Origin of the sequence: Mycobacterium appelbergii (assembly GCF_032883035.1) — a bacterium.
Lineage (GTDB): Bacteria > Actinomycetota > Actinomycetes > Mycobacteriales > Mycobacteriaceae > Mycobacterium > Mycobacterium appelbergii.
The window spans coordinates 171,287-228,211 of record NZ_JAMQTH010000007.1 but is presented as its reverse complement, the minus strand read 5'-3'; the positions used below and the strand labels follow the sequence as shown (position 1 = coordinate 228,211).

At 65.3% G+C, this 56,925-nt stretch carries 55 protein-coding genes and 1 tRNA gene (2 of these 56 only partly in view); 40 read left to right on the top strand and 16 right to left on the bottom strand.

The window, feature by feature from the left end:
* Positions 1–487, bottom strand: the start of a protein-coding gene (locus M1247_RS17795; RefSeq protein ID WP_458695231.1) for a zinc-dependent metalloprotease. The gene continues 911 nt to the left of window position 1, outside the view; 487 of the gene's 1,398 nt are visible here — the first part of the coding sequence; its start codon is at positions 485–487; its stop codon lies off the left edge, out of view.
* 91 nt (positions 488–578) lie between these two features.
* Here M1247_RS17795 and M1247_RS17790 point away from each other — a divergent pair, with 91 nt between their 5' ends.
* The 14 genes from M1247_RS17790 to M1247_RS17725 all read left to right on the top strand — a co-directional run bounded on the left by M1247_RS17790 (position 579) and on the right by M1247_RS17725 (position 18,516).
* Complete coding sequence (locus M1247_RS17790) at positions 579–1,607, top strand: YlbL family protein (protein ID WP_317157685.1); 1,029 nt, start codon at positions 579–581, stop codon at positions 1,605–1,607.
* Between the two features lie 98 nt (positions 1,608–1,705).
* On the top strand, positions 1,706–4,708 hold the full coding sequence (locus tag M1247_RS17785) for a UPF0182 family protein (RefSeq protein ID WP_317157684.1): 3,003 nt from the start codon (positions 1,706–1,708) through the stop codon (positions 4,706–4,708).
* Positions 4,709–5,094: 386 nt separating this feature from the next.
* A tRNA-Met gene (locus M1247_RS17780) sits at positions 5,095–5,168 on the top strand.
* A 381-nt stretch (positions 5,169–5,549) separates the two neighbouring features.
* A complete protein-coding gene (locus M1247_RS17775; protein ID WP_317157683.1) occupies positions 5,550–8,321 on the top strand; it encodes a helix-turn-helix transcriptional regulator in 2,772 nt (923 codons plus the stop codon).
* Between the two features lie 136 nt (positions 8,322–8,457).
* The gene (locus tag M1247_RS17770; protein WP_317157682.1) at positions 8,458–8,835 is read left to right on the top strand and encodes a DUF488 domain-containing protein; all 378 of its coding nucleotides are present in this window, start codon (positions 8,458–8,460) and stop codon (positions 8,833–8,835) included.
* Between the two features lie 70 nt (positions 8,836–8,905).
* Entirely contained in the window at positions 8,906–11,257 is a 2,352-nt protein-coding gene (locus tag M1247_RS17765) for an FdhF/YdeP family oxidoreductase (RefSeq protein ID WP_317157681.1), read from the top strand.
* A 17-nt stretch (positions 11,258–11,274) separates the two neighbouring features.
* Positions 11,275–11,775, top strand: coding sequence for a hypothetical protein (locus M1247_RS17760; RefSeq protein ID WP_317157680.1), 501 nt, complete (start codon positions 11,275–11,277; stop codon positions 11,773–11,775).
* Between the two features lie 122 nt (positions 11,776–11,897).
* Positions 11,898–13,094 (top strand): cupin domain-containing protein, encoded by a 1,197-nt coding sequence (locus tag M1247_RS17755; RefSeq protein WP_317157679.1) that lies wholly within the window; start codon positions 11,898–11,900, stop codon positions 13,092–13,094.
* A gap of 9 nt (positions 13,095–13,103) precedes the next feature.
* A complete protein-coding gene (locus M1247_RS17750; protein WP_317157678.1) occupies positions 13,104–13,928 on the top strand; it encodes an alpha/beta fold hydrolase in 825 nt (274 codons plus the stop codon).
* A 17-nt stretch (positions 13,929–13,945) separates the two neighbouring features.
* Positions 13,946–14,416 (top strand): nuclear transport factor 2 family protein, encoded by a 471-nt coding sequence (locus M1247_RS17745; protein WP_317157677.1) that lies wholly within the window; start codon positions 13,946–13,948, stop codon positions 14,414–14,416.
* Positions 14,417–14,427: 11 nt separating this feature from the next.
* Positions 14,428–15,396 carry an NADP-dependent oxidoreductase gene (locus tag M1247_RS17740; RefSeq protein ID WP_317157893.1) on the top strand — a complete coding sequence of 323 codons (969 nt, stop codon included), beginning with the start codon at positions 14,428–14,430 and terminating at the stop codon, positions 15,394–15,396.
* 19 nt (positions 15,397–15,415) lie between these two features.
* Complete coding sequence (locus M1247_RS17735) at positions 15,416–16,021, top strand: HD domain-containing protein (RefSeq protein ID WP_317157676.1); 606 nt, start codon at positions 15,416–15,418, stop codon at positions 16,019–16,021.
* A gap of 37 nt (positions 16,022–16,058) precedes the next feature.
* On the top strand, positions 16,059–16,490 hold the full coding sequence (locus tag M1247_RS17730) for a nitroreductase/quinone reductase family protein (RefSeq protein WP_317157675.1): 432 nt from the start codon (positions 16,059–16,061) through the stop codon (positions 16,488–16,490).
* Positions 16,491–16,704: 214 nt separating this feature from the next.
* Complete coding sequence (locus M1247_RS17725; protein WP_317157674.1) at positions 16,705–18,516, top strand: molybdopterin-dependent oxidoreductase; 1,812 nt, start codon at positions 16,705–16,707, stop codon at positions 18,514–18,516.
* 367 nt (positions 18,517–18,883) lie between these two features.
* Here M1247_RS17725 and M1247_RS17720 read toward each other — a convergent pair whose 3' ends face one another.
* The 5 genes from M1247_RS17720 to M1247_RS17700 form a co-directional block, all read right to left on the bottom strand.
* Positions 18,884–19,867 (bottom strand): saccharopine dehydrogenase family protein, encoded by a 984-nt coding sequence (locus M1247_RS17720; protein WP_317157673.1) that lies wholly within the window; start codon positions 19,865–19,867, stop codon positions 18,884–18,886.
* Positions 19,868–19,869: 2 nt separating this feature from the next.
* Positions 19,870–20,265: a VOC family protein gene (locus tag M1247_RS17715; protein ID WP_317157672.1), complete on the bottom strand. Its 396-nt coding sequence runs from the start codon at positions 20,263–20,265 to the stop codon at positions 19,870–19,872.
* Positions 20,266–20,283: 18 nt separating this feature from the next.
* Positions 20,284–20,493, bottom strand: a complete 210-nt coding sequence (locus M1247_RS17710) for an SDR family oxidoreductase (protein WP_317157671.1) — start codon at positions 20,491–20,493, stop codon at positions 20,284–20,286.
* A gap of 110 nt (positions 20,494–20,603) precedes the next feature.
* Entirely contained in the window at positions 20,604–21,449 is an 846-nt protein-coding gene (locus tag M1247_RS17705; protein ID WP_317157670.1) for a helix-turn-helix transcriptional regulator, read from the bottom strand.
* On the bottom strand, positions 21,439–21,903 hold the full coding sequence (locus M1247_RS17700; RefSeq protein WP_317157669.1) for an Rrf2 family transcriptional regulator: 465 nt from the start codon (positions 21,901–21,903) through the stop codon (positions 21,439–21,441). Before M1247_RS17700 ends, M1247_RS17705 begins: the two co-directional genes overlap by 11 nt.
* Before the next feature lie 219 nt (positions 21,904–22,122).
* Between M1247_RS17700 and M1247_RS17695 the strand changes: the two genes are divergently transcribed.
* The 12 genes from M1247_RS17695 to M1247_RS17640 all read left to right on the top strand — a co-directional run bounded on the left by M1247_RS17695 (position 22,123) and on the right by M1247_RS17640 (position 35,070).
* Positions 22,123–23,028: an LLM class F420-dependent oxidoreductase gene (locus M1247_RS17695; RefSeq protein ID WP_317157668.1), complete on the top strand. Its 906-nt coding sequence runs from the start codon at positions 22,123–22,125 to the stop codon at positions 23,026–23,028.
* Positions 23,029–23,096: 68 nt separating this feature from the next.
* The gene (locus M1247_RS17690; protein ID WP_317157667.1) at positions 23,097–23,843 is read left to right on the top strand and encodes an SDR family NAD(P)-dependent oxidoreductase; all 747 of its coding nucleotides are present in this window, start codon (positions 23,097–23,099) and stop codon (positions 23,841–23,843) included.
* 116 nt (positions 23,844–23,959) lie between these two features.
* A complete protein-coding gene (locus tag M1247_RS17685) occupies positions 23,960–24,325 on the top strand; it encodes a VOC family protein (RefSeq protein ID WP_317157666.1) in 366 nt (121 codons plus the stop codon).
* 90 nt (positions 24,326–24,415) lie between these two features.
* Positions 24,416–25,453 (top strand): zinc-binding dehydrogenase, encoded by a 1,038-nt coding sequence (locus tag M1247_RS17680; RefSeq protein WP_317157665.1) that lies wholly within the window; start codon positions 24,416–24,418, stop codon positions 25,451–25,453.
* Between the two features lie 723 nt (positions 25,454–26,176).
* On the top strand, positions 26,177–26,506 hold the full coding sequence (locus M1247_RS17675) for a DUF3870 domain-containing protein (protein ID WP_317157892.1): 330 nt from the start codon (positions 26,177–26,179) through the stop codon (positions 26,504–26,506).
* A 156-nt stretch (positions 26,507–26,662) separates the two neighbouring features.
* On the top strand, positions 26,663–27,811 hold the full coding sequence (locus tag M1247_RS17670; RefSeq protein ID WP_317157664.1) for a DUF819 family protein: 1,149 nt from the start codon (positions 26,663–26,665) through the stop codon (positions 27,809–27,811).
* A 32-nt stretch (positions 27,812–27,843) separates the two neighbouring features.
* Positions 27,844–28,929, top strand: a complete 1,086-nt coding sequence (locus tag M1247_RS17665) for a mandelate racemase/muconate lactonizing enzyme family protein (RefSeq protein ID WP_317157663.1) — start codon at positions 27,844–27,846, stop codon at positions 28,927–28,929.
* 177 nt (positions 28,930–29,106) lie between these two features.
* Positions 29,107–30,501 carry a GntP family permease gene (locus M1247_RS17660; RefSeq protein WP_317157662.1) on the top strand — a complete coding sequence of 465 codons (1,395 nt, stop codon included), beginning with the start codon at positions 29,107–29,109 and terminating at the stop codon, positions 30,499–30,501.
* A gap of 17 nt (positions 30,502–30,518) precedes the next feature.
* Positions 30,519–31,727, top strand: coding sequence for a CaiB/BaiF CoA transferase family protein (locus M1247_RS17655; protein WP_317157661.1), 1,209 nt, complete (start codon positions 30,519–30,521; stop codon positions 31,725–31,727).
* Positions 31,724–32,683 carry a hydroxymethylglutaryl-CoA lyase-like TIM-barrel protein gene (locus M1247_RS17650; protein WP_317157660.1) on the top strand — a complete coding sequence of 320 codons (960 nt, stop codon included), beginning with the start codon at positions 31,724–31,726 and terminating at the stop codon, positions 32,681–32,683. The genes M1247_RS17655 and M1247_RS17650 overlap by 4 nt, the downstream gene beginning before the upstream one ends.
* Positions 32,684–32,692: 9 nt before the next feature.
* The gene (locus M1247_RS17645) at positions 32,693–33,478 is read left to right on the top strand and encodes an IclR family transcriptional regulator (protein ID WP_317157659.1); all 786 of its coding nucleotides are present in this window, start codon (positions 32,693–32,695) and stop codon (positions 33,476–33,478) included.
* 146 nt (positions 33,479–33,624) lie between these two features.
* Positions 33,625–35,070 carry a DHA2 family efflux MFS transporter permease subunit gene (locus tag M1247_RS17640; protein WP_317157658.1) on the top strand — a complete coding sequence of 482 codons (1,446 nt, stop codon included), beginning with the start codon at positions 33,625–33,627 and terminating at the stop codon, positions 35,068–35,070.
* Here the strand turns inward: M1247_RS17640 and M1247_RS17635 are convergent.
* Positions 35,024–35,929, bottom strand: a complete 906-nt coding sequence (locus M1247_RS17635) for a helix-turn-helix domain-containing protein (protein ID WP_317157657.1) — start codon at positions 35,927–35,929, stop codon at positions 35,024–35,026. The genes M1247_RS17640 and M1247_RS17635 overlap by 47 nt on opposite strands.
* Positions 35,930–36,078: 149 nt before the next feature.
* Between M1247_RS17635 and M1247_RS17630 the strand changes: the two genes are divergently transcribed.
* The 4 genes from M1247_RS17630 (at position 36,079) to M1247_RS17615 (ending at position 38,585) form a co-directional block, all read left to right on the top strand.
* Entirely contained in the window at positions 36,079–36,660 is a 582-nt protein-coding gene (locus tag M1247_RS17630; protein WP_317157656.1) for an SDR family oxidoreductase, read from the top strand.
* 15 nt (positions 36,661–36,675) lie between these two features.
* Positions 36,676–37,410 (top strand): SDR family oxidoreductase, encoded by a 735-nt coding sequence (locus M1247_RS17625; RefSeq protein ID WP_317157655.1) that lies wholly within the window; start codon positions 36,676–36,678, stop codon positions 37,408–37,410.
* Positions 37,411–37,450: 40 nt separating this feature from the next.
* Complete coding sequence (locus tag M1247_RS17620; RefSeq protein WP_317157654.1) at positions 37,451–38,143, top strand: cysteine hydrolase family protein; 693 nt, start codon at positions 37,451–37,453, stop codon at positions 38,141–38,143.
* A 151-nt stretch (positions 38,144–38,294) separates the two neighbouring features.
* Complete coding sequence (locus M1247_RS17615; RefSeq protein ID WP_317157653.1) at positions 38,295–38,585, top strand: DUF732 domain-containing protein; 291 nt, start codon at positions 38,295–38,297, stop codon at positions 38,583–38,585.
* 3 nt (positions 38,586–38,588) lie between these two features.
* Here the strand turns inward: M1247_RS17615 and M1247_RS17610 are convergent, their stop codons facing one another.
* Complete coding sequence (locus tag M1247_RS17610; protein ID WP_317157652.1) at positions 38,589–39,011, bottom strand: nitroreductase family deazaflavin-dependent oxidoreductase; 423 nt, start codon at positions 39,009–39,011, stop codon at positions 38,589–38,591.
* A 113-nt stretch (positions 39,012–39,124) separates the two neighbouring features.
* Between M1247_RS17610 and M1247_RS17605 the strand changes: the two genes are divergently transcribed.
* The 3 genes from M1247_RS17605 to M1247_RS17595 all read left to right on the top strand — a co-directional run bounded on the left by M1247_RS17605 (position 39,125) and on the right by M1247_RS17595 (position 41,579).
* Positions 39,125–39,652, top strand: coding sequence for a helix-turn-helix domain-containing protein (locus tag M1247_RS17605; RefSeq protein WP_317157651.1), 528 nt, complete (start codon positions 39,125–39,127; stop codon positions 39,650–39,652).
* A gap of 219 nt (positions 39,653–39,871) precedes the next feature.
* The gene (locus M1247_RS17600) at positions 39,872–40,657 is read left to right on the top strand and encodes an aldolase (RefSeq protein ID WP_317157650.1); all 786 of its coding nucleotides are present in this window, start codon (positions 39,872–39,874) and stop codon (positions 40,655–40,657) included.
* A gap of 37 nt (positions 40,658–40,694) precedes the next feature.
* On the top strand, positions 40,695–41,579 hold the full coding sequence (locus M1247_RS17595) for a dihydrodipicolinate synthase family protein (RefSeq protein ID WP_317157649.1): 885 nt from the start codon (positions 40,695–40,697) through the stop codon (positions 41,577–41,579).
* 26 nt (positions 41,580–41,605) lie between these two features.
* Here the strand turns inward: M1247_RS17595 and M1247_RS17590 are convergent, their stop codons facing one another.
* Positions 41,606–42,904 carry an aminotransferase class I/II-fold pyridoxal phosphate-dependent enzyme gene (locus tag M1247_RS17590; protein ID WP_317157648.1) on the bottom strand — a complete coding sequence of 433 codons (1,299 nt, stop codon included), beginning with the start codon at positions 42,902–42,904 and terminating at the stop codon, positions 41,606–41,608.
* A 57-nt stretch (positions 42,905–42,961) separates the two neighbouring features.
* Here M1247_RS17590 and M1247_RS17585 point away from each other — a divergent pair, with 57 nt between their 5' ends.
* Together M1247_RS17585 and M1247_RS17580 are read left to right on the top strand one after the other, a co-directional pair.
* Positions 42,962–43,783, top strand: coding sequence for a YggS family pyridoxal phosphate-dependent enzyme (locus M1247_RS17585; RefSeq protein WP_317157647.1), 822 nt, complete (start codon positions 42,962–42,964; stop codon positions 43,781–43,783).
* Positions 43,784–43,870: 87 nt separating this feature from the next.
* Positions 43,871–44,959 (top strand): GGDEF domain-containing protein, encoded by a 1,089-nt coding sequence (locus M1247_RS17580; RefSeq protein WP_317157646.1) that lies wholly within the window; start codon positions 43,871–43,873, stop codon positions 44,957–44,959.
* A gap of 33 nt (positions 44,960–44,992) precedes the next feature.
* Here the strand turns inward: M1247_RS17580 and M1247_RS17575 are convergent, their stop codons facing one another.
* Positions 44,993–45,517 carry a quinone oxidoreductase family protein gene (locus M1247_RS17575; RefSeq protein ID WP_317157645.1) on the bottom strand — a complete coding sequence of 175 codons (525 nt, stop codon included), beginning with the start codon at positions 45,515–45,517 and terminating at the stop codon, positions 44,993–44,995.
* Complete coding sequence (locus M1247_RS17570) at positions 45,514–46,992, bottom strand: FAD-dependent oxidoreductase (RefSeq protein ID WP_317157644.1); 1,479 nt, start codon at positions 46,990–46,992, stop codon at positions 45,514–45,516. Before M1247_RS17570 ends, M1247_RS17575 begins: the two co-directional genes overlap by 4 nt.
* A 94-nt stretch (positions 46,993–47,086) precedes the next feature.
* Here M1247_RS17570 and M1247_RS17565 point away from each other — a divergent pair, with 94 nt between their 5' ends.
* Positions 47,087–47,704 (top strand): TetR/AcrR family transcriptional regulator, encoded by a 618-nt coding sequence (locus M1247_RS17565; RefSeq protein ID WP_317157643.1) that lies wholly within the window; start codon positions 47,087–47,089, stop codon positions 47,702–47,704.
* 9 nt (positions 47,705–47,713) lie between these two features.
* On the opposite strand, the gene M1247_RS17560 is transcribed toward M1247_RS17565, so the two are convergent.
* From M1247_RS17560 to M1247_RS17550, 3 genes are read right to left on the bottom strand one after another with little or no spacing between them, the layout of a single operon-like run.
* Positions 47,714–48,652 (bottom strand): NADP-dependent oxidoreductase, encoded by a 939-nt coding sequence (locus M1247_RS17560; RefSeq protein ID WP_317157642.1) that lies wholly within the window; start codon positions 48,650–48,652, stop codon positions 47,714–47,716.
* A 15-nt stretch (positions 48,653–48,667) separates the two neighbouring features.
* Positions 48,668–49,495 (bottom strand): nuclear transport factor 2 family protein, encoded by an 828-nt coding sequence (locus tag M1247_RS17555; protein ID WP_317157641.1) that lies wholly within the window; start codon positions 49,493–49,495, stop codon positions 48,668–48,670.
* 12 nt (positions 49,496–49,507) lie between these two features.
* Entirely contained in the window at positions 49,508–51,694 is a 2,187-nt protein-coding gene (locus tag M1247_RS17550) for a molybdopterin-dependent oxidoreductase (RefSeq protein ID WP_317157640.1), read from the bottom strand.
* 61 nt (positions 51,695–51,755) lie between these two features.
* Here M1247_RS17550 and M1247_RS17545 point away from each other — a divergent pair, with 61 nt between their 5' ends.
* A complete protein-coding gene (locus tag M1247_RS17545; protein ID WP_317157639.1) occupies positions 51,756–52,358 on the top strand; it encodes a TetR/AcrR family transcriptional regulator in 603 nt (200 codons plus the stop codon).
* A 109-nt stretch (positions 52,359–52,467) separates the two neighbouring features.
* Here M1247_RS17545 and M1247_RS17540 read toward each other — a convergent pair whose 3' ends face one another.
* Positions 52,468–53,439: an NADPH:quinone oxidoreductase family protein gene (locus M1247_RS17540; RefSeq protein ID WP_317157638.1), complete on the bottom strand. Its 972-nt coding sequence runs from the start codon at positions 53,437–53,439 to the stop codon at positions 52,468–52,470.
* Between the two features lie 43 nt (positions 53,440–53,482).
* Here M1247_RS17540 and M1247_RS17535 point away from each other — a divergent pair, with 43 nt between their 5' ends.
* Positions 53,483–54,571, top strand: a complete 1,089-nt coding sequence (locus M1247_RS17535; RefSeq protein WP_317157637.1) for an NAD(P)-dependent alcohol dehydrogenase — start codon at positions 53,483–53,485, stop codon at positions 54,569–54,571.
* 42 nt (positions 54,572–54,613) lie between these two features.
* Complete coding sequence (locus M1247_RS17530) at positions 54,614–55,549, top strand: alpha/beta fold hydrolase (protein WP_317157636.1); 936 nt, start codon at positions 54,614–54,616, stop codon at positions 55,547–55,549.
* Here M1247_RS17530 and M1247_RS17525 read toward each other — a convergent pair.
* Positions 55,539–56,891, bottom strand: a complete 1,353-nt coding sequence (locus tag M1247_RS17525; RefSeq protein ID WP_317157635.1) for a flavin monoamine oxidase family protein — start codon at positions 56,889–56,891, stop codon at positions 55,539–55,541. The genes M1247_RS17530 and M1247_RS17525 overlap by 11 nt on opposite strands.
* Positions 56,892–56,918: 27 nt before the next feature.
* Between M1247_RS17525 and M1247_RS17520 the strand changes: the two genes are divergently transcribed.
* Positions 56,919–56,925, top strand: the 5' end (the start) of a protein-coding gene (locus tag M1247_RS17520) for an LLM class F420-dependent oxidoreductase (protein ID WP_317157891.1). The gene runs 965 nt beyond the window's last position; only the first 7 of its 972 coding nucleotides appear in the window; the start codon lies at positions 56,919–56,921; its stop codon lies off the right edge, out of view.

Sequence of the window (56,925 nt, the reverse complement as noted above, 5' to 3'; positions counted from 1 at the left end):
CCGTGGAGATCTGCTCGGCCACCGGATCGCACAATCGCTTCCAGGTGTCCAGCGTGTTGTCGAGCCAGTCGCCAGGAGACCACGCGACCGCCTTGGTGGTGCCTGCAGGCAGCGGCGTGACACCGTCGAGCCACGTTTCGGCCAACCGGACCGCATCGGCGACCGCGCCCTTGGTCTGCTCGGGCACCGGCGCGACGAACCCGATGGAATCGGACGCCAACTTCCGCGCCAGGTCGTAGTTGACCGGACCGGACTGTTTGCCGCCGGGTGCCATGGCACCCGCACCGCTGAACATCTCGCCGAGCTTGGTGAAGATCTGGCCGAGATCACCCATGTCGAAACCACCTGCGCCTCCGCCGAATCCGAACGGATCCGATCCGGGGCCAGGGGTGGCGTCACCCGATCCGGATCCCGAATCGGGATCCTTCTTGGGTTTGTCGTGCTCGGGGTCGTCCCCGGCGGAGAAGCCGAAAGGCAGGTCAGCCATACGCTCAACGGTACTCACCATGGGCGGCGCCGGTGAGGTTGCGGGTCACGCTGTCAGTGAACCCGCGACGGCAGGCTTTACTGTGGGCGGCGTGAACAGGCGGATTATGACGCTGCTGGTTGCGCTGGTGCCGATTCTGGCGTTCGGCGTGCTGCTCTCGGTGGTCAAGGTGCCCTTCGTGTCGTTGGGTCCCGGTCCGACGTTCAACACCCTCGGTGAGGTCGAAGGCAAACAGGTCGTGGACATCGAGGGTCCCGAGGCCAAGGTGCATCCCACCTCCGGCCACCTGAACATGACCACGGTGTCCCAGCGTGACGGGTTGACCCTGGGGCAGGCGTTGACCCTGTGGATGTCGGGCCGTGAGCAGCTGGTGCCGCGCGACCTGGTCTATCCGCCGGACAAATCCAAGGATGAGATCGACGAGGCCAACAGCACCGACTTCAAGAACTCCGAGGACAGCGCCGAATACGCCGCGCTGTCGTATCTGAACTACCCCGTTGCGGTGACCGTCCAGAGCGTGACCGACCCCGGTCCGTCGGCAGGCAAGCTGCAGGACGGTGACGCCATCGACGGGGTCAACGGCAAGCCGGTCGCGAATCTCGACGAGTTCCAGGCGCTGCTGAAGGAGACCAGGCCCGGCGACGACCTGGTCATCGATTTCCGCCGCAAGAATGCGCCGCCGGGCACCACGACCATCACGTTGGGTGACAATCCCGACCGGGATTACGGCTTCCTGGGGGTGGGAGTGCTCGACGCGCCGTGGGCCCCGTTCGACATCGACTTCAACCTGGCCAACATCGGTGGCCCCTCGGCAGGGTTGATGTTCAGCCTGGCCGTCGTCGACAAGCTGAGCACCGGCGACCTCAACGACGGCAAGTTCATCGCGGGCACCGGCACCATCACGGGCGACGGTGTCGTCGGCTCGATCGGTGGCATCACCCACAAGATCCTGGCCGCCCACGAAGCCGGCGCCACGGTGTTCCTGGTACCTGCGGACAACTGCACCGAGGCCCGTTCAGCGCACGAGGACGGCTTGGAGTTGGTCAAAGTCGATACCCTCAGCCAGGCCATCGATGCACTGCACACGCTTTCCGCTGGTGGCGAACCTCCGCGCTGCTGAGACACCAGCGGGACGCGGGTGGCTAGAGTTGTGGGAAATCTGGCATGCCGGGCTGCGGCAAGCCTTAGTACCGGGGAACCTGAGACTGGAGTTGACGAGTGGGTATGCGGCCCGCGGCGAGGATGCCGAAGCTGACGCGACGAAGCCGGGTTCTAATCGGACTTGGTTTGGTTGCGGTACTGCTTCTACTGATCGGGCCGAGATTCATCGACGCTTACGTCGACTGGCTGTGGTTTGGCGAGTTGGGGTACCGCTCGGTGTTCACCACGGTGCTGGCCACCCGCCTCATCGTGTTCGTGGTGGTCGCCGTGCTGATCGGCGCGATCGTGTTCGCGGCCCTGGCATTGGCCTACCGGACCCGCCCGGTGTTCGTCCCGGCCACCGGTCCCAACGATCCGGTGGCGCGGTACCGCACCACCGTGATGTCGCGGCTGAAGCTGTTCGGCATCGGGGTGCCCGTGTTCATCGGGCTGCTCGCCGGGATCGTGGCGCAGAGTTACTGGGTGCGGGTGCAGCTGTTCCTGCACGGCGGCAGCTTCGGCGTCGCCGACCCACAGTTCGGTAAGGACCTCGGCTTCTACGCGTTCGATCTGCCGTTCTACCGCCTCGTCCTCAGCTATCTGTTCGTCGCGGTGTTCCTGGCGTTTGTGGGCAACCTGCTGGGCCACTATCTGTTCGGCGGTATCCGGCTGGCCGGTCGTACCGGCGCGCTGAGCCGCTCGGCACGCATTCAACTGGTCAGCCTGATCGGCACGCTGATCCTGCTCAAAGCGTTCGCCTACTGGCTGGATCGCTATGAACTGCTCAGCAATACCAGGGCGGCCAAACCGTTCACCGGGGCCGGTTACACCGACATCAATGCGGTGATGCCGGCCAAGTTGATCCTGCTGGCGATCGCCCTGATCTGTGCGGCCGCGGTGTTCTCGGCGATCGTGTTGCGGGATCTGCGGATTCCCGCGATCGGCGTGGTGCTGCTGCTGTTGAGCTCGCTCGTGGTGGGTGCCGGCTGGCCGCTGATCGTCGAGCAGTTCAGCGTGAAGCCCAACGCGGCGCAGAAGGAGAGCGAGTACATCAGCCGCAGTATCACGGCTACCCGGCAGGCCTATGGGCTCACCGACGATGTGGTGACCTACCGCAACTACGAGGTCAACGATCAGACGACCGCCGCCCAGGTTGCCGCCGATCGGGCGACCACGTCGAACATCCGGTTGCTCGATCCCACCATCGTCAGCCCGGCCTTCACACAGTTCCAGCAGGGCAAGAACTTCTACTACTTCCCGGATCAGCTGTCGATCGACCGCTACACCGGCCCGGACGGCAACTTGCGGGACTTCGTGGTGGCTGCCCGCGAACTCAACCCGGACCGGTTGATCGACAACCAGCGTGACTGGATCAACCGGCACACGGTGTACACCCACGGCAACGGGTTCATCGCGTCCCCGGCCAACACGGTGCGCGGTATCGCCAACGACCCCAACCAGAACGGTGGCTATCCGGAATTCATGGCCAGTGTGGTCGGGGCCAACGGCACCGTGGTGTCGCCGGGGCCCGCGCCGCTGGACCAGCCGCGTATCTACTACGGCCCGGTGATCGCCAATACCCCCGACGACTACGCGATCGTCGGCAGCAACGGCGCCGACCGCGAATACGACTACGAGACCAACACCGAGACCAAGAACTACACCTACTCCGGCAGCGGTGGGGTGCCGGTCGGGAGCTGGCTGTCGCGCAGCGTGTTCGCGGCCAAGTACGCCGAGCGGAACTTCCTGTTCTCCAACGTGATCGGTGACCAGAGCAAGATTCTGTTCAATCGTGACCCGGCTGAGCGGGTGGAGGCGGTGGCGCCATGGCTGACCACCGACACCAGCGTGTACCCCGCGATCGTCAACAAGCGGATGGTGTGGATCGTCGACGGTTACACCACGCTGGACAACTACCCGTACTCGCAGTTGACCACGCTGTCGAGCGCCACCGCCGATTCCAATGAGGTGGCGGTCAACCGGTTGGCTCCGGACAAGCAGGTGTCCTATATCCGTAACTCGGTGAAGGCCACGGTCGATGCCTACGACGGCACGGTCACGCTGTACGAGCAGGACGAGCAGGACCCGGTGCTGCAGGCGTGGATGAAGGTGTTCCCCGACACCGTCAAGCCCAAGAGCGACATCACCCCGGAACTGCAGGCGCACCTGCGCTACCCGGAGGATCTGTTCAAGGTGCAGCGGGCCCTGCTCGCCAAGTACCACGTGGACAACCCGGTCACGTTCTTCTCCACGTCGGACTTCTGGGATGTGCCGCTCGACCCGAACCCGACGGCCAGCAGCTACCAGCCGCCGTACTACATCGTGGCGAAGAACCTTGCGGCCAACGACAATTCGTCGTCATTCCAGTTGACCAGTGCGATGAACCGGTTCCAGCGTGACTTCCTGGCGGCCTACGTCAGCGCGAGCTCTGATCCCGCCACATACGGCAAGCTCACGGTGTTGACCATTCCCGGTCAGGTCAACGGTCCCAAGCTGGCGTTCAACGCGATCAGTACCGATACCGCGGTCAGCCAGGATCTCGGTGTCATCGGGCGGGACAATCAGAACCGGATCAGATGGGGCAACCTGCTGACGCTTCCGGTCGCTGACGGCGGTCTGCTCTATGTGGCACCGGTCTACGCCTCGCCGGGAGCCAGCGATGCGGCATCGTCGTACCCCCGGTTGATCCGGGTGGCGATGCTCTACAACGACCGGGTCGGATACGGCCCGACGGTCAGTGATGCGCTGACCGAGTTGTTCGGTCCCGGTGCCGGTGCGACGGCCACGGATGTGGCGCCGACGGACCTACCCGGCGGCAAGACGCCTCCCGCGGGCCAACCGCAGGCGGCAACGACACCGCCGGCCGATCAGGCCGGCCGCGCACCCCAGGCGCCGCCGCCCGCCGCCGTTCCGCCGGGCGGCCCGGTGGAGCTTTCCGGGGCGAAAGCCGCGGCGCTGCAAGATGTTCAGGCGGCGTTGTCGGCGGCGCAGGAAGCGCAGCGCAGCGGTGACTTCGCGCAGTACGGCGAGGCGTTGCAGCGCCTCGACGACGCGATGAAGAAGTACGACTCCGCCAAGTAGCGAGTTCTCCGCGAGAGACGCAAAATCGCCCACTTTCACTCGAAGGTGGGCGATTTTGCGTTTGTGTGGCGGGGGAGTGGTCGGTGTCGTCACTCGGGTGAGGCCAGCTGCCCCGTGAACCCGGCCAGCCGCCGCGCAGGGACGGCACCGGGTACGGCATGACGGGGCATGCCCGCCGCGGCTTCCCGGACGGCCTGGCGCCCTTGTGTGGTCTTCGAGCCGTGATCGTGGAGCCGGCGCCGGGGCAGTCGCCGAATGCCACGACCCGCCAGGGGTTTTTGGGTGCCGTCCGGAGGTCGGTTTCATGGGCGAATCTGGCCAAAAACCGCCGCTGATCACCCGATTTGGAGGTCTGCTCACCGCTTCGGTAACCTTGTATTTACCAACGCGGGGTGGAGCAGCTCGGTAGCTCGCTGGGCTCATAACCCAGAGGTCGCAGGTTCGAATCCTGTCCCCGCTACTAGGTAAAACGGCCCTCGGAGAACTCTCCGGGGGCCGTTTTCATGTCGGTTGGGAACACTTTTGGGAACGTCAGGATCTTGACAGCGGTGCGATAACCATGACGCGCGTAAGCATCGGTACGGCTCGGACGGTGCGAGTGGACGCCGAAAAGAAGCCACTACCAAACCAGGCACCGTTGCTTTGTCTGATTCCGGACAAGACGTCAGCACGAAAGTGGCGGCTCAGCAAACTTTACGGTAGCGGCGCGCGCGCTCCGTGTCGCCGGACTAACGATGGATGTCGCGAGTGTGACTACCAGGGGGTGGCGATTGTCCAAGTTGGAAGCCGCACGAGCCAGTAACAACCGGCAAAGTTCGACTAGAACCACTATGGTCTGCTTGTGCGGGTCAGCGCGGTTCCCGGCGATGGTTTCGCGGGAGAGTTGATCGGGCGTCGTGATGAGTGCGCGATTCTCGATCAGCTTGTCGACGCTGTGCGTTCCGGTGGGAGCCGGGCACTGGTAGTCCGCGGGGAAGCGGGCGTGGGCAAGACCGCGCTCTTGGACTATCTGGGGACCAACGCTCACTGTCGTATTGCGCGAACTGCCGGCGTTCAATCGGAAATGGAATTGGCCTACGCCGGAGTGCATCAATTGTGCTTCTCCATGTTGGATCATCTCGACGAGCTGCCGGTACCGCAGCGATCTGCACTCTGCACGGCACTCGGATTGACGGAAGGGTCGCCGCCGGATCGGTTCCTGGTGGGACTGGCGGTACTGAATCTGTTGGCCGTCGTGGCAGCTGATCGGCCGCTCCTGTGTCTGGTTGACGACCAGCAATGGCTGGACAACGCGTCTGCGCAGGTACTGGAGTTTGTGGCGCGCCGCTTGGGTACCGAGGCCGTCGGATTGGTGTTCGCTGCCCGGCTTCCCAGCGATGCCGTCGCTGGCGTTCCGGCCCTGGTGGTCAGAGGGCTACGACCGAAAGATGCCCACGCCCTGTTGAACTCAGGACTGAGCGCACCGCTCGATCCACGTATACGCGACCAGATCGTGGCAGAGACCGGCGGTAACCCCCTGGCGTTGTTGGAGTTACCGCGTGGACTCAGCGCCGACGCACTTGCGGGTGGATTCGGTCTGCCCGGTGCCGCGCGACCATCGGCCGAGATGGAGGAGATCTTCAGGTCCCGGATCGCGGTGTTACCCGACGAAACGAGGCGCCTTTTGTTGCTCGCCGCAGCTGAACCCACCGGCGATTCCGGGCTGATATGGCGGGCGGCCGACGCGCTGGGAATCGGGCCCGAGGCGGCGGCACCGGCGACTGAGGCGGAGCTGGCGACGTTCGCAACCCGGGTGAAGTTTCGCCATCCACTCGTACGTTCGGCGGCATATCGTGCGGCTCCGCTACACGACCGACAACTGGTTCACCGGGCGCTCGCTGTCGCGACCGATGCAGGTTTGGATCCCGACAGGCGCGCATGGCATCGCGCTAACGCAGCGACCGGCCCCGACGAGGACGTCGCCGCCGAGCTCGAGCGCTCGGCCGACCGCGCGCGAGCCCGCGGTGGAATCGGCGCGGCAGCAGCTTTCCTCGAACGCGCCGCGACACTCACCACTGAGCCGGCCAAACGGGGAGAGCGCGCACTGGCCGCAGCGTCGGCCAAGGTCCAAGCTGGCGCGTTCGAGTCGGCGTTGGATCTACTGGCGATGGCGGAGGCCGATCATCTCGGCGACCTCCTGCAGTCCCGCGCCGACCTGGTGCGCGCCCAGCTCGCCTTCCTAACCAGCCGGGGTAGCGACGCCCCACCACTGCTCTTGAAGGCCGCCAAGCGTCTTGGACCGATCGATGTGGCCCTGGCGCGCACCACCTACCTAGATGCCATGACCGCCGCCATGTTCGCTGGCCGCCTCGCAGTTGGAGGCAACGTGGTTGACGTCGCGCGTGCAGCGGAAGCGGCGCCAACCTCGATCGGGCCGCCCGGGACACCGGATCTACTCCTCGATTGGCTGACGACACACCACATCCACGGCTACGTTCGCGCTCAGCCCGCATTGCACCGCGCACTCGTTACCTTCGACGGCGCGACGTTACAAGGCGATCAGCTGAGTTGGCTCTTCTTAGCGTCCACGGCGGCCTTCTTCGCCTGGGATGACGACCGCCTGCACGAGGTATCGAAACGGCACGTCGAATTCACCCGGGACACGGGCGCTTTGAGTGACCTGCCACTGGCGCTCAGTACACGCGCGATAGCACTGCTGTTCTTCGGTGAACTTTCCTCCGCCGCGCTGGTTGTCGATGAGTTACAGGTCGTACAGGAGGCGACAGAAAGCAGTCTCGCAGCGTACGCCGCTTTGGGTCTGGCAGCGTTGCGCGGTGACTACGACAACGCAATTGAACTTATCCAACGCACCGAGGCTGAGGTGCGGGCGCGCGGCGAAGGAAACGGCATCACTGTGGCCTGGTGGGCCGAGGCATTGCTGCACAACGGGATTGGTGACTATCGACGAGCGCTCGACGCAGCGGAACGTGCCGCCGGGTTTCCGTCCGAGCTCGGCTCGTCGAATTGGGCGCTGGTGGAGCTCATCGAAGCGGCGGCGCGAAGCGGAGCCAGCGATACGGCGGCTCAGGCGCTCGCGCGATTCGTCGAGATGACCAGCGCCGGCGGTACCGATTGGGCGTTGGGCTTGTGCGCGCGCTCACGCGCTCTTGTCAGTGATAGAGCGGGCGCCGAGGTGCTTTACCAAGAGTCGATCGAGCTGCTAAGCCGAACCCGCGCGCGCTCGGAACTAGCGCGCGCCCATCTGTTGTACGGGGAATGGCTGCGCCGAGAACGTCGCCGCACCGCCGCCCGCACCGAGCTGCGCACGGCCCACGACATGTTCGAGGCGATGGGTATGAACGGCTTTGCCGAGCGCGCCCGGCGAGAACTGAAGGCCACAGGTGCCAGCACACAAGAAGGCACCGTCCCGGCGGCCAAGGAACGCCAGCTCACCGCGCAGGAAGTGCAGGTATCGCGACTGGCCCGCGACGGGTTGTCGAACTCCGAGATCGGTGCGCGGCTGTTCATCAGCGCCCGCACTGTGCAATATCACCTGAGCAAGGTGTTTACCAAGCTCGGTATCACCTCGCGCAGCCAGCTCGATCGTGTGCTGCTCACGGGACCGGCCAGTTGACCCAGCGCGCGGATGACTAGCCGATTGCACTGTCCGATGGCGGATCCCCCGGGGGCGGTCCGCGACGATGATGGCGGGCAGCTTGTGACGCGGGGTCGGGCCGCGCGGCGGAATGGATGAAAGTTAGCGAGGTGTCATGACTATTCGGAGCCGAGTGGAGGTGCGCCGGATCTACGATGCTCCGATGCCCGACGACGGCACCCGCGTATTGGTGGATCGGCTGTGGCCCCGTGGCGTCAGTAAGGCCCGAGCGCAGCTCGACGATTGGTGTAAGGACATCGCTCCCTCAACTGGGCTGCGCGACTGGTATCACCACGACCCGACGTTGTTCGGTGAGTTCACCCGTCGGTACACCGACGAGTTACGCGCTCCCGTGCCCGCTGCCGCACTGGCGCGGCTGAAGGAACTTGCTACGCAACGGCCGCTGACCCTGCTCACCGCCACCAAGGATCCCGGTATCAGTGAGGCTGCAGTTCTCCGTCTGCTCCTGACGCAGGACGGGCCCGCTAGTTGACGGGCCGATTCCGGCGGCCAGCGAAGAACACCTAGCGCATGCATCTCAGCGAAGTCTGGAGACCATAACGATGTCACGGCAACCGCTTTCGCCTGGTGACGATCTGGGTCGCGGCGCGCCAGGCAGTCCTGCGGTGGGACGGGGGCCAAATCGCGATGGTTCGTTCTCGCAGAACGATGATCGCGCCCCGTCCGCAGGATGGGGTGCTGCGCGCAGTGTTGGTCGCGTTCTCGCGGAGGGGCGAGCGCCGATCAAGGGCCCGCACGCTGTCCTCAGGATGAACCACGAGAACGGCGGATTCGACTGTCCCGGGTGTGCGTGGCCCGATGATCGCAATGGCTTGCACCTCGACATTTGCGAGAACGGCATCAAGCACGTCACTTGGGAGATGACCCGCAAGAAGGTGGATCACGCGTTCTTCGCCTCGCACACCGTCACCGAGTTATCTGGGTGGAGCGACTTCGCGTTGGAGGATCAGGGACGGCTGACTGAGCCGATGAGCTATGACCCCGCCAGCGACACCTATGTACCGATCTCCTGGGGTGATGCGTTCGCTCTTGTCGGGTCGACGTTGCGCGGATTGGACAGCCCGCACCAGGCGTCGTTCTACACCTCGGGGCGCCTGTCCAACGAGGCGACGTTCCTGTACCAGCTGTGGGTGCGTGAGTTCGGCACCAACAACCTGCCCGACTGCTCGAACATGTGTCATGAGGCGTCCGGGCGGGCGTTGCAGGCGGCGATCGGTACCGGCAAGGGCACGTGTGACATCGACGATTGGGAGCAGGCCGATCTGCTGATCGTGATGGCGGTCAATGCCGCCTCCAACGCTCCACGGATGTTGACGGCGCTGGCCGAGGCGTACCGTCGCGGCGCGCAGATCGTGCACGTTAATCCATTGATCGAAGCGGCGTCGCGACGCACGATCGTTCCACACGAATTCGCCACCATGGCAACGTTTCATGCCACCAGGACCGGGACCATGAACGTGCAACCCCGCATCGGTGGTGATCTCGCGCTGCTGCGCGGAGTGGCCAAGGCGGTGCTGGAACGCGCCGCGACCGAGCCCCATGCGATCGATGACCAGTTCATCCGAAATCACACCGCGCACTTCGAGTCCTACCGCGACCACGTAGCCGCGACACCGTGGGAGCACCTCGTCGAGCAGTCCGCAGTGCCCGAGCACCAAATCCGCGACCTGGCCGACCGATATCTGGCGGCGAGTCGGACGGTGATCAGCTGGTGTCTCGGTTTGACTCAGCAGGAGCACGGTGTCGACACTGTGCGTGAGATCGTCAATCTTCTTCTCCTACGCGGCAATATCGGCCGCGAGGGCGCGGGACCGTCACCGATCCGAGGGCACAGCAACGTGCAGGGCAATCGCACCTGCGGAATCGACAACCATCCGACCGCCGCTTTCCTGGCCCGTCTCGACGAAGTGTGCCGCATCGCGTCCCCCCGCGCAGATGGCCTCGACACGGTGGCGACCATCGAGGCCATGCGCGCCGGTGCGGTCAAGGTGTTCGTCAGCATGGGCGGCAACTTCGTCATGGCCGCGCCGGACACCGAGGCCACCTTCGCTGCGTTGCGCAACACCGACCTCACGGTGCAGGTGAGCACCAAACTCAACCGCAGCCATCTCGTGCACGGCCGGGCCGCATTGATCCTGCCGTGCCTGGGCCGCACTGAGAAGGATGTTCGGCCTGGCGGCGAGCAGGGTGTCAGCGTCGAAGACTCGATGAGCATGGTGCATCTGTCGCACGGCATGCGCAAACCCGCGTCGCCGCAACTGCTTTCGGAGTGCGCCATCGTTGCCGGCATGGGTCGCGCAACGCTGCCGGAGTCAGCAACGCCGTGGGAGTCCTACGTCGAGGACTACGACCGGATCCGCGACACCATGGCGGCGGTTCTGGACGGATTCGAAGACTTCAACCGGCGCGTGCGCATGCCACTGGGGTTCCGCATCCGTCAACCCGCCAGGGAGCGGGTCTTTCTGACAGATACCGGACGCGCGGAGTTCTGGGCGTCACCACTGCCTGATGTGGTGCCGCCGGCAGGAAAGCTGATGCTGTCGACGGTGCGCTCGCACGACCAGTGGAACACCACCATCTATTCCGACAACGATCGCTACCGCGGAGTAAAGAATCTTCGCACCCTGCTGTTCATGAACGCGGTCGATATGACGGAGCGGGGCCTGACGGAGTTCGACCTGATCGACATCACCAGCTTCGCCCGCGACGGCAGCACCCGTACGGTGTGGGGCTACCGGGCGATCGCCTACGACATCCCGGCCGGAAATGTCAGCGGCTACATGCCCGAGTTGAATGTGCTGTGCGGCATCGGTGATTTCAGCACCCAGAGCGATCAGCCGTTGATGAAACATCAGATCGTATCTGTCACCGCGGCACAAGCCGCTCCACGGTGAGACTCCATGGCGCAGGGATGCGAGGGGCACTCGCCGGCGTTGCTGGCACGGCGGCCATGGATGCGCTCTGGTACTACCGGTATCGCCGGGGTGGCGGGCAGAGTGGATTCGTCGATTGGGAGACGTCGGCAGGATTGCAGGGTTGGGCCGACGCGCCCGCACTGGCCAGGTTCGGCAGGCTGGTGATCGAACGCACCCTGCACCGGGACCTGCCAGCACGGCAGGCGCGGGTGACCAACAATGTGGTGCACTGGTCGACAGGCGCCGGGTGGGGCACGGTCCTCGGGACGGTCCAAGGCGTGCTGGGCCCTCCCACTGCCCGGTACGGGCTTGTTTTAGGTGCTGCGGTGTGGCTGCAGTCGTACGCAGTACTCGCACCCGCCAAGCTTTACCGGCCGATCTGGGACTACGACGCCAAGACCCTCGGTAAAGACCTCAGTGCGCATCTTCTGTACGGCCTCACGACCGCAGTAGCGCTGCGCCTGAGTAACCGCTGGAGCGGTCGACGTCACGACTGACTAGCCGTCTGCACTGTCCGAAGGCGGATTCGCAGGACTGCGTTCCACGGCGATGCTGGTCAAACACCGAGGCACCGCATAACTGTTCTCCCCGGTGCCCGGAATCGAGGGAGATCGCCACAATGACCACTCCGCCAGTCCACGCATCGATGAACGGCAACGCATCCGAGGGCCAGAGCATGGTTCCCACGATCACCGGCGAACTGGGCGCCACCGTGCTCGGCCCCGACAACGTGCCGGTCGGCGTGCAGAACCCAGGCGCACCGGGCACCGACTCGGGCAGCATGCCGAATCTCAAATTCTCCTTCGCCGCCGCACATAACCGATTGCTGCGCGGCGGGTGGGCGCGGGAGGTGACCGCGCGGGATCTGCCGGTGGCCACCACGCTGGCGGGAGTCAACATGAGGCTCAAGGCCGGTGCGTACCGCGAGCTGCATTGGCACCGGGAAGCTGAATGGGCGTTCATGCTCGCCGGTAGCGCCCGCATCGCCGCCATGGACCAGCAGGGCCGTAGCTTCATCGACGACGTAGGCCGCGGCGACTTGTGGAACTTCCGATCCGGGTTTCCGCATTCCATTCAGGCGCTGGAAGATTGCGAGTTCCTGCTGGTCTTCGATGACGGAAACTTCTCCGAGAACGAGACCTTCCTGGTCACCGACTGGTTCGCCCACACACCAAAGCGCGTACTGGCCAAGAACTTCGCCGTTCCGGAGACGGCATTCGACAACATCCCCGCTGCAGGCGAAATCGAGCACAGTCGCTACATCTTCCCTGGCGAGGTCCCGGGCGCACTGGTCACCGATATCGAAGCGGCTCAGTCGCCGGCCGGCACCGCAGAACGCATGACGCATCGAATGCTGGCCCAGGACCCGATTGAAGTCCCCGGCGGCAGTGTGCGCATCACCGACTCGAAGAACTTCCCGTCGGCCTCGACGATTGCCGCGGCCTGGGTCGAATTACACCCGGGTGCGCTGCGTGAAATGCACTGGCACCCCAACAACGACGAGTGGCAGTACTGGCTATCCGGACACGCCCGCATGACGGTATTCGGATCCAGCGGCAAGGCAAGGACTTTCGACTTCTACCCCGGCGACGTCGGCTACGTTCCCCGCGCTATGGGGCACTACTTCGAATGCGTGGGCGACGAACCGGTACAGATGCTCGAGTTGTTCCGCAGCGACCACTTCGAGGACTTCTCGGCCAACCAATGGCTGGGACTGACACCGCACTCGGTCGTCGCGGCCACGTTAAACCTCGACGCGGACACCGTCGCGGCCATGCGCAAAGACAAGCCCCTACTGATGCCCGGACAAGCCTGAGGAGTCGACATGCCCACGATCACGACCACCGACAATGTGGAAATCTTCTACAAGGACTGGGGCACGGGCCAGCCGATCGTCTTCAGCCATGGCTGGCCGCTGAGTTCTGATGACTGGGACAACCAGATGCTGTTCTTCCTGCAGCACGGATACCGCGTCATCGCCCACGACCGCCGCGGACACGGGCGCTCCGCGCAGGTCGGTGATGGCCACGACATGGACCACTACGCCGACGATCTGCGCTCGCTGGTGGAGCAACTCGGCCTACACGGTGCCATCCACGTCGGGCACTCCTGCGGAGGCGGGGAGGTGACCCGCTATCTCGCCCGCCACGGCGAGGGCGGCGCCGTCAAAGCCGCGTTGATCTCCGCCGTGCCGCCTTTGATGGTGCAAACCGAAGCCAATCCCGAAGGTCAACCCAAGTCGGTCTTCGACGACCTGCAGGCGCAACTGGCGGCCAACCGCTCGGAGTTCTTCCGGGCAGTACCGTCAGGCCCGTTCTACAACTTCGACAAGGCCGGTGTGGACTCTTCCGAGGCACTGATCGAAAATTGGTGGCGCCAAGGCATGATGGGCGGCGCCAAGGCGCACTACGACGAGATCGTCGCATGGTCGCAAACCGACTTCACCGACGACCTCAAGAAGATCACCATCCCGACGATGGTCATGCACAGCGAAGACGATCAAGTGGTGCCTTATGCCGCTGCGGGGCCGAAGTCCGCCGCGTTGCTGAAGAACGGCACGCTGAAGACGTACACAGGTTTTCCGCATGGCATGCCGACCACCCACGCCGACACCGTTAACGCGGACCTACTTGCGTTCCTGCAGTCCTAGCAGAATCGAGAGCTGAGATGACCCCTTCGGCACTGGTGCCTCCGTTCAACCAGGAAACCGCGACGGCGAAAGTCCGCGGCGGCGAGAACCTTTGGAACACCCGCGACCCGGCACGCGTCGCGTTGGGTTACAGCCCCGACAGCTGGTGGCGTAACCGCTCGACCTTCGTGCAGGGCCGCGATCAGATCGTCGAGTTCCTCACCGGCAAGTGGGCACGCGAGCTGGACTACCGGCTGATCAAGGAACTGTGGGCCTACGGCGACGAGCGGATCGCGGTGCGCTTCGCCTACGAGTATCACGACGCAGACGGCCAGTGGTTCCGCGCTTACGGCAACGAGAACTGGGAGTTCGACGGCGACGGGCTGATGAAGACCCGACACGCCAGCATCAACGACCTCGTGATCACCGACGCTGAGCGGCTATTTTGTTGGGACAGCGCGGGTTCCCGCCCCGAGGACCATCCCGGTCTCAGCGATCTGGGATTATGACTGCGCCGACGATGAGGGCCGTGGGCGTCACAGAGTACGGCGGCCCCGCTGTCCTCAAGTTGGTGAACATCCCGCGCCCTACTGCCGGGCCCGGTCAGATCCGCATACGTGTTCACGCCGCAACTGTTAACCCGGGAGACACGTTGCTGCGCCGCGGCGACCTCGACGAGCTGCTGAGGTCCGGTCCGCTGCGACCGCCCTACATTCCGGGCATGGAAGCCGCGGGCATCGTCGACGAGATCGGCCGAGACGCGCGGACGGACCTGCAGGTAGGGAACCGGGTGATGACCATCGTCATGCCGATCGACGCCACCGGCGGCGCGTACGCCGAGTACCTGGCCGTCGACGCCGATCAGGCTGCCCCCGCTCCTGCGGGTATCACTCACATCAAGGCTGCCACGCTACCGATGAACGGCCTCACCGCCCGCCGTGCCCTCGACGTGCTGCACCTTCACCCGGGCGAGACAGTGGCGGTCACGGGGGCGGCCGGGGCGGTGGGAGGCTATGCCATCCAGCTGGCGAAAGCCGACGGGCTCCGCGTCATCGCCGACGCCGCGCCTGCAGACGAAAACTTGGTGGCTGCGCTGGGCGCTGACCAAATCGTTCCCCGCGGACCTGATGTGGGACTACGTATCCGGCAGTGGTGGCCCGGCGGTGTCGACGCGGTGGTAGATGCATCGCTACAAGGGGCGCAGGTGGTTCCGGCCCTCCGCGACGGCGGCCAGATCGCGGCAGTCCGGATGTGGGAACTCGCCGGGGGAGCAGGGCTGGGCGAGAATCGCGGGATCACGGTACGCGACGTGTTCGTGCCTGAATACACCCATCGCAAGGACAAGCTCGACGAACTCAGAGTGCTCGCCGAGAACGGCGAGCTGACTCTACGGGTCGCCCGAACGTACCCCGCGACAGAAGCGGCCGAGGCGCATCGCGCACTGGAAGCCGGCGGTATCCGCGGCCGCATCGTCCTCACCTTCGACTGACCCTGACCTGCGAGTTGTCATGACATCACTCGAATCGCCGTTGGATTCCAGCCTTGTTGGCGAAGCCGTCGCACATCTTGGTGTCACCCTGCATCCGCAGGTCTACAACCACAGCGTCCGCACCTTCCTGCTGGGGCGGGAAGCAGCACGTCGTGACGGCGTAGCCGATCTCGATGTCGAATCGCTGTGCATCGCAGCGCTGTTCCACGATGCCGGGACAGCCGAACCGTATAACGGACCTGCCCGGTTCGAAGTCGAGGGCGCCGACGCAGCCGCCTCCTTTCTGCTGCAACGTGGATGGAACGCCGCGATGGCCGACCGCGTTTGGGAGGCGATAGCTCTGCACACCACACCTGGAATACCCGAACGCCGCGGACCCATCGCCCACTATCTGCGTCGCGGCGTCGAGATCGAGTTCGGGTCCAAAGAAGTACGCGCCCGCTTCACCGACAGCATCGCCGACGCCGAAGGTCGGTATCCGCGTACGCAGATAGAGGAGATCCTGCAGACGCTCGTCGTCGAGCAGGCTCTCCGCCAACCAGCCAAGGCGACTGCGCCGTCGTGGGTGGCGGACCTCCTCCGGCACCATCAGCCTGGCATCAACGCAGTGAACCCCGCCTTCTGAGCTGACGAACAGGTACCCAGCCGAGTGAGGAGAATTGATGACGCAGACCTACGACTTCGACGAGATGAATCGCACTGTCATCCGCGAATTCCGCAACACGGGAGGCAAGGCCGGCGGAGTGTTCGAGGGCATGCCGCTGGTGCTCGTCCACCACATCGGTGTGAAATCGGGTATCGAACGCGTCGCGCCTCTGGTTCCGCTGTTGCAGGATGGGCGCATCTTCGTCTTCGCCAGCAAGGGCGGATCCGATGAGAACCCGCACTGGTACGGAAATCTTCTCGCCCACCCGCAGATCACCGTGGAGTTGGGCACCGAAACGTTCCCCGCAACCGCGCGGGTTGTCACCGGCGCTGAACGCGATGACATCTACGCGCGCCAAAGCGCCCTCGAGCCACAGTTCGCCGAACACCAGCGCAACACGAAGCGACTAATCCCCGTCATCGAGGTTGTGAGATCCGAAAATGACTGAACGGCAACCGGTGTAGCTGCAGCACGGGTCGCGGCCTACCTGGACCTGACGCATCCGGCGTGGTGCAACTGATGCGGTTCCTGCCGAGGCCACCCACCGAAGGAGACCAGATGTCCCATCACCGTAGGAACGCCCGGACCCGAGTCTGTGACTGCCAAACCGTCGCAACGGTTCCCTTACGTTCCCAGCGCTGACTAGTCAGGAACCGGAAACGATGAAGAAAATACCCCTCACCAACGCACGGACGCATTCGACGACGACACCTTCTGACGCTTCCACCAAGCACGCTGATCCGCTTCGTGACGAACTCACCCCGGCCGGCGACCGCATAGGTGCGCAGGAGTGGTCCAAGCTGGTCCCACCGGTGCTGGCTCGCATTCCCGAGTTGCGGATCGGGAAGCGCTGGGTCAGCACGCTGTGGATCGTGCCCATTGGGTTGGCCGTCCTCGTCGTCGGCGTCGCCGTTGCCCAGCAGCTGCGGACCTACCCAATGGTCGTCCACTTCATCGAAACCTACCCGGGCGCAGGCGCATTCCAACCTCCGGTGGACACCGGGTTCCCCGGCTGGCTACGGATACTGCACTTTCTGAACCTGCTGTTTATGGCGTTCATCATTCGGTCGGGACTGCAGATTCTGGCCGAGCACCCGCGCTTGCAGACCGATGCGGGGTCCCGGCCCGGCCGTGAATGGCTTCGGCTTCGAGGACCCGTTCCGGCAGCCCGGATGGTTCAGGATCCGCCAGAGCAGGCATGGTCGGCCAGAGATGACACCCTGACCTTGCCTGGCTGGCTGGGGCTGCCCGGGATTCGGCACTCGATCGGACTGGCGAGATGGTGGCATTTCAGCTTCGACATGCTGTGGGTACTGCTCGGTGTGGTTTTCTACGTCCTGTTGTTCAGCACCGGGCAGTGGGAGCGGTTGGTGCCCCGGGACTTGGATGTTTTCCCGAACGCGTTGTCGGCGGGTCTGCAGTACCTGTCGCTGGACTTCCCGACGAACCAGGGCTGGACGCAGTACAACGGCCTGCAGAATCTGGCCTACTTCACCACCGTCTTCATCGCCGGCCCGTTGGCCTTCGTCACCGGGCTGTTGCAGGCACCGGCGATCGCGGCCAGATTCGGACTCGGAGCGGGACGGCTCAACCGTCAGATGGCGCGGTCGATCCACTTCGGGGTGCTGCTCTACTTCGTCATGTTCATCCTCGTGCACACCGCAATGGTCTTCATGACCGGCCTCCTGGTGAACCTCAACCACATCACCACCGGCCTGAACACCGCGACGTGGACCGGCTTATGGCTCTACGTCGCGTGGATGACCGTCGTCATCGCCGCCTGGTGCGCCGCGTCACCGCTGACGCTGCGATATCCCCGACTGGTGCAGCGCACCGGTAGACGCCTCGTCGGCGGAGCGAAATCCTTGCTGGAGTGGAGTGACCCACGCGCCACCTACACCGAGAAGGACATCTCTCCCTACTTCTGGCCCAACGGCACGTTGCCCACCAGCCGGGCCTATAAGGAGTTACGCAACAATGGGTTTGGTGACTATGCGCTCCGCATCGACGGGCTGGTGGAGAGTCCAGTAACGCTGACCTACGCGGAGCTCAAGGCCATACCCAAGCAGGACCAGATCACCCAGCACTACTGCATCCAGGGCTGGTCGGGAATCGCCAAATGGGGCGGTGTCCCGATGAAACGGATTATCGAACTGGTACGTCCTCTGCCGCAGGCAAAGTGGGTGATCTTCTACTCGTTCGCCGAGGGCGCAGAAGGCGGTCGGTACTACGACGCGCACAACATTACCCACATGCAGCACCCACTGACACTTCTGGCCTACGAAATGAACGGTGAGCCACTCAACGAACTGCACGGCGCGCCGCTGCGGTTACGCAACGAACGCGAACTCGGCTTCAAGCAAGTGAAGTGGATCGAAGCGATCGAATTCGTCGACTCCTTCGCACACCTGGGAGCAGGCCAAGGCGGCTACAACGAAGATCACGAGTTCTACGGCTATCGCGAGCCCATCTAGCCTGCAGCGACACGTCGATTTCGGTACTCCGTTCGGGTCGACGGTGATCTCTTCGGGTCAGGGATAAACGCGGAGGTCGCTACGGAAGGGGTTCGAATGCGAAGCTCCTACTGGGCCGTAGAAACGATTCAGAACGGGTAGGCAACTTAGCCGCGGCTAGGTCGGAAAACCAGACGGATCGAATGTCCGACCATGCCGAGCATTTCGAACAGATGGCTAGGGAGGCGTTCTGGGACGCTGCGCAGGCTCATTCGTGAATGGCGGTCGTCGATCGACTTCCGTACCTCGATGTGATTTTTACCGAACAACTCCCCGACATAGCGGCGGCTCGCCAGCTTTCGCGAAGACTGCGGCGCCGGGCGTCGGCTTACAGGTCCGTGATTCGGGTGTCGGCGATGGTATCGGCGAAGGAGGTGCCGAATAGCGCTGCGGGAGTGTGGAATCCGGGGCGATGGTCACCGCGGAGAACTCGTCGGGCGGCTTCGGCGGCGGCAAGGGGGGTGAAGGTGTATCCGTTCACTGTGTCGAGGACCGAGCGAGCCACTGTGCCGTCGGCGCCGGTGACTTCGACGGCGGCGTGGTAGCGGTTGGCCGTCCGCTGCTCGGCTGAGGGGCCTTCGGGAAGGGTAGCGAGGTCACCTTGTGGGAAGGCATCTCCGGAGACGTACACGAAGGTCTCGATATGAGGGATAGCCGTTGCCCGCCAGATCGTTACCAGGTCGGGAAGCGTTGTCGCAGAGCAGGCTGTCGGTCCGCACCCGAAGTCGAAGGTGCGTGAGTCGTCGGGGTCGCGGGCCACGAGTTGACCGTCGAGGCGTTGCAGGCAGTCGGTGGTGAGATTCTGGGCGGCGCTGATAGCCGAGCCCCGTGACATCGATCCGGCGACATGCAGCGCGATGTGCACGTGCTGGGGGTCGTTGACGCGTTGTGCGGCGTGACCGGCCAGGCAGCCAAGCATGGCGACGCTGCCACCACTTCCGGGAAGCAGCATGACTCCGGCGTCACGGGCGGTCGAGTCGAGTTCCTCGGCCAACTGGTAGCTGTCAAGTTCGGCTGCGACGTCGAGGTAGTGGGTGTGTGTGCGGATCGCGGCTTCCATGAGTGGTGTCGCGGTTCGCATGAACGGCCCGGCGCAGTTGAGGACGACGGCAATGTCCGACAGCGCAGTGTCGATTGCGTCGTCGTTATCGAGGTCGAACGTTCGATGGTTGGCCCCGAGTTCGTGGGCCAGCGCTTTCAGCCGGGTGTGGTCGCGCCCGCCCAGGACGAGATCGAGTCCGGCTGCAGCGGCGTGTTCGGCGGCCATTCGGCCGGTGTAGCCGGTGGCTCCGTAGATCATCAGAGCAGGCATGGTCAGTGCTGCCAACTCTTGTAGACGAATTCGAGGCTGTAGCCGTCGGGGTCGAGCACATTGGCGGCGTAGTACCGCGGGTCGTAGTGCGGACGCGTCCCGGGCCGCCCGTTGTCGAAGGCGCCGGCGGCAAGGGCGGCGGTATAGGCGGTATCAACCTGTGCTGTGCTGTCGGCGACGAATCCCACATGGGCGGCGCGGCTGTCGACGGTTCCGCCACGCAGCCAGAAGATCATCCGTCCGTGGGCGCCGAAACCTTTGAGGTCGGGGTGCCCTGGTGGGCCGTCCTTGCCGTCGTAGTCCAGGCGGGTGGTGATGCCCAGAGGTGCGAGTGCTGCGGTGTAGAAGGCGATGGAGCGATCCAGATCGCTCACCGACAGGAAGATGTGGTCCAGCATGGTGGTCTCTTTCCCCGGTTAGATGTTGAAGCCGCCGGCGACTTCGATGTTTTGGGCGTTGACCCAGCGGTTGTCGTCGGCCAGGCGGCTGGCCACGGCGGTGCCGACCTCCTCGGGTTCGCCCACGCGCCCGAGTGCGGTTTGGGCGGCGAGTAGGGCTTCGAATTCGTCGTTGAGGCCGCCGCCGAGTTCGGTGCGGCTGCCTCCGGTGATCAGGGCGATGCTCATGGTGTGCCTTTCCAGAAGTGGTGGTGACCCCGAGTCAACCGGCGTCGTCACTGCTGGGGAAGGGCGCGTCTTCCTGGGTGCGCTGCACCTAGGAATCAATCGGGGAGGTGCTAGATGCGTTCGTGGCGGCGGGTGGCGTCGAGTGCTCCCAGCAGGGCCAACGCGTCGGCGCTCGGTGATCCGGGTGCCGCGGTGGCCACTGTCAGTTGCTGGCCGGGGCTGCTTCGGACATCGAAGGTCTGGTAGCTCAGCTCCAGCAGCCCGACATCGGGGTGGCGGATTCTTTTCTGCGTCACGGTGAGTCCGGCCACGGCGTGGTCGTCCCACAGCTGACGGAAGTCGGTGCTGTCGCGGTGCAGCCGCGCGATGAGCGCGGCGACTTCCGGGTCGGCTGGAGCCGCGCCTTGGGACAGGCGCAGGGCGCTGACCGAGGCTTTGGTGACATCGCCCCAGCTGAGGTAGAAGTCCTGGGCGGCGGGGTCGAGGAACAGTGCTGCCAGGACGTTGGGGTCGCGTTGCTGCAGTGGGGTGATCAGGGCGGTGGCGGCGGGGTTGGCGATCAGAACCCGGAAGGCCGGGTTGGTGACGTAGGCGGCCGCCTGGGGGAATGCGGCCATGGTCTGCAGCAGCTCCGGGCTGACGGACTCGGCGGTGCGTTCGGAGGTGGGGGAGAGTTTGGCCAGTCGGAAGGCATGCTTTCGCGCGTCTGCCGTCAGGTGCAGTGCGCGGCAGATTGCGTCGACGACCTGGGCGGAGGGGGTGCGCTCGCGGCCTTGTTCCAGGCGGGCGTAGTAGTCGGCGCTGACTCCGGACAGGACGGCGACCTCTTCGCGCCGCAGACCCAGGACGCGTCTGCCCGCGCCGGCGGACAGGCCGACCTCGTGAGGGCTGAGCCGCGCCCGCTGCGCGCGTAGGAAGTCACCGAGCTGGTTCGAAGGTGAGGTCTCAGGGGCCACAGTTGATCTCCGCTCCGGTGCCGGTTTCGAATTCGGCCATGGTGTCGCGAAGGATGTCGGCGATGGTCGTGGAGGCCAATGACTCGCACAATGCTGCGGTGGCTCGTTCGTAGACGCGGGTGAGGACAGGTTGAATCCCATATCCCACATAACATTCGGCATCGGGTGGGGAGGCGTGCATGCCGAAGATCTCACCGCCGCCGACGGCGTTGTAGACATCGAGCAGAGTGATCTTCGACGCATCGCGGGTCAGCGTCCAACCGCGGCTGCGGCTCGATTCCACCAGACCGCCTTCGCGGAGGTCGATCAGCGATCGCCGGATCACCACCGGGTTGGTATTGACGCTGGTCGCGATACGTTGCGAGGTGCCGACCTCTTTGTCGGAGCCCCGGCGATCGAAGGCGATCCAAGTCAGCACGTGCACCGCCAAACTCATCCTGTTGTTCGTGCTCATCCCGAGTACCCGTTCCGCTCCTCGTCGGGGTCGTCCCGACCCCCGACTTGACTGTAACCAACTCTGTTACGTATGTTACCTGTAACAAGGTTAGTTACAAAGATTTACTGGTCGGTCTGTGGACAACTCCCGCCTTATCGTTCTGCTCGCGATTGGGCGCAGCTTGCGGCCGTCAGGCCGCCACCTTGAATCATTCGACAAGTCAGAGGGTTTCACGTCATGAAACTGGGACTGTTCGCCGTCAATGTCGGTGCCGGAGCCAGCCCAGCGCAGGCCCGTGCCACTGCCGTCCTGGCGCAGGAGCTGGGACTGGAGTCGCTGTGGGCCATCGATCACGTTGTGATGCCGTCGGGCTACGAAACCGAATACCCGTACGACGAGTCCGGCAAGATGATGGGCGGGGCTGAAGAGGTTGAGATCGCCGACCCACTGACCTGGCTGGCCTTTGCTGCTGCCGTCACCCGCGGCATCAAGCTCGGCACCGGTGTGATTGTTCTGCCGCAACGTAATCCGGTCGTGCTGGCCAAGCAGGCCGCCACCCTGGATGTCCTCAGTGACGGGCGTTTACTGCTGGGTGTGGGGGTGGGCTGGCTCGCCGAGGAGTTCGACGCAGTGGGCGTCCCGTTCGCCGACCGCGGCCGCCGGCACGACGACTACGTGGAGGCGATGCGCGCCCTGTGGCGCGACACCAAAGCCAGCGTGCACAACACCTACACCCACTTCGACAACGCCATCAGCTTGCCCCAACCGGCCGGCCGCGCCGTGCCGATCGTCATCGGCGGCCGGTCCCATCGATCGGCACGCCGAGCCGCCGAGATCGGAGACGGTTACTTCCCCAGCATCACCGACCCCCGCCAGCTCAGCCCGCTGTTGGACATCATGAACGCCGAAGCCGAACGGCTGCAACGCGATCCCGCCGGTATCGAAGTGACCGTGCCGTATTCCGGTGACCCCGCCGAACTCTGCGCCGCGGCCGGCGGTGACACCGCAGCCCTCGATCGGGTCGTCGCGCAACTGCAGCGGTTCGCCGAACGTGGGGTGTCGCGGACCCTGCTGGCCGGTCTGGGTGAGGACACGCTGCGGCCCCTGCTCAAGCAGCTCGCCGACCACATCGACCTCAGCTGAGAGCCCGCACCCACCGAACTCTTCGACCACCCACCACATCGCACGATCACTGAAGAAGGAGAAACACAATGGGGCAACTCGACGGCAAGGTCGCGCTCATCACCGGCGGAAGCTCTGGCATCGGCCTGGAGAGCACCCGCTGCTTCGCCGCGGAAGGCGCCCAGGTGTACCTGACCGGACGCCGCAAAGAAGTGGTCGACGCCGCGGTCGCCGACATCAAGTCCGATACCGGCGCTGACGTCACCGGCGTCGTCGGCGACGTCTCCGACCTCGCCTCCCTCGACGCGCTGTATGCAACCATCACCGAACGCAGCGGCCGCCTCGATGTGCTCGTCGCCAATGCCGGCAGCGGGCGGCCCATCGGCCTGACCGAGATCACCGAGGAGCATTACGACACCACCTTCGACGACAACGTCAAAGGCCTGGTGTTCACGGTTCAGAAAGCCCTACCGCTGCTTCCCGACGGTGCGTCGGTGGTGCTGATGTCCTCCATCGCCGGGATCAGCGGGCAGCCCGGGATGAGTGTGTACGCCGCGACGAAGGCGGCGATCCGCAACTTCGCCCGCTCCTGGGCACTCGAACTGGCCCCCCGCGGTATCCGTGTCTCGGCGTTGTGCCCCGGACCGGTCTCCACTCCTGGCATGAGCAATGTCCTGGCAGAACTCGGCGACGAGGGAGCTGCCAGCATCACCACACCGTTCGGGCGACTCGGCGATGCCACGGAGATCGCTGCCGGCGCAGTATTTTTGGCCTCCGATCACTCGTCGTTCCTCACCGGCTCGGACCTCGTCATCGACGGCGGCGCCAACATCTGAAGCCTGCCTCACTGGCGCGGGAACTCGAATCGCGGAGCTTGGTCTGGGCTCGCCGAGTACACCGACGTGCCGGACACGCGTTGCACTGGACAACCACAACCCGAATGGAGAACTCAATGCACAACGAAACTCTCACGCTCGATATCTCAATGGTTACCTTCGACTGCATCGACCCCGAGCGGCTGGCGAGGTGGTGGGCCGGCGCCATCGCCGGCGAGATGTCCATCGCTGCGCCCGGCGAGTTCGTGACGGTCGCCTCGCCGCAGGGTCTGCGGCTGGGATTCCAGAATGTGCCCGACCCGACGCCAGGGAAGAACCGGCTGCACCTTGATCTGCATTCTCACCATAGGGAGCGCGATGTAGCCCGGCTCATCGCCGTCGGCGCCACCGAAGTGAGTCGGCGTGCCGTAAACGCGGAATTCGGGTGGGTGGTCCTCGCCGATCCGGACGGCAATGTGTTCTGTGTGGCAGGGGCACCGTAGGACGGTTCGGGCTAGGAGGCAGTCACCGGCACAGCCCGTGCCGGCCACGCAACTACCGACTCATTGGAGCGAAAGATAATGAATCCGTTGATGATTGATGAACCACTTGCGAGCAATGCGGCCTCCGGTATGCGGCGGGTGCAGTTCACCCGACTCGGTGGACCCGAGGTACTGGAGATGGTGCCGTTGCAGCTTTCAACGCTGCAGCCCGGGCACGTGCGGGTCGAGATCCACACGATCGGGCTGAACCGCTTCGAGGCGCTGTTTCGCCGGGACCACTACGTCATCAAGCCCACCCTGCCGGCGACACTCGGTGTCGAGGCAGTAGGAACGATCACTGAGACTGCACCAGGGGTCGACGGCTTCCGGACAGGGGAGCGGGTCGCGATCCTGCCGATCCAGTCACCGACGGTGGGCACCGGCACCTACGCCACGCATGCCGACGTACCGATCGACGCCCTCGTCCACGTCGCCGACGACCGGTCCGACGAGGAGGAAGCCGCAACGTGGATGGCCAGTCTCCAGGCCTACACCCTCGCTACCAAAGTGCCGATCACCCCAGGCGACACCGTGGTCGTGACCGCCGGGACATCCTCGGTGGGCACCGCGCTGATCCAGATCGCACACGACCTCGACGCCACGGTGGTTGCGACGACACGAACCACGGCGCGCAAGCCCGAGATCCTCGCCCTGGGTGCCGATCACGCAATCGCTACCGACGACGAAGACCTCGCAAGCGTGATATTTGCACTCACGGGCGGGCGCGGCGCCAAGGTCGTCTACGACACCGTGGGCGGGCCACTGCTGGCTGCGTTGATCGACGCGACCGCGCAGTTCGGCCACGTGCTGTGCTACGGCGCTCAGACCTCGCCCGATATCCGTGCCGCCCGTGTTGACGTGCCCCTGGTGTCGTTGGACCGCAAATCGGTTTCGTTCGTCGACCTTTTCGAACTAGTTGAATTCCCCGATCGTCTCGCGGCCGCCAAGAATTACATCGGTGACGCCCGTGACCGCGGCGCGCTGACAATCGGCGTCGACCGTGTGCTCGCGTTCGACGACGTGCAAGAAGCGCACCGCATCCTCGAATCGGGCCGTCTGGCAGGGAAACTCCTGCTCCGTGTGACCTAGACTGGCTACGGCGGGCGAAGCATTTCGGAGCATCCACATACGACGACTCCGACGCCCGTGAAACACTCTCATCTGCAACACCATTAAGAGGCGGGTCGACGACATAGGGGCCCAGTTTCTCGGCTGGCTCGAATCGTCTTATTAGTGCGTCGTCCACGCCTGGGGCTGTGTCAAGGGCGCGATTGTCTTGACACAGCTCAGGGCGCCCCAGCCGCGCTGGATGCCCTACCCGCGACTACCGAGGGCCCCGTCGGCTAGTGGAATCTTTGCCACCAGTTGTGAACGGATTTGTGAACGTTAGGATGGCTGACTAAATGTTCGGCGGCGGGTGACGAACGTCAGATTGCATCTCACTGTTGCCGCCACGACACTCGCTCCGCTCACCGCCGCCTATCACGGTCGCAGACCCCGTCGATCCTGACGCCGAGATGCGGGCCTGGCGGCTACCGCAGATCGCACAAGACTCAAGCGAGCTGCCCAATGGCGTTCGCAGCAAGCGATTTTCAACCATACTGAGAGAGCAATTCGCGAGGCCGCATCGTGTCCACGGTGACAGTGATGCAGACCCGCGCTCACACTCGCCCGCGACGGGGTCGCCGGGTGGGCACCGACACATCACTTATCCCTGGTGATCGTGGGTAGGAGCCCATGAGATGACTGTGACCTAACTCGCACCCGATGTCGAAGACCACATCCGAGACGACTACTCTTCCGGCCGTGTCCATGTCGTCCAGCAAGGCGCCGCCGTCGGTCTTCGTGACCGGCGAGGCGAAGGCGTCGGCGAACAACCCGATCACCACACAGTTCGGGATGTTCTACGTCGCACTGGTCATCGAGGTGGAGACGCACCGAATCCTGGATGTGGAATGCACGGCGACGTTGGCCCTGACGAACAGATTCGTCAAGAGCTTGATCGCCGATGAGTGCATCACGGAGGAGGGGCTCCTGGCGGAGCGGATCACCACCCGGTATCACGGCTCCTCGCAACGCGCTCTGATCACGGCGCTTCACAACGCCGCAGGCAAGTACCGCGCTGTCGTAGGACTCACGTAGCCGCCAGGTCCCAACCAGTCGATTGCCTGGTCCTCACCCGACACAGACCCAGTCGCCCGACACCCGATCGGCACGTCCGTGCCGATCGCTGCGGTGCGCGCCCAGTCGCGCGCCGGTGACCGGTACCGACTGCCAGAAAGGCTGTGGCGACCCCACATGATCTCAGATGGTTTCCTATTTCTCGGCGTGCTGCTAGGGCTCGCCGGGATCATCGTCTATGCGACTCAGCGCAGTAACGCCCGCATCTTCCGTTATGTCCCCGGCTTCGTGCTGATGTATCTGGGGGTCGCGGCGTCGAACACGCTGGGACTGTTCGCAGACTCCGACTCGATCGACACGGTGGGGGGCTCGGTGCAAGGCGCCCTGCTGCCCGCGATGATCCTGCTGCTGCTCTTCAAGTGCGATCTTCGGCAGATCCTGAAGCTCGGACCCAAGTTGCTGCTCACCTACGCGATCACGGCGTTGAGCATCATCTTGGGTTTCATCGTCGCCTACCTGTTGCTGCAGGGCATGCTCGATGACGGCGCGGCCAAGGCGCTCGGAGCGCTCGCGGCGTCGTGGACCGGTGGCTCCGCAAACATGGTGGCGGTCCAGGGTGCCGTGCACGCACCGGAGAACGTCTTCGGGTATGTCCTGGTCGTGGACACCGTTATCTACTCGCTGTGGCTGATGGTGATCTTCGGGTCCGTCGGCTTCTCGGGGCGGTTCAACCGTTGGACCAAGGCCAAGAGCGCCTCCCTGGACGAGCACATATCCGTCGGCGATCAGTCGCGACCGATCGACCTCACCTCGATCATGACCCTGCTCGGGTTCAGCATCTTCATCTCCTCAGTGGCGACCTGGCTGGGCAAGCACCTGCCGGAGATCGGCGAGGTCGTCAATGCCACCAGCTGGACGATCCTGATCGTCAGCGTCCTCGGACTGGTAGTCGCGACCACCCCGCTGGCCAAGACGCCGGGCTCCTCGGAGATGGCCGTGGCGATGCTGTACATCATCATCGGCATCATCGCCTCGGGCTCCGACTTCTCGTCCCTGACCGCGGCGCCGATTTACCTGCTCGCCGGACTCATCGTCATGCTGGTCCACGTCGTGGTGATGATCGTGTACGCCAAGCTCGCCCACGCCGACCTGTTCAGCCTCGCGGTGGCGAGTACGGCGAACATCGGGGGTGTCGCCTCCGCCCCGGTGGTCGCGGGAGCCTACAACCGGCAGCTAGTGCCGGTGGGCGTGTTGTTCGCGCTGCTCGGTGCGTTCTTCGGCACATTCCTCGGCCTCACCACGGCCCAGATCCTGTCCGCGATCTGACGCCCGCCGACACCGCAACCGAGGAGTTAGCCATGCCTGTCACCGAGGTGACGACGCACCGTGTGCGCGTCCCACTACACACCCCTTTCGTGACCGCAGTCCGCTCCACCTCCGAGGTGGAGGCACTGCTGGTCGAGATCCGCGACGAGGACGGGAGATGCGGCTGGGGTGAGGCGACCCAGAACTGGCGGGTCACCGGCACCAGCCTCGCTGGAGCGGAGGCGGCGGTCACCGGACCGCTCACCGCTGCCGTCGTCGGAGCTGACCCGGACGACCTCGACCCGCTCGTCCACGCCCTTACCTCAACTGTCACCGGCAACCAAGCAGCCGTCTCCGCGGTCGACTGCGCCCTACACGACCTGGCGGCCCGGCGGCGGGGAGTGCCGCTCGCCCAACTGCTGGGCACCACCCGAGGGTCCGTGGCCACCGACGTCACCCTCGCCGTCGACACGCCTTCCCGGATGCGGGCTGCCGCCCAGCGGCGCCGTACCGAGGGCTTCACCGTGCTCAAGGTCAAGCTGGGCCGGGGCGAGGCTGATCTGGCCCGGCTCACCCAGATCGCCGAGGCCGCGGGAGAATCCACCGTTCTCCGGGTCGACGCCAATCAGGGCTGGACGCCAAAGCAGGCCGTCCGAATCATCCGTGCCATCGAGGACCGGGGACTCAACGTCGAATTCATCGAACAACCCGTCGCCGCCGGCGACATTGAGGGACTCGCCGAGGTGACCCGCGCGGTCACGCTCCCGATCATGGCCGACGAGGCGGTCTGGTCACCGCGCGACGCGCTGCGGCTGATCGGGACACGAGCCGTGGACATGATCAACATCAAGCTCGCCAAGTGCGGTGGTCTACGGCCGGCCCGCCACCTGATGGCAGTGGCCGAGGCCGCCGGTATCGGGGTGCTCTTCGGCTCGATGATGGAGACCCACGTCGGTGTCGCGGCGATGGCGGCCCTGGCTGCCACCGTCTCGGAGACTGCGCCGATCCCCGACCTCGACGCGGCCTGGTGGATGTCGCGATCTCCGGTCATCGGCGGCGCACGGTACGAGGGCGCCCACCTCGTCCTGGCCGATGCCCCTGGTCTGGGCATCACCGCACTCGCCGACGGGATGGACTGAGGCAGAACCAGAAAGGGAGGCGCATGCCACCGTAGCGATGCCCGGTCGTCGCCCGCTGAAATCGGGGTTGTTTATATCGTGGGTATCTGCTCATAATATGGGTGAGCCGTAGATCACACCGCGCGATGCCTGTGATGTGACCCGCGGGCATACAGGAGTCGTCCAAGGGAGTGGCCCATGTCAGACACCGCAGTGGTGATCAATACCGCGGTCGCGATCCTCGCCGTGGTGGTGATGATCGTGAGATTCAAGTTCAACCCCGTTGTGTCCCTGGTGATCGGGTCGGCCTACCTCGGGCTGGCGGTGGGGCTCGGCGTCGAGCGCACCATCGAGGCCATCACCACGGGTTTCGGCGAGATCATGGCCGAGGTCGGACTGCTGATCGCGTTCGGTGTGCTGATGGGAGCCATCCTGCAGCAGACCGGCGCCATTCAGCGGCTGGTCGAAACGCTGCTACGAGTGTTCGGCCCCAAACGCATGCCCTATGCCATGTCGTTGACGATTGCGACTGCGCTGCAATCGATCTTCCTCGATGTGCTGCTCGTCATCTCCGCACCGCTGGCCCGCAATCTGTCGAAGCGGATCGGTAAGAACGGCACGGCGCGGATGTCCGTCGCGATGGCGATCGGGCTCGAATGCGGCATCGTGTTGATGGTGCCGGGTGTGGGCGCACTCGCCCTGGCCGGACTGCTCGGTGTCCCGTTGGGCAAGATGCTGCTGTTCGGGCTGTGCTTGGTGGTCCCGACGGTCGCGATCTCGGTGGCCATCATGTCGTTCCTGTTCAACCACGGCTGGTGGGACGCCGACCGCGACGAGCAGCCCTTCATCGGTGAGGAAACGACCACCGACGAGCCGACGGGTGGCCAGGGTGCTTCATCCGGGGACGAGGGCGGTGTGGCCGTGAAGACCGCCACGCCGGCCCGCACACAGACGCCGCTGGCCGTGTTGTTCGCGCCGATGTTGGCCGCGCTGGTGCTTATCGCGACGGGTGCGATCCTCGACGCGGCCGACATTCACAATCCCATCGTGAAATTCGTGTCGTCGCCGGTGATCGCTCTGCTGATCGGTCTCGTCGGCACGAGCTTCGTCGGGCGTTATGCGCTGGGTGGGGAGGCGATCGAGAAGGCGATCACGACGGGATTCAAAGAGAGCGGTCAGATTCTGATCCTCACCGGTGTGGGCGGCTCACTCGCGGCCACCATCAAGGCGGCCGGTCTGGGCGACATCCTCGGTGAATACTTCACGGCCAGCACCGCCGCTCCGCTCTTGATGGTCTGGGCCATCGCGGCGGCCCTGCACGTGGCGGTCGGTTCGGTCACCATCTCCGCGATCACCTCGGCCGGCATCCTGGCCCCGGTCGCCCCGATCATCGGTCTGGACCCGGTGCTGATCGCCCTGGCCGCCGGTGCAGGATCGCTGTTCGCCGTGCACGTCACCAGTAACACCTTCTGGCTGCTGCAGTCGCTGATGGGCCAATCCACCCGTGGCGCACTCAAGACCGTGACGGTCGGTGTATCGGTGGCCTCTGTCGTCGCGATCCTGCTGATCCTGCCTGCCAGCCTGCTGTTCTGACACAACTTGGAAAGACTATGACTGACAACGATATCCGTCCGCTCGCCGGTGTGCGGGTCCTTGAACTCGGCAACTACATCGCCGCCCCGACCGCGGGCCGTATGCTGGCCGACTTCGGGGCCGAGGTGATCAAGGTGGAACGCCCGGTCACCGGCGACGAACTGCGCAACTGGCGGTTGTACGCCGGCACCACCTCGATGCTGTACCGCACCATCAACCGCAACAAGAAGTCCATCGTGCTCGACCTGAAAACCGAGCGTGGCCGCACCATCGTGCTTGACCTCCTGAAGCAGTGCGACGTGCTGCTGGAGAACTTCCGGCCCGGCACACTCGAAAAGTGGGGACTGGGTCCCGAACAGCTCAACGAAGTGAACCCGGACCTCGTCATCACCCGCATCTCGGCGTTCGGCCAGACCGGGCCGCTGTCCGAGCGCCCGGGTTTCGCCGCCGTGGCCGAGGCCTATGGCGGGCTGCGCGAAGTCGTCGGTGATCCTGACCGGCCACCGGTGCGCACCGGGGTGTCGATCGGCGATTCGATCGCAGGCATCTACGCCGCCTTCGGCACGGTGATGGCCTTGTTCCAGCGTGAACGCACGAAAGTGCCTCTGGAGCAACGTGTCATCGACGTCGCACTCAATGAGGCGATCCTGTCGGTGATGGAATCACTGGTTCCCGACTACCTGGCCTATGGCGTGAAACGTCAACGCGTGGGCGGGCGGATGGAGGGCATCGCCCCTAGCAACGCCTACCCGTGTGCGGACGGCGCCAACATCATCGTGGCAGGCAACGGCGACGCCATCTACCAGCGCTACATGACCACGATCGGCCGTCCGGATCTCGCCGCGGACCCGACTTTGCAGACCAATGCCGGACGCTGGCAGCGCCGCGACGAACTCGACGCCGCGATCGCGCAGTGGTCCAGCCAGCTCACCCGCGACGAAGCGCTCAAGCTGCTCGACGAAGCCGGGGTGCCGTCCGGGCCGATCTACACCGCGGCCGACATCTGCGACGACGCACAGTACGAGACGCGAAACATGATCCAGCACTTCGACGTCGACACCGGCGGGGCCGAACCACAGTCGGTCGGCTTTCCCGGCATTGTGCCCGTCATCGGCGGCGCATCGCTGCCGATCCGCACCGTCGGGCCCGATCTCGGTGCGCACACCCACGAGGTCCTGTCGGGTCTACTGGGCCTCGACGACGAGGAAATCGGAGCTCTCGCATGACGATTCCGGAACCACGCCCGTACACTCCGCGCGCTGAGTTGCGCGACGTCACGCTACGTGACGGTCTGCAGCTGACGGCCAAGGTGCTGCCCACCGCATTGAAGGTGGAGGTGATCCGCGAATTGTTGGCGATCGGCGTGCCTGCGCTCGAGATCGGCTCGATGGCCAGGCCTGACCTCGTGCCGCCGCTGGCCGACACCCTTGACGTGGTGGCGGCTTTGACTCCGGAGGAACTGGACAGGTGCTGGATCTGGGTCGCCACTCCTCGGCATGTGGGCATGGCCGCGGCAATGGGCGCTCGCCGCTTCCAATACTGCTTGTCGGCATCGGACTCCCACAACCAGGCCAACATCGGCCGCACCACCGAAACCAGTGTGGCCGCGATGCCCGAGGCGATTCAGACGGCCACGGATGTCGGCGGGTCGATCCAACTGTGCATCGCCACCGCCTTCACCTGCCCATTCGAGGGGCTCGTCGACCCATCGCGGGTATGGGCGATCGCGTCGGATCCGCGTACCCAGGGCGCTGAGGACATCGTGGTGTGCGACACCATCGGGCAGGCCATCCCCACTCAAGTCAACGACCTGATTGAGGGGATACGTACCTCAACTCCGCAACGGCGCATCGTGTTTCACGGCCATGACACCTGGGGCCTGGGCGTGGCCAACAGTCTGGCGGCCATCAACGCCGGCGCATCCATGGTGGATGGGTCACTCGGCGGCCTGGGCGGATGCCCGTTCGCACCGGGCGCCAGCGGCAACACCTCGACCGAGGATCTGCTGTTCGCGCTGCGCCCGGACTGGCTCACGACCGACGCATTGGCATCACTGGTACAGCTTTCGGAGAAGGTCCTCGCCGAACTCGGGGAACCGAACCGGTCGAAAACGGCGCAGGGGGCGCGTTCCAGCGCAACGGCGTTCCCGTGGGTCATCGGCCAGGACGGCGCATCAGGGTAGATTCGCGACATGGCAAGGGAAGCAGTGGATCCGTCCGGCAAGCAGCAGACCCTGCTGGTGCTGACGAAGATCACCGAAATCCTGGACGCGTTCACGCTGGCGCAACCGGCGCTGACGCTCGGAGAGATCCAGCAGGCCACCGGGCTTCCCACCTCTACCGTGCAGCGGTTGGTCAGCAACATGGTCGCCCACGGGATGCTGGACCGTGTCGGTGACCAGATCCGCGTCGGCATCCGGATGTCGTACTGGGCGGCGACGGCGCGTAAAGACGTCGATGTACTCGCGGTGGTGAATCCGGTGCTCAAGGAGGTGCGGGACAAAACCGGCGAGACTGCGTGCTTCTTCACCGTCGAGCAGAACTTTCGGGTATGCGTCGCGGTCGCCGAGACCCATCACGCGCTGCGCCGAAACATGTACGTCGGAAAGGTCATTCCGCTGCACGTCGGGTCGGCGTCGCGTGTCCTGCTGGCGTGGAACCCCGACCTGGCAGAGCAGGTGTTGAGTGCGCCGCTGGAGCCGTTGACCGAAGGTACTGTGACCAGCGCCGAGGAACTGGCCGGCCTGGTGGCGCGTACCCGGTCCGACGGCTACGCCATCACCACAGGCGAACGTGAGGATTCGGCGTCCGGTCTGTCAGCGCCCGTGTTCGACTCCGCCGGAGACATTCTGGGCGCGTTGACCCTGAGCGGACCCACGGTCCGCATGCCGCGTCAACAATGTGAGGCGTGGGTGGATCTGGTGGTCGGTTATGCCGAACAGATCACCCGGACGTTGGGAGGCGGGCCGCCGCAGTGAGATGGCGGCACCGGAGCCCGGGACCGACCGATCATGTCAGCCCGGGACGGGGCGGCCTCGGCACAAACTCGTTTCCCTGACGGCGGGTGTCCCGCCTACCCTGGGGAGCCGCACAGACGACGCTCGGGGGAGACAGGAGTTTGGGAATGGGGACGGGCCCGAGCACGGGGGAGATCGCGACGCAACCGCGTGCCCAGTCGAGTGCCAACGTCATCATCGCGCTGCTGGTCGGTTCGGCGTTCGTGATGATCCTCAACGAGACGATCATGAGCGTCGCGCTCCCGGCCCTGATCGTCGATCTGGACATTGCCGCGAGTACGGCGCAATGGCTCACCAGCGGTTTCCTGCTGACGATGGCCGTCGTCATCCCGATGTCCGGCTCGCTGCTGCAGCGTTTCCCGGTGCGTGGCATCTACGTGGCGTCGATGGCGTTGTTCTGTGCCGGGACGTTGGTGGCCGCGGTGGCACCGGGTTTCGCGGTACTCCTGGTGGGACGCATCGTGCAGGCCTGCGGCACCGCCGTCATGATGCCGCTGCTGATGACGACGGTAATGACATTGATCCCCGCCGATCGGCGCGGGCAGATGATGGGCACCATCACGATCGTCATCGCTGTCGCACCGGCGATCGGGCCCACCCTGTCGGGGTTCATCCTGGGCTCGCTGGACTGGCGGTGGATGTTCTGGATCGTGCTGCCCATCGCGCTCGTTGCGCTCTCGGCCGGTCTGGCATGGCTGCGGGTCGACGACGAACGGCAGGAACCGACGCCGATCGATGCCATCTCGGTACCGGTGTCGGCGATCGCGTTCGCGGGCTTGGTGTTCGGGCTCTCACTGCTGGGGGAGTCCGCCCACGGCCGGCAGGGCGTACCCGCGTGGGTGCCGATGACGGTCGGCGCGGTGGCGATGGTGCTCTTCGGGGCTCGACAGGTGCAGCTGCAACGACGTGACCGGGCGTTCCTCGATCTGCGTCCGTTCACCTACCGGCGGTTCTCGGTGTCGCTGGGCCTGGTGGTCCTCGGCTTCATGGGGTTGTTCGGCGCGATCATCATGGTCCCGCTGTACGTCCAGGACGTGTTAGGCAAGAGTGCGCTGGTTGCCGGATTGGCGACCCTGCCGGGCGGGTTGCTGATGGGCGTGGCAGGACCATTGGTCGGCCGCGCCTACGACCGTCACGGCGCTCGGGTGCTCGTGGTGCCGGGTTCGGTGCTGCTGTGCGCGTCGCTGTGGGGTTTCACGGCGTTGTCGGCGGTATCCCCGATCTGGGAACTGGTGGCCTTGCAGACGGTCATGATGGTGGGTTTGTCGATGATGTTCACGCCGCTGATGACCGACGCGCTCGGCGTGCTGCCCGACCGGCTCTACTCACATGGCAGTGCCATCCTGACGACGTTGCAACAGGTCGCGGGGGCGGCGGGTACCGCGCTGTTCGTGACGGTCATGACCAAGGCGTCGCAGTTGGGCGGGGCGCCGGATCTGCCCGGCGTGCACGCGGCTTTCCTGGCCGCGGCGGTGATCGGGGTGGCGGCCGTGGTCGCCGCGTTCTTCACGGCGCCGCGTCCGAGTCCCGCGGGTGGCACGCCGACGCACTGACGCGGGCACGTTCGCCCTCGTGCCAGTTCGCCAGCAGCCGCAGCGCGGTCTCATCGGCCGACCCGGGTTCGGTGGTGTAGACGATCAGGATCTGGTCCGGATCGGCCGAGGGATTCAACGCCTGGTAATCGACTGTGAGATCGCCCACCAGCGGATGGTGATAGGCCTTGGTGCCGGTGGTGCGGCGTTCCACGGTGTGGTTGGACCACCACCTGCGGAACTCCACCGAGTGGATCGACAATTCGCCGACCAGCGCTGAGAGCTTGTCGTCGTCGGGATAGCGACCGGCGTCAAGGCGCAGCATGGCCACGGTGTCGGCGGCCACCTCATCCCAATCGGCGTAGAGCTCACGTGCGTGCGGGTCGAAGAACACGAACCTGGCCTGATTGCGTTGCGGGGCGGGTAATTCCCGGAATTCGGTGATCAGCGCCCCGGCGAGCCGGTTGTGGGCCAGCACATCAAGGCGCCGGCCCAGCACAAACGCCGGTGACCACACCCGGTCGAGGCGCTCGAGCAGGCGCAGGGTGGCCACATCCACCGATTGGGGTTTGACGCGCCGCTTGCGTTGCGCGGGCTGGGGCCGGGCCAACTGATGCAGATGCTGGCGCTCGGCATCGTTGAGCTGCAGCGCCGCGGCCAGGGCATCGAGCACATCGGTCGAGGCGCTGCGGCTGCGGCCCTGCTCGAGCCGGGTGTAGTAGTCGACGCTGACCCCGGCCAGCCGCGCCAGTTCCTCGCGGCGCAACCCCGGCACCCGGCGTCGCGAGACCCCGTCGTGCAGGCCCACCTCGGGTGGGCTCAGCTGGGCTCGCCGTGCGCTGAGGAATTCCGCCAGTTCCGAAGACTTCCGGTCGGTCATGGTGCCAGTCTGCCGGGTACGCGCCCGTTGTCGACGGCGAAAGTGGCCCAGTTTGTCCCCCGATATGCCGGGCCGGTTTGACCGCCCCATCGAGGCCGCCCGGGAGGTTGTGTTGGTGACGAACCACAAGTATTCGAGAAAGGGACCACATGGCCACCGTGCTCACCTCGACACCACTGACCGGCAGGGTTGCCGTCATCACCGGCGCCTCCAGCGGTATCGGCGCGGCCACCGCAGAGCGATTGGCCGCGCTGGGGGCCGAAGTCGTCCTCGCCGCCCGCCGTGCCGATCGCCTGGAAGCGCTCGCCGAGCGCATCGCCGCGGCCGGCGGCACCGCCCTGGCCCTGCCGCTCGACGTCACCGACCGTGCGGCGGTCAGCGCCGCCGCCGACCTGATCACCACCTCCTCGATCGCTGCGACGCGAGTCCTGGAGAAGTTCTCGGTGTACTCGGGCACCAAGGCCTACATCAGCCAGCTGACCAGGCTGCTGCGGGTTGAGCTGGGCCGCAAGAACGTCCGGGTCGCCACGGTGGAACCCGGCATGGTCGATACCGAATTGCCGCTACATGTCACCGATCCCGATGCCACACAACTGATGGCCGACCTGATCGAGGACATCGACGTGCTCAGCGCGGCCGATGTAGCCGAGACCGTCGCCTTCATCGCCTCGGTGCCCCGCCACGTCAACCTCACCGAGATCACCATCCTGCCCGCCCAGCAAGCCATCTGACGAAAGAGCTTCATAATGAACGAATCTGCCAAGACCGTGCTGATCACCGGAGCCTCCAGCGGGATCGGTGACGCCACCGCCCGGAGACTGGCCGCCGCCGGGCACCGCGTCTTCCTCGGTGCCCGGCGCACCGACCGGTTGCAGCAGCTCGTGGACGGAATTGCGAACTCCGGCGGCACCGCGTCCTCCCGCCGCCTCGACGTCACCGATCCCGCCGACATGCGAGGCTTCGTGGCCGACGCGGTGGCCACCTACGGCCGGGTAGATGTGTTGGTCAACAACGCCGGGGTGATGCCGCTGTCTGCTCTGGCCGAGAACCGGGTCGACGAGTGGAACCAGATGATCGACGTGAACATCCGCGGCGTATTGCACGGAATCAGTGCGGCATTGCCTGTCATGCAGGCACAGGGCGGCGGGCACATCGTGAACATCGCGTCCATCGGCGCCCACGAGGTCGAACCGACCGCCGCGGTCTACTGCGCGACGAAATTCGCGGTGTGGGCGATCTCTGAAGGCCTGCGCAAGGAGAGCGCCGGTGACATCCGGGTCAGCGTGGTTTCGCCCGGTGTGACCGAATCCGAACTCGCCGAATCGATCTCAGACGAGCAAGCGCGTTCGGCCATGCGCGAATATCGGGCGATCGCGATTCCTGCCGCAGCCATCGCCGACGCCATCGCCTTCGCGATCGGGCAACCGCCCGAGGTCGACGTCAACGAGATCGTCGTCCGCCCCGCGGCCAGCATGCACTGAGCGGCCGGTCAACGTCCTCGACTGGGATTATCCTCATCAGGTGTCGACCGCCCACCTCATCCCCGAGCTCGCGCCGTACTGGCAGAAACTCGACTTTCCTGAGTTGCTGTCTCGGCCGGCGGCATTCTTGTCGATCGCGCAGAACAACTGTGTGTACTCACCCGGCGGCAAGCTGTACGGGGAGCGCCACGACCTGAGAGGCAGCCTGCCTGCCACTGTTCGCGCGGTGCGGGCAGCCCGAAAGGCGCCGAACTTCCGCTCGTTCAACTGGGTCGGATATTCGGAGTATCGCGACGACTATCCGAAATCGGCGCTGGACGAGGTTCAGTACGCGGCCTGGACCGAGGGCGATGAGGCCGGCCCGGAACAGATCGCCTGGGACAACGAGTTGATCGCCGAGTTACGTGAACTTGTCGAGCCGGGCGACAACGAGTTTCTCGAAATGGGATTGCAGTCGGCCTTCATCGGAACCCAGTTGCCACTGGAGCTGACGCGCAAACGTATCGAGGTCGTGGTGATCACCGGTACACACCTGGATTGGTGCGTCGAAGGCAATGCGCGCGTCGCCAGGGACTTCGGCTACTCGCCGATCATCATCGGAGATGCCACCGGCGCGGAGACGGTCGAACAAGAGCAGGCCGCGTTCGAACGAATCAACAAATATTTCGCACCGGTGATCACTTCAGAGCAGTTCGTCGAGTTTCTCGGTTTCGACACCCAACTGCTCGAATAGTCCATTACCGCCAAATCGTGCGGACGCTGGTGGCAAACCGTTTAGAGTGCTTATGCGGTTCGCAGAGCACAGCCCTGAGTCTGTCTGGCGAGGCGCGGAAACGGGGGTAGTTGTGCCTATCGGGAAATGGAATATCCGCATACTCACTGGTGTGGCGGTGGCGGGCGCCTTGCTCGGCAGCACTGCTGCGCCGGCAACTGCCTGGCCGATTCCCCTGACCTCCGATGACCTCAATTTCCTCGATGCGGCTCGTGGCAACTTTCCCGGCGACGACGACCAGCTGTTGCTGGTTGGTCGGCAGGTGTGTCGCATGCTCTACACCGGGCAACGGTCACCGGAGGTGATCGACGCGATTGCAGTCCAGTACGCCGCCACCCCGAACCAAGCGGCCAGCGTGCTGAGAGCCGCTCGCGGCACCTTCTGCACGCAGGCCCCCGGCTGAGACTTATTCGAGGACGAAAACCGGGATCAACCGATCGGTCTTGGTCTGGTACTCCGCGTAGGGCGGGTAGGCCTCAACGGCCAGCTTCCACCAATGTTCCCGCTCGGTTCCGTCGATTTCGCGGGCGGTCAGCGTGACGACCTTCTCGCCGTCCTGCACGGTCACCGTGGGGTTGGCCTTCACATTGAAGTACCAGGATGGGTGCTGAGGATCGCCACCTTTGGAGGCGACCATGGCGTAGCGGCCGTCTTCCTCAACCCGCATCAGCGGCACATAGCGCTTCTTACCCGACTTGGCGCCTGTCGTGGTGAACAGGACCACCGGGCGGTCCATGACCTCGACTCCATCGGTGGTGCCCTGCTCGATGATCTTTTCGGTCTGTTCGCGTACCCAATCGGTGGGGCTCAACTCCGCATGTTCAGTCACAACCGGCCAAACGCCGGAGGACCCTCTGTTATTCCGGTTGCGGTTTATAGTCACCCGTAGGACACGACATGTCCTAATGCCGCCTGAGGTGGCCTGATTCGACCGGAGGTGCGATGAGTGCTCTGCTGCGTGCGGTGCGGCAACAGCGCGGTATGACGCTGGAGGAGCTCGCCGCGGAGACGGATCTGACCAAGAGTTACCTGTCCAAGATCGAACGCCGGCGTTCCACGCCGTCGATCGCGGTGGCGATGCGGTTGGCGCGGGTGCTCGAGGTCGATGTCGCGCAACTGTTCTCCGAGGACCAGGCGGCAACGACGTTGTCGGTGGATCGCGCAACAGACCGGGAGGTCAGTCGTTACCACGCGGTGGCGGCCACCATGCTCGGAAAGTCGATGTCTCCGTTCATCGTCCATCCCACGCTCAAGTTCGCCGACCATCCTCATCCTGAACACGGCGGGCAGGAACTGGTGTTTGTCCACGCGGGGACGGTCGAGCTGCGCTATGACGACCAGTTGGTCACCTTGGACGCCGGGGATTGTGCATATTTCGATTCCTCGCTGCCGCATCAGTTGCGCCAGCGGGGCAGTGCGCGTAGCGAGGTGCTCGTGGTCACGCACGCCGATTACACCCGCAATCGGTAATCCGCCGACGTGCGGTTCAGCTCTGCGGGGCTGTCCTGAGATGTCGGCATGCCCATTGCACCGTGCTCATCGTCTCGCTGTTGTGTTGGGCGTTCGGTAAGCACTTCGATATTCGCTCCAGGCGCGCGTCTCCTCAACATCATTGACTGTAGGACACAAAGTGTCCTACAGTCTTCAGCGTGTCACCTCAAGTTTCTCCACTCGGAAAGGGGTACTCGGATGACGACGACACTTGGTGATTCGAAGAAAGACTTGATGCAGCGTGCGCTCGATGGGTTGTCCACCCACATCGAGGAATCCAGCCTGACGACACAGCAGAAGCTCGCCTTGACCTGCCGGGCGCTCTTCGACGCAGGCCACGACTCCGGTTTGGCAGGCCAGATCACCGCCCGGGCAGAGCAGCCGGGTACTTACTACACCCAACGGTTGGGACTGGGTTTCGACGAGATCAGCGAAGGCAATCTCCTACTCGTCGACGAGGATCTCAACGTTCTCGAGGGCGAGGGAATGGCGAACCCGGCCAACCGGTTCCATACCTGGATCTACCGGGCACGGCCGGATGTGCAGTGCATCGTGCATACCCACCCGTTCCACGTCGCAGCGCTATCGATGCTGGAAGTGCCGCTGAAGGTGTCGCAGATGGACATCGCCCCGCTGTACGACGACTGCGCATTCCTGGCGGACTGGCCCGGTGTCCCGGTCGGCAACGAAGAAGGCGAGATCATCAGCGCCGCGCTGGGGGACAAGAAAGCGATTCTGTTGGCCCACCACGGCCATGTGATCGCCGGAGCCAGTATCGAAGAATCGTGCTCGCTGGCAATGTTGATCGAACGCGGCGCCAAACTGCAGCTGGCCGCCATGGCGGCCGGCACTATCGCCGACCTGCCGCCGCGGCTGGCGCGCGAGGCCCACGACTGGACGCTGCGTCCCAAGCGCAGCCAGGCGAACTTCGCTTACTACGCGCGGCGCGCCCTGCGCAACCACCCGGACGCATTGACCAGCTGACCTCCATACCCACTGAAGTCGACCCAAAGGAACCAATATGGCCACAGACACCGAAATCCACGGAATTCTCGCCTACCCGGTCACGCCCTTCACCGACGACAATGATGTCGACACGGGAAAACTCGCATCCCTGGTCGAACGGCTGGTGACCGACGGAGCGCACGGGATCGTCCCGCTCGGCAGCACGGGGGAGTCGGCGTATCTCACCGAAGCCGAGTTCGATGCCGTCATCGACACCACCGTCGGTGTGGTCGGACGCCGGGTGCCCGTCATCATCGGTGCCTCCGATCTGACGACTGCCAACACGATTCGTCGCGCACAGTACGCCGAGCGGGCGGGCGCCGACGCAGTGATGGTGCTGCCCATTTCCTACTGGAAACTGTCAGAGTGCGAGATTGCGCAGCACTACGCAGCGGTCGGTGCAGCGATCGGCATCCCGATCATGGTGTACAACAACCCCGCCACCAGCGGAATCGACATGCGTCCCGAACTGCTGGTGCAGATGTTCAAGGACATTGACAACGTCGCCATGGTCAAGGAATCCACCGGTGACCTGTCGCGGATGCTGCGCATCGCCGAGCTCAGTGACGGCCAACTGCCCTTCTACAACGGAAACAACCCGTTGGCGCTCAAGGCATTCCGCGCGGGTGCCAAAGGCTGGTGCACGGCTGCGCCCAACCTGCGTCCGCAGCCGTGCCTTGACCTCTATGACGCGATCCGCGCGGGCAACGACGCTCGCGCCGAGTCGTTGTATGACGACCTGCGTCCGCTGCTGGAATTCATCGTCGCAGGCGGTCTACCGACCACGATCAAGGGTGGGCTCGAATTGCTGGGGCGGGGCGTCGGTGTGCCACGGCTGCCGCTGCTGCCGCTCGATGAACGTGGACAAGGCGAGCTGCGTCGGCTCCTTGTCGCGCAGTAGATCTCAGCCGCTCGTTCCCCGTCGGATCAGCTCGGGGAAAGGGCTGCGGCGAGGTCGTCGGCGAGCGCAGCGGCCTGCGCGTCATCGAGTTCGTGGACGGTCAGTCGCAGATGGCCGCCATGCGCGGCGCGGGTCAGAGAAAAGCTGTCACCGGTCCGGGCGATCCACCCGCGCTTCAGCAGTTGCTCGGACACGGTCCGGACATCGCTGGTGACGGGCAGCCACACGTTGAGACCGTCGCCGATGACGATTTTGAGATCGCGGGTTTGAAGCAGCCGGGCGAAATGGTGGTTGCGCTCCGAATAGTGTTCGCGGGCACGGCTGATGAGTTCGAGGGTGGCCGGATCGGTCAACATGGCTACCGCGGCGCGCTGCAGCACGTGACTCGTCCACGTCCGACCGGGACCGATCCGAGTGGCCAATTGTTCGGCCGTGTGATCGTCGCTGGCGACCACGGCGACGCGAAGGTCTGGTCCGAGGAACTTCGAGACGGTTCGCACCAGTGCCCATCGGGTACGTGTCGGAGCGATGAGGCTGTGATACTTCGACATCGAGAGCAGCGAATAGTGGTCGTCTTCGATGACCAGGACGTGGGGGTGATCGGCCAGGACGCTTCTGAGCGCGCGGGCTCGGGTGGTGGAGAGGCTGACCCCGGTGGGGTTGTGTGCCCGGGGCGTGCACACCACCGCACGAGCACCCGCTTCGAGGGCCGAGCGGAGGCTGTCGACCGTCATCCCCTGTGCGTCAACGGTTACCGGGATCGGGCGGTACCCACCGAGGCGGACGGTGTTGATGCTGGCCAGAAAGCAGGGATCTTCCAGCGCCACCCCGTCTCCCTGGGTGAGGGCTTGGGCAAGCAAGCGCTCGACGGCATCGACCGCGCCACCGGTCACGGTCAGACGCATAGGGCGTGGGTGGTCCGCGGCAATCCATGCGCCCGCCCATTCCGCGAGGATCGGATCGACAGTCGACTCGCCGTAGAGAATCCGCGACTGGGGTACCCGCAGCGAAACCGGTGCGGGAAGAAATGACAGGGCGGGATTGCCGCTGCCGATATCACGCAACGTGGTATCCGGGGTGAACCCCTCCTGGTCGACTTTCCCGTTGCGGCCGGCGATGACAGTACCGGCTCTGCGGCCCGTGACCGCGACGCCCGCGTGCACCAGCTTCCGGTAGGCGGAGCCGACCGTATTGCGGTTGACCTCCAGTCGCTGCGCGAGATCGCGCACCGGCGGCAACGACGCGCCGGGCGCAAGGGTTCCCGCGTCGACCAATCGTCGGACGCTGGCGGCGATTTCGATTGCGGTGCTGCCGGTGATGTTCATGTCGCCTCCACGGTAGCCGCTTCTGAAGACCGCACAGGCCATGTTACTGTTTGTCCTATGTCAAATGCGGCAGGCGTCGGCGGGACGTCGTCGAGTTTTCCGACGGCGAACACCGTCGCCGAATTCACCCGCAACCTTGCCGACGTCAGAGGCCGGATCGACGCCGCACTGAAGAGGGCGGGCCGCGCCCCCGACGAGGTGCGCCTGTTGCCGGTGAGCAAAACCGTGCCGGAGGACCGTATCCGCCTCGCTGTTGCCGCCGGCTGCACGCTGCTCGGCGAGAACAAGGTTCAGGAAGCCAAGCGCAAGTGGCGCAACCTGTCTGATCTCGACGTCCAGTGGTCGGTGATCGGTCATCTGCAGACCAACAAGGCCAAGGATGTCGCCGAGTTCGCCGTCGAGTTCCAGGCTCTCGACAACACCAGGGCGGCAGAGGCATTGGATCGGCGGCTGGATGCCCTCGGTCGACAACTCGATGTCTATGTACAAGTCAACACGTCGGGGGAGGAGTCGAAGTATGGGCTGCCGCCCGACGAGGTGGTTGCTTTTCTCAAGACGCTGCCGAACTACGGTGCCCTACGCGTGCAAGGGTTGATGACGATCGCGGTCCTGAGTTCCGACGCCGAGCGTGTACGCCCATGCTTCCGGTTGCTGCGCACTCTGCGCGACGAGGCCCGCGAACTGGATCTCGTGGGGCCGGGTGAGCTGTCCATGGGCATGTCCGGCGACTACGCAGTGGCGATCGAGGAAGGCGCCACGTGCGTGCGGGTCGGCCAGGCGATCTTCGGTGCGCGAAACCTGCCCGACAGCCACTACTGGCCGGCAACCGCGGAGGGTCCGTCGGAGTTGCCTGTCGATGGCGGACCCGCGGCAAAGTGATGTGTGGCACAATTCGGCAGTGGCGCTGATCACGGGCCGCCGAGCGGCATTTACCTCTGCCGTCGCCCGTACGGCGGAGGTCGCGGCATGAGCACATTCGACCATTACTACGCACGCACCGCCCATCTGGCGGCGCTGGACCTTCACTCCAGGATGCGCCGGCTCAACGCCGTTTCCATGCTGTGCCTATGCGTGGTGCCGGTGCTCATGCTGGGCAGTTCCGCAGGTCCGCAGGGTGCCGTTCGATATGCCGCCTTCGCGGTCACCGCGTGCGGGCTCCTCATGGCCTGGCGGTGGTGGCGGCTGCAGTGGCCCAGCCGCAACGAGTCATGGCTGATCCTGGTGGTCGGGGGACTGGGCATCATCACGACGTGTCTGATGCTGGCCAACCCGGTGATCGGTTTACTCGGCATGTCGGTGTACGCGATGATCACCAGCTACGCCGCCTTTCTGCACAGCCGACGGGTGATGGCGCTGACGGTCCTGGCCGGCGCGATTGTCGTGGTGTATCTCGGTGTGCGGGTGGCGATGACCGATGTCTTCCTGGGCATAAGCGGGGTCATCATCGTCACCCTCGTGCTGACGTTCACGTCGTCGATGTGCCGGATGGCGGTACGGCTGGCCGACCCCGACAACGTGCGACATCCCAGCGAGATCGAGCCGTTGACGGGGTTACTCGATCGGCAGGCGTTCGACATGGTCACCGCGACAATGTTCGGCTCGGCGAGCCGCCACGATGACCAGTACCTCGTCGTCGTCGCGGTATCCATCGACGACATCGCGCTGCTGGCCGATATGGAAGGTGTGCACGGCATGCTCAGTGCGCGCGTCGCGGTCGCACGCGCACTGCGCGAAACGGTGCGTCACAAGGTGCCGCTGGCGCACGTGACCGACCGGGATTTTCTGATCGCCGACGTGTTCAAGACGAACGACCCGTCACCGCTGTTGGACCGGATCCGTGGCTCGATCGCCACCACACCGATGCGGCTGACGGCCAGTATCGGAGCCGCCTGCAGCCCACTGCGTCCAGCCGCCGATCACCCCGCCGAGGAGGTGGTCAACGCCCTGGTCGACCGGGCAACTCGCGCGATGAACGAGTCCCGGGCCGCCGGGGGCAACCGCACCACCAAGGCCTACTACCCGACGCTGATCACCGACACGGACCCTCAGGATTGACGACAGTTGGCGCCCAGCGCCTGAGTTGACCGTTCAAGGCAGGAGAACGGTGGCGCCGATGGTACGGCGTTCGCCGATCGCCGTGTGCGCGTCGGCGGCACTGCCCAACGGAAGGCACTGTGCGATCGGGGCCGGCTCGCCGTCGGCCGCACCGAAGCCGGCGTCGGTCAACGCCTGGTACGCCGTCAGCCCTTGCACCGGTAGGACGGCAGCCGTTCGGCTGTCGACACCGTCCGGCAACGGGAAGGTCGCCCCACTCGGTGCGACCGCGTACTCGGCGTACCCGTGTTCAACCCACGCGAGCACCCTGGTGCCCGGGGCCGTCGCGGCGGTATCCGGACCGAGGGCCGACACGGTTCCGGCGACCGCGAGTCCCAGGCCAGATGGCAGCGGCAGGTCGTGACCGAAGTCGCCACGGCGTTTCATGATGTCGCCGTACGCCACGGCGGCCGCCTCGACCTTGATCAGGACCTGATCGGCACCGGGCCGGGGAGTGTCGACTTCGTCGACCTGGAGAACATCCGGCCCACCGACTGTGTGCATGCGGATCGCTTTCATACCAGGTTCCTCCGTCCAAGGGTGTGTTGCAGGTACTCGCTGAGTTCGTGTGTGGCGCAGTTGAGTAGGGCGATATAGCCGTCGGGCCTGACGAGGGTCAATCCGTTGCCGAGTTCCTGGTCATCCGAGTTTTGCCGGATGTCGATCAGGTCGAGGTGTTCGCCGATGACATCGCGGAGCCCGGCGGGTTCGGCGCCGCGGTACAACAGTGTGTACTTCGAATGATGCAGCACGCTGATGTTGGGAAACCTGTCGCCGCTGGACAATTCGGTGGAGTTGGTGCCACCGCTGCCGTCGCGGTAGGAGACGTCGAGCTGGGTCAGCGCTCGTCGCAGGACACGCTGCACTACCGGTTGCGAGGTCACGTGTGGGGCGATATGGCGGCGTCCGGCTGTGGCAAGAGGATTGCGCAACAGCGTCATCCGGGTGGCCCGACGGGTTCCCTTGACCAATCGGTGCGCCACCGGCGCGCGTTCGGCAGCATAGGTGTCGAGAAGCTCGGCGCGCGCCTGGCTGTTGACCACCGCCGCAAGCTTCCAGCCGAGGTTGAACGCGTCCTGGATGCCGGTGTTCATGCCCTGTCCTCCCACCACCGAATGCACGTGCGCCGCATCGCCGGCGAGAAACACCCGACCAACCGAATGCCGAGCGACCTTGCGCTGATGGATCTGGAACCGCCCGGCATAGGTGACCTCGCCAACCCGGGAGCCCGGCGGCGCGCAGCGATTGACGGATTCCTGAAGCTCGTCGTAGTCGACGTCGCCGGACGGAGCCTCGCCGGGCCGGTATGCGATCGTGAGCCGGTGCAGTCCTTCTGGCATGGGGAAATACGCCACGAAGTTGCCGCGGTTGAGAAACGAATAGAAAACGTCGTGCGGTAATGACCAGTCCATCTCGACATCGGCCACGGCGAAGTTCTCTTCAAAGGCCTGACCGATGAACGGGATGTCGAGCTGGTGCCGCACCACACTGTGCGCGCCGTCGCAGCCTATGAGCCATGGCACCCTGGCCTGCTCAGTACTGCCATCGCCATGGCGCAGCTCCACTTCGACTTCACCGGGGCCCTGTGTCAGCGCGGTCAACGCGACACCCCGCTCTACGGTGACACCCAGCGCGGCCAGGCGACCTCGCAGAAGCGCCTCGACCTGGGGTTGTCGCAGCATCAATAGGTACGGGTAACCGGAGTCGAGGCCGCGCAGGTCGAGGTCGAGGAACTGCTTGTTCTCACTGAACACCCTGAAGTTGGTGACCGGTACACCATCGGCGACTGCGGCGTGTGAAAGGTCCAGTTGCTCAAAGAGTTCGAGTGTCCTGGGCTGAACACCCAGTGCGCGGGTTTCGACCGTCGGGGCCGCCGCGGCGTCGATGACGCGAACCTTCACGCCGCGCCGTGCCAGTTCGACTGCGGTGGTCAGGCCGGTCGGGCCTGCGCCGACGACGAGAACTTCGGTATCCGAGGATTCGGCCGCATTCATCGAGTACTCCCGAGTAGGTGGACGTCATTGTCACGGTGCCAACAAGTGTAGGCCAACGGTCGTTGGCATTCAATGTTGGCCTACACTTGTTGGCATGGCATTCACTCCGCGGTCGGCGACCACCCGGGCCGCCATTCTCGCCGCGGCCCGCAAACTGCTCAGCGAGCAGGGCTACGAAGCGATGACGATCCGGGCCGTCGCCGCGGAGGTGGGCATCGATCCGTCGATGGTCATGCGTTATTACGGCAACAAGGCCGGGCTACTCAGCGCCGCAGTGGATTTAGACCTGCACTTCGATCAGGTGTCGCCGCCGCCGAGGAAGCAGCTGGGCGAGGCGCTGGCGCGCCACTTCCTCTCGCGATGGGAAGGTGAGCTCTCCGATGACGCGACGACGCTGCTCCTTCGTGCCGCCGCCACCAACCCTTTTGCCGCCGAACGTATGCGGGAGATCTTTGACACCCAGGTCACCGCGTTCGTCCGCGCGTTCGCAGGCGACGACGCATCGGTTCCCCGCAGGGCGGGATTGGCGGCAAGTCAGCTGCTGGGATTGGCTCTCACGCGATACATCATCGGCATTCGGCCGATCACCGAGATGAGCGTGGACGAGCTCGTCGCGGATATTGCGCCGGTGCTCCAGTACTACCTGACCGGAGACCTGGGCGCCGCGGACAGTCGTGCCGTACGAAAGGCCCGGTCGCCCGGCCGCCGCTAGACGACTTCATCACACCGCAGTCAGCACGATCTTGCCGCTGGTACGGCCGTTGCTGATGGCCTGCAGGGCCTGCGCCGCTTCCGACAAGGGGTACTCCGCGGCAATGTGCACCTTCACTTTCCCCTCCGCCACGAGATCTGCGACAGCCTCGAGGCCGGTCGCGTCGGGCTCGACAAGATAATCGTGGGCCTCAACGTTGAGTTCATTCGCGCGCTCCGCCAGCCCAGGTGTCCAGGCGGCTTGGGCGCTGACGAGAATTCCGTTGGGGCGAAGACAGTTCAACGCCTCCCGGCCGGCGTCACCGCCGAACATCTGGATCACCACATCCACGTCACTGACCACCTCATGGACCGGGGTCGCCGTGTAGTCCACGACCTCATCGGCACCGAGTGCGCGAACGAAGTCGTGTTTGGCAGCACGTGCGGTGCCGATGACGTAGGCGCCGCACGCCTTGGCGATCTGCACCGCCAGATGCCCGACGCCACCGGCGGCCGCCGATACCAGCACGCGCTGGCCGGTCGCTATGTGGGCCACATCGACCAGCATCTGCCACGCAGTGAGTCCCGCGAGTGGCAACGCTGCCGCCTCGGCGAACGACACCCCGCCCGGCATGGTCGCGAAATGCCGTGACGGCGCAGTGGCGAACTCGGCGTAACCGCCGGCCTGGCGTGGAAACCACGGCATGCCGAAGACCCGGTCACCGACCTGGAATCTGCTGACGCCGTAGCCGATCTCGTCGACCACACCGGCGACGTCCCAACCGTGGATGAAGGGCAGTTCGAGCACGCGGTTGTACGCCAAACCCCTACTGGTGTAGTAGTCCACCGGATTGACCCCCGCCGCGTGGACCCGGATCCTCACCTCGGTGGGGGCTGGATGCGGGTCAGGTGTTTCCACCAGGCGCACCGAGTCCGGCCCGTTCCATTCCTCCTGCATGATGGCCTGCATGAGATTGCTCCTCGGTCAATGATGTTCGGCTGGTGTGGCAGGTATGACGGCGCGGGTGTCGAAAACCACGGTGGTCTCGGCGCTTCGACCGCCGTCCAGCCGGAACCGATCGACGCCGGGCCAGTGGCGCATCTGCCCGTCGATCGTCCCGTGGCCCTGCCACGCGAGGATGAGTCGACCGTCGCGACAGGCATAGTCCACCACCGACAACGTCAGATCGGGAATCACCTGCACGGCGGCGGCCAGTTGGCCGGTGTAGGCCTCGCGTCCGCGGAGCGGTTCGGTAGTTCCCGGCCAGTGCAGGGCAACATCGTCGGTGATGAGGTCGTGAACCCCGCTGATGTCATCGGGTGCCGCCCAGAATCGCGCCCACCCTGCGACGAAAGACTCGATTTCGGATGGTCGAGGCTGGGTCTCCGCGAGACGCACACCTGCCTGCTCGTGAAGGACCCTGGTGTCGTAATAGCCGGTGTCGCTGATCAGCTGACCGTCACGGAAGGTGCAGACGAAGGTGACCGGTACATCGAGGCGGCTACCCGGGGTGGTGGCCACTCCGAGCAGTTCGGTGCCGACCGTGCCGGTCATGCGACCCCACACCACCGCCGTGTTCTTACCGAATGCCGCACCGGCGAAATGCCCGTTGTAGTCGGGGATGGACCTGAACACTTCCGTGTAGAACTGTCGCAATTGTGAGTGTCCTGAAACCGGCTGGCCGACAGTGGGATCCAGGTAGTAACCGTCCGGCGTGTATGCAGCCAGAATGGCCTCGATATCGTGGCGATTCTTGGCGGCGGCATACTTGTGCAGAGAATCGCGCAGGACAGAGACGCTGTCAGTGCTCATTGATGTGGCCTTTCATTGCTGCGGGCTGGTGGTGATCTGTACCGGGATGCCGTTGAGCACAGCGGTACCGGACAGCGGATCGAGTTCCACACCGTCGGCCAGGACATTGCTGTTGACGCCCGGCCGTCGGGCGGCGACCCCGGACGCTGTCCCAGCTTCGTCATGGCCCCAGCCGTGAGGTAGGGACACCACGCCGGGACTGACGGTGTCGGTAACCTCCACCGGCGCGTCGATCGTGCCGGCTCGCGATGTCACCCTGGCGGACCGGCCCAATCCCAGTCGCTCGGCGTCGGTTGGGTGGATATGCAGGGTGCACCGGTCCGGTCCTTTGGCCAACGCGGGCAGGTTGTGCATCCACGAGTTGTTGGACCGCAGATGGCGCCGACCGACCAGCATCATGGTGTCCGTGCGGGCCGATCGCAGACTGGCTCGCAGCCGGGCGACGTCTTGCACCAATGGCTCTGGGGCAAGTTCGACCTGTCCCGAAGGGGTGTTCAGCACCGTGGGCAACTGCGGGGTGAGGGGACCGAAGTCCAGCCCGTCGGGATACGCACGCAGACGGGCCAGGGTCAGCGGCTCACCCGCATCGGTGTACGGTCCGGCCCGTAGAAGAAGGTCGAGCAGGCGTTCCGGGCCACGCAACGATGTCTGCTCGGCCGGCGGTGAACCTGCCTGACCATCGAGAGACGCACCGATCGACTCGGCAATCATGTCGTCGAGTGCGCCCAGATCGGCCGAAGCACCTTGGCGGGCAATGATTCCGATCAAGCGCAGTAGCAATTGCCAATCGGCCCGTTCGTCGGGTGCCGGAGGCAGCACCGGCGGCGAGTAGGTCGCCGTGTTGCGGATTGCGAAGTGCCCGAAGAAGAGATCGTAATGCGCCTTGGTCAGCGGTGAGGGCGCAGGCAGCAGGACGTCGGCGTGTTGCGTGGTCTCATTGCGATACAGGTCAAGGCTGACCATCAGGTCGAGGTGCTCGAACGCCGCAGTGAGACGCCTGCTGTCCGGGGCCGACCGTGCCGGATTGCCTGCCACGGTGATCAGCGCCTTCACCTGCCCCGGTCCAGGGGTGTCGATCTCTTCGGCAAGGCAGGCCAGGGGGAGTTCCCCCAACGTTTCAGGGGCACTGCGAACACGGCTGTGCCAGCGTCCGATTGCCGTGCCCCGATGGGCGCTCAACTGCCGCAGATCCGCGGCGGGGCGGGCGAACATGGCCCCGCCAGGCCGGTCGAGATTGCCGGTAAGGACGTTGAGCACATCGATGAGCCAGCTCGATACCGTCCCGAATCGTTGCGTGCACGTGCCGGTGCGGCCGTATACAGCCGCGGTCGGTGCAGCGGCGAGGTCGCGCGCGAGGCGCCGGATGTCCTCGGCAGGTATTCCGCAACGGGGTGCAACGATTTCCGGGGAGAAGTCGCGGGCCAGCGCTTCGACTGCCGCGACGCCGCGAACGTGTGGGCCCAGACCTCTCAGGTTGATCCTGCTCTCCGCGGACAGCACGTGTATGAGCGCGAGCAGCAGCAGGGCGTCGGCGCCCGGGCGAATCGGGTAGTGCTTATCCGCCTCCTGGGCGGTCTGCGTCCGGTTCGGGTCCACGACCACCAGCCGCCCGGCGCGTCGGCGCAGCGCGCGAAGGCGGGCGCGCATCCCCGGAGCGGTGAGCAGACTCCCATTGGACACCAGGGGATTGGCGCCCAGGATCAGCAGGAACGAGCAGCGGTCGATGTCGGGAAGCGGGACGGTGTACATGGCGCCGAACATGAGCTGGCAGGCGACAAACTTCGGCATCGCGTCGACCGTGTTCGCCGTGTAGATATTGCGCGACCCCAGTGCCCGCATCGCCGCGCCGGCATACAGGGTGGTGGCGAAGTCGTGGGCCACGGGATTGCCGAGGTACAGGGCCACCGCATCGTTGCCGTGCCGGTCGATGATCGTGGTGAGTCGCTGGTCGATGACCCCGAATGCCTCGTCCCACGACACGGGTTCGAATCGGCCGTCCCCCCGGCGTAACTGTGGGGTGCGCAACCGGTCCGCGTCGTTGTGGAGCTCGTTGAGTGCCAGTGCTTTCGGGCACAGATGGCCGCGGCTGAGCACGTGATCCCGGTTCCCCCGAATCGCGACGATCTCGCCGTGTTCCACGCTGCTCGCCAGCCCACAGCCGGCCTCGCAGAGGGGGCAGACATGGCGTCGAACTTGCATACTCCAAGCATTAACATACTGGAGGTATGTACCACAAGTATGGATCACCTATGCTGGGTGGATGACCGGTCCGCGCACCCAGGCAGAACGCACGCGCGCGACCATCGACCAGATACTGGTGGTGGCGCGTGATTCCTTCGCCGAAGATGGCTACGACAACACGTTCGTCGACAACGTCGCGGAGCGAGCCGGTATGACCAAAGGCGCGCTGTACCACCATTTCGAGGGAAAGCGGGGACTCTTCGCCGCGGTCTACGAGGATGAGCAGCGCGCCATCGGCGCCGCGGTGACGCAAGCGGCGCGAGGCGGCAAGAACAGTTGGCAGCGGCTCGTGCGCGGCTGCCGCGCGTTCTTCGACGCCGTGCTCGATCCCGGGGTGCAGCGCATCACGCTGATCGACGCACCTGCGGTTTTGGGCTGGGAGAGGATGCGCAATCTCGAGGACGAGCACATCACCTCGCTGTTAAGGCTGGGCCTGTCCCAGGCGATCGCCGACGGCCACCTCATGAAGCAGCGCGTGGAACCTCTGTCGCACCTTATTCACGGTGCGATGTGTGAGGCCGCGATGACTGTCGCACGGTCCTCGGATCCTGCACGCGAAAGCCAGGATTCGCTGGCCGCGCTCGAGAATCTGCTCAACGGCATCGCCACGGGTCGTAAGTAGCCGCAGTTCGGTGCGACGATCTGGAACGAGCGGCCGTGACGCGGGTCGTCATTCGCATCCGTCTGGGCAACCAGCTGACCGGCCGGCGGGAGTGACTGAGCTGCGCCGCTCACCGCAACCGCAGCACCACCTTGCCTTTGGCGCTGCGATTCTCCAGTGACGCAATGGCTTCCCCGGCCCGTTCCAGCGGGTACACATCGGGCTGTGGCGCGGGCACGGCGCCGGAGGCCAGCAGTGGCTCCAGCTCCGACCACTGCTCGCGGAGATAGCCGGGGTGGGAGAACGTCCATGCGCCCCAGCCGGCACCGACCACATCGACGTTGTTGAGGAGCAGTCGATTCACCTTGACCGTCGGGATCTCCCCGCCGGTGAACCCGATCACCAGGAGTCGCCCGCCCACGGCCAGTGAGCGCAGCGAGTCGGTGAACCGGTCCCCGCCGACCGGGTCGACGACGATGTCCACGCCGCGCCCAGCGGTGAGTTCCTTGACCGCGTCACGGAAACCCTCGGCCAGCACCACATCGGATGCCCCAGCGGCCCTGGCGATCTCGGCTTTGTCCTGGGTGGACACCACCGCGATGGTGCGGGATGCGCCCAACGCGGGCGCCAGCCGCAGCGCCGAGGTGCCGATGCCGCCTGCGGCCCCGTGCACCAGGACCGTCTCGCCCTCGGCCAGCCTGCCGCGGGTGCGCAGTGCGAACTGCACGGTCAGGTCGTTGAACAGGATGCCCGCACCGGCCTCGAACGACACCGAATCGGGCAGGCTGAACACCCGATCAGGCTGCAGTGCAACAACTTCGGCCATTCCGCCGGAGAGCATCGTCAGCCCGAGCACCCGGTCGCCTGCGGACACGTGCGCACCGGGCGGCGCGCTGCGTACCACGCCTGCGATCTCCGCGCCGGGGGTGAACGGCAGGTCCGGTTTGTACTGGTAGAGCCCGCGCGTCAGGAGCGCGTCGGGAAACGCGACCCCGGCTGCGTGAACATCGATGATGACGGCGTCCTCGCCGGCCGGTTCGTCCACCTCGACGACCTGCACCGCGTCGGGACCTTCGAGCCGGGCTATCTGTGCTGCGCGCATAGCGGCCTTTCTTTCGTCGCCGACCAACATTTAACATCGCCGGATGCTCAACGCCCGCGCCGCGGTACTGCTCGACGCCGGATCCGACCCCCAACTGACCGATGTGCAGATCCGTGAACCCGTCGGCGACGAAGTGCTCGTCGGCATCGACGCGGTGGGCATCTGCCACACCGACGTCAGCGTCGCGTCCTGGTTCCGCAAAGTCCCGGTGGTGCTTGGGCACGAGGGCGCGGGAACCGTCGTCGCGGTGGGGCCGCAGGCCCAGCGGCGGGTCGGTGACCAGGTGGTACTGACGTTCGCCAGCTGCGGGCGCTGCGCGAACTGCGCCGCCGACAGCCCCGCCTATTGCGACCATTCCACCGATCTGAACATGCGGGGCAGTCGCCGTGACGAGTCCAGCGCTCTGCGGCTCGACGGCGCCCCGATCACCGCGGGCTTCTTCGGCCAGTCCAGTTTCGCCACGTACGCGATCGCCGGTAGCCGCAACACCGTCGTCCTGCCCCGGCGCATCGATCCCGCCCTGGCCGCGCCACTGGGATGCAGCGTTCAGACCGGTGTCGGTGCGGTGCTCAACGTCCTCACGCCCCAACCCGACGACGCCATCGTCATCTTCGGTGCAGGCGCGGTCGGTCTCTCGGCGGTGATGGGTGCCAGAATCGCAGGTTGCCGGAACATTGTCGCCGTCGACCCGATCGCCCAAAGGCGCACGCTGGCAGATGAATTGGGCGCCACCGCGACTGTCGACCCCGGAGCCACCGATGCCGCTGCGACGGTGCTGGAGCTGACCGGGGGAGTCGCGGCCGCGGTCGACACCACCGCACGACCCGATGTCATCGCGTCCGCGGTCGGGGTGCTGCGGTCACGTGGGACTCTCGCACTCGTCGGCCTCGGAGCGATGACCGCGGAACTTCCGGTGGCGCTCATCATGGCCAAAGGACTGACGGTGCGCGGCGTGGTGGAGGGCGACAGCGAGCCCCACACATTCATCCCGCACCTGGTCGATCTGTACCGGCACGGCGAACTTCCACTCGACAAGCTGGTGACCACCTATCCGTTCGGCGAGTTCGGACAGGCCTGGGCCGCCGCCAAGGCCGGTGAGGTGGTCAAACCGGTGTTGGTTACCGAGCGGTAGGCTCCGAGTGTGGAGGCAACGAGGCCGACGATCGGAGCAAAAATGACACCGGGGCACCTTCCTCAGCTACCGCCGGGACGCACCATCGACATCCGGGCGGCCGACGGTGCCAGGCTGCATGCGCAGGTATTCGGGCCCGAGGACGGTCCCCCGATCGTGCTGGCACACGGCATCACCTGCGCGATCAGCGTGTGGGCACACCAGATCGCCGACCTCGCCGAGGACTACCGCGTCATCGCCTACGACCATCGGGGCCACGGCCGCAGTGAAACACCGCGGGGCCGCCACCGCTACAGCCTCAACCACCTCGCCGCCGACCTGGACGCGGTGCTGGATGCCACGCTCCGTCCCGGGGAGCACGCGGTGCTCGCCGGTCACTCCATGGGCGGGATCGCGATCACCTCCTGGTCGCAGCGGTACCCGGACCGCGTCCGTGCCTGCGCCGGCGCGGTTGCCTTGATCAACACCAGCACCGGGGACCTGCTCCGCGATGTGCAGCTGGCACAGGTGCCTGCGCGCCTGAGCGCGTCTCGTATCCGGACCGCTGGAACAGTGCTCAAGACCTTTGGCAGCACCCGGGTGCCGAAGCTGGCGGAAGGCCCCAACAAGCGGTTCGTTGCCCAGCTGGCAGTGGGTCGTGACGCCGACCCGTGGGTATCTGAGTTCGTCTACGAGCTATTCGCCTCGACGCCGCCGGCCGGCCGTGGCGCCTGGGCGCGCGTACTCGTCGACAACCTGGGTCCCAGGCACATCTCCGTGCGTAACCTCACTGTGCCGACGCTGGTGATCGGCAGTGCGCAGGACCGGCTGCTGCCGATCAACGCGTCTCGCCGCATCGCCACGGCGGTTCCCAATCTGGCGGCCCTGGTCGAACTTCCCGGCGGGCACTGTGCCATCCTGGAACGTCCGGCCGAGGTCAACGCCCAACTGCGGACTCTGGCCGAATCCGTGCGTGCCCCACAACAGCTCAGCTCGTGAGCAACTCCGCGACCTCGGCGGCGGCCCGCTGACCGGAACGCACTGCGCCGTCGAAGAACCCCGTCCACACATCGGCGGTTTCGGTGCCGGCCCAGTGGATCGCGTCCACCGGCTTGCGTAACCCCGTGCCGTAGTTGGACCACGCTTTCGGCGGGACCGCCGCGGTCGGCCCGCCAGGGGCGAATTGATCTGCGCCCCAACGGTGGTCGACGTAATCGATCGGGTGAAGGGCGGCGTCGCCGAACAGTGCGGCGAAACCGGACAGCACCTGCGCGCGGCGTTGGTGGGCGGGGAGCGGATCGAACGACCGGGCATCGGTGAAGCCCAGCAGAATGCCGGGCCCCTCGTCGGCCGGACTCACATCGAAGGTGATGAACACCGGCCCCTCATCGGACAACGCTTCCCCGGAGTAGCCTCCGGCCCGCCAGAACGGACGGTCATATGCGGCGTAGGCCTTGCTGAGGGAACCCTGCGGCCAGTGCTGGGCCAGATCCACGTACGGCTTGGGCAGTGGGGGATCGAACTCGATGTCGGCACGGTGTTGCGGGGCGGTCGTCACGATCACCGCGCGGGCGCTGACCTGACCGGCCGCGCAGCCCACCACCACGGTGCCGTCGGGACGGCGCTCGATGCGCAGGACGGCCGCGCCGAGCACCACGCGCTCACCCAGTTCGTCGGCCATCCGCAGCGCAATCTGCTGGGTACCGCCGGGGAACCGGTCCTGCTGGGCGCCACCTTTGACGTCGAGCATGCGGCCCAGGCCGCCCGCGGCCTTCACATAGCGGGTGGCGTGCAGCATCGACACCGCGTCGGGTTCGGCGCCCCAGGTGACCCGCGCCATGATCGCCATCAGATTCCTGGTGGACGCGCTCGCATGGATCGAACGGAGCCACTGTTCGACGCTTTGCTGGTCGAGCCTGCGCGCCGCGGGACCGTTCCACGGCTCCGAGACCTGCACCTGCCGGCTGAGCCGCTCGAACCGCCACTGAATCCGGGAGACATCGAGCAACTCGATGACAGACAGCCGGGGAATGGTGCTGCGGTAGGACCGCACCTTGTGGTGCCACCGGATCAGGTTCTTGCCACGGCTGTAGGTCGGGACGGTTCTGCAATCGAGCTCGGCGGCCAGTTTCAGCACTGCGTCCTGAGTGGGCCCGACGAAGGTGCCGCCCAGGTCGACGGAGGCTCCGGCGATCATGGTGGTCAGCGACCGTCCGCCCACCCGGTCGCGACCCTCCAGTACCGCCACGTCATGTCCGAGCCGGACCAGTTCACGGGCCGCCGTCAGCCCGGCGAATCCGGCTCCCACCACCACCACATCGGCGCTCGCTGGGATGCTCACTTCACTAGGCTCTCACGGGTGAAGCTCATGACAG

Excerpts from the sequence above, each read along its gene's own strand:
- M1247_RS17770 (WP_317157682.1), top strand. The coding sequence starts at position 8,458 with ATGACTATTCGGAGCCGAGTGGAGGTGCGCCGGATCTACGATGCTCCG.
- M1247_RS17765 (WP_317157681.1), top strand. The coding sequence starts at position 8,906 with ATGTCACGGCAACCGCTTTCGCCTGGTGACGATCTGGGTCGCGGCGCG.
- M1247_RS17760 (WP_317157680.1), top strand. The coding sequence starts at position 11,275 with ATGCGAGGGGCACTCGCCGGCGTTGCTGGCACGGCGGCCATGGATGCG.
- M1247_RS17755 (WP_317157679.1), top strand. The coding sequence starts at position 11,898 with ATGACCACTCCGCCAGTCCACGCATCGATGAACGGCAACGCATCCGAG.
- M1247_RS17750 (WP_317157678.1), top strand. The coding sequence starts at position 13,104 with ATGCCCACGATCACGACCACCGACAATGTGGAAATCTTCTACAAGGAC.
- M1247_RS17745 (WP_317157677.1), top strand. The coding sequence starts at position 13,946 with ATGACCCCTTCGGCACTGGTGCCTCCGTTCAACCAGGAAACCGCGACG.
- M1247_RS17740 (WP_317157893.1), top strand. The coding sequence starts at position 14,428 with ATGAGGGCCGTGGGCGTCACAGAGTACGGCGGCCCCGCTGTCCTCAAG.
- M1247_RS17735 (WP_317157676.1), top strand. The coding sequence starts at position 15,416 with ATGACATCACTCGAATCGCCGTTGGATTCCAGCCTTGTTGGCGAAGCC.
- M1247_RS17730 (WP_317157675.1), top strand. The coding sequence starts at position 16,059 with ATGACGCAGACCTACGACTTCGACGAGATGAATCGCACTGTCATCCGC.
- M1247_RS17725 (WP_317157674.1), top strand. The coding sequence starts at position 16,705 with ATGAAGAAAATACCCCTCACCAACGCACGGACGCATTCGACGACGACA.
- M1247_RS17720 (WP_317157673.1), bottom strand. The coding sequence starts at position 19,867 with ATGCCTGCTCTGATGATCTACGGAGCCACCGGCTACACCGGCCGAATG.
- M1247_RS17715 (WP_317157672.1), bottom strand. The coding sequence starts at position 20,265 with ATGCTGGACCACATCTTCCTGTCGGTGAGCGATCTGGATCGCTCCATC.
- M1247_RS17710 (WP_317157671.1), bottom strand. The coding sequence starts at position 20,493 with ATGAGCATCGCCCTGATCACCGGAGGCAGCCGCACCGAACTCGGCGGC.
- M1247_RS17700 (WP_317157669.1), bottom strand. The coding sequence starts at position 21,903 with ATGAGCACGAACAACAGGATGAGTTTGGCGGTGCACGTGCTGACTTGG.
- M1247_RS17695 (WP_317157668.1), top strand. The coding sequence starts at position 22,123 with ATGAAACTGGGACTGTTCGCCGTCAATGTCGGTGCCGGAGCCAGCCCA.
- M1247_RS17690 (WP_317157667.1), top strand. The coding sequence starts at position 23,097 with ATGGGGCAACTCGACGGCAAGGTCGCGCTCATCACCGGCGGAAGCTCT.
- M1247_RS17685 (WP_317157666.1), top strand. The coding sequence starts at position 23,960 with ATGCACAACGAAACTCTCACGCTCGATATCTCAATGGTTACCTTCGAC.
- M1247_RS17680 (WP_317157665.1), top strand. The coding sequence starts at position 24,416 with ATGATTGATGAACCACTTGCGAGCAATGCGGCCTCCGGTATGCGGCGG.
- M1247_RS17675 (WP_317157892.1), top strand. The coding sequence starts at position 26,177 with ATGTCGTCCAGCAAGGCGCCGCCGTCGGTCTTCGTGACCGGCGAGGCG.
- M1247_RS17670 (WP_317157664.1), top strand. The coding sequence starts at position 26,663 with ATGATCTCAGATGGTTTCCTATTTCTCGGCGTGCTGCTAGGGCTCGCC.
- M1247_RS17665 (WP_317157663.1), top strand. The coding sequence starts at position 27,844 with ATGCCTGTCACCGAGGTGACGACGCACCGTGTGCGCGTCCCACTACAC.
- M1247_RS17660 (WP_317157662.1), top strand. The coding sequence starts at position 29,107 with ATGTCAGACACCGCAGTGGTGATCAATACCGCGGTCGCGATCCTCGCC.
- M1247_RS17655 (WP_317157661.1), top strand. The coding sequence starts at position 30,519 with ATGACTGACAACGATATCCGTCCGCTCGCCGGTGTGCGGGTCCTTGAA.
- M1247_RS17650 (WP_317157660.1), top strand. The coding sequence starts at position 31,724 with ATGACGATTCCGGAACCACGCCCGTACACTCCGCGCGCTGAGTTGCGC.
- M1247_RS17645 (WP_317157659.1), top strand. The coding sequence starts at position 32,693 with ATGGCAAGGGAAGCAGTGGATCCGTCCGGCAAGCAGCAGACCCTGCTG.
- M1247_RS17640 (WP_317157658.1), top strand. The coding sequence starts at position 33,625 with ATGGGGACGGGCCCGAGCACGGGGGAGATCGCGACGCAACCGCGTGCC.
- M1247_RS17635 (WP_317157657.1), bottom strand. The coding sequence starts at position 35,929 with ATGACCGACCGGAAGTCTTCGGAACTGGCGGAATTCCTCAGCGCACGG.
- M1247_RS17630 (WP_317157656.1), top strand. The coding sequence starts at position 36,079 with ATGGCCACCGTGCTCACCTCGACACCACTGACCGGCAGGGTTGCCGTC.
- M1247_RS17625 (WP_317157655.1), top strand. The coding sequence starts at position 36,676 with ATGAACGAATCTGCCAAGACCGTGCTGATCACCGGAGCCTCCAGCGGG.
- M1247_RS17605 (WP_317157651.1), top strand. The coding sequence starts at position 39,125 with ATGAGTGCTCTGCTGCGTGCGGTGCGGCAACAGCGCGGTATGACGCTG.
- M1247_RS17600 (WP_317157650.1), top strand. The coding sequence starts at position 39,872 with ATGACGACGACACTTGGTGATTCGAAGAAAGACTTGATGCAGCGTGCG.
- M1247_RS17595 (WP_317157649.1), top strand. The coding sequence starts at position 40,695 with ATGGCCACAGACACCGAAATCCACGGAATTCTCGCCTACCCGGTCACG.
- M1247_RS17590 (WP_317157648.1), bottom strand. The coding sequence starts at position 42,904 with ATGAACATCACCGGCAGCACCGCAATCGAAATCGCCGCCAGCGTCCGA.
- M1247_RS17585 (WP_317157647.1), top strand. The coding sequence starts at position 42,962 with ATGTCAAATGCGGCAGGCGTCGGCGGGACGTCGTCGAGTTTTCCGACG.
- M1247_RS17580 (WP_317157646.1), top strand. The coding sequence starts at position 43,871 with ATGAGCACATTCGACCATTACTACGCACGCACCGCCCATCTGGCGGCG.
- M1247_RS17575 (WP_317157645.1), bottom strand. The coding sequence starts at position 45,517 with ATGAAAGCGATCCGCATGCACACAGTCGGTGGGCCGGATGTTCTCCAG.
- M1247_RS17570 (WP_317157644.1), bottom strand. The coding sequence starts at position 46,992 with ATGAATGCGGCCGAATCCTCGGATACCGAAGTTCTCGTCGTCGGCGCA.
- M1247_RS17565 (WP_317157643.1), top strand. The coding sequence starts at position 47,087 with ATGGCATTCACTCCGCGGTCGGCGACCACCCGGGCCGCCATTCTCGCC.
- M1247_RS17560 (WP_317157642.1), bottom strand. The coding sequence starts at position 48,652 with ATGCAGGCCATCATGCAGGAGGAATGGAACGGGCCGGACTCGGTGCGC.
- M1247_RS17555 (WP_317157641.1), bottom strand. The coding sequence starts at position 49,495 with ATGAGCACTGACAGCGTCTCTGTCCTGCGCGATTCTCTGCACAAGTAT.
- M1247_RS17550 (WP_317157640.1), bottom strand. The coding sequence starts at position 51,694 with ATGCAAGTTCGACGCCATGTCTGCCCCCTCTGCGAGGCCGGCTGTGGG.
- M1247_RS17545 (WP_317157639.1), top strand. The coding sequence starts at position 51,756 with ATGACCGGTCCGCGCACCCAGGCAGAACGCACGCGCGCGACCATCGAC.
- M1247_RS17540 (WP_317157638.1), bottom strand. The coding sequence starts at position 53,439 with ATGCGCGCAGCACAGATAGCCCGGCTCGAAGGTCCCGACGCGGTGCAG.
- M1247_RS17535 (WP_317157637.1), top strand. The coding sequence starts at position 53,483 with ATGCTCAACGCCCGCGCCGCGGTACTGCTCGACGCCGGATCCGACCCC.
- M1247_RS17530 (WP_317157636.1), top strand. The coding sequence starts at position 54,614 with ATGACACCGGGGCACCTTCCTCAGCTACCGCCGGGACGCACCATCGAC.